Annotated in this window: 41 protein-coding genes and 4 pseudogenes; 24 read left to right on the forward strand and 21 right to left on the reverse strand. The window is 73.1% G+C overall.

The annotated features are described in order from the left end of the window. Window positions 1-553 precede the first annotated feature (553 nt). The 3 genes from ABT015_RS33305 (at window position 554) to ABT015_RS33315 (ending at window position 4728) form a co-directional block, all read left to right on the forward strand. Entirely contained in the window at window positions 554-3055 is a 2502-nt protein-coding gene (locus ABT015_RS33305; protein WP_350885874.1) for a DEAD/DEAH box helicase, read from the forward strand. A 259-nt stretch (window positions 3056-3314) separates the two neighbouring features. Next, the gene (locus ABT015_RS33310) at window positions 3315-4376 is read left to right on the forward strand and encodes a DUF2776 family protein (protein WP_350885876.1); all 1062 of its coding nucleotides are present in this window, start codon (window positions 3315-3317) and stop codon (window positions 4374-4376) included. 148 nt (window positions 4377-4524) lie between these two features. Beyond that, window positions 4525-4728 (forward strand): ATP dependent DNA ligase, encoded by a 204-nt coding sequence (locus tag ABT015_RS33315; protein ID WP_350885878.1) that lies wholly within the window; start codon window positions 4525-4527, stop codon window positions 4726-4728. 609 nt (window positions 4729-5337) lie between these two features. Here the strand turns inward: ABT015_RS33315 and ABT015_RS33320 are convergent. Both ABT015_RS33320 and ABT015_RS33325 read right to left on the reverse strand, forming a co-directional pair. After that, window positions 5338-6183 carry a hypothetical protein gene (locus ABT015_RS33320; protein ID WP_350885880.1) on the reverse strand — a complete coding sequence of 282 codons (846 nt, stop codon included), beginning with the start codon at window positions 6181-6183 and terminating at the stop codon, window positions 5338-5340. A 181-nt stretch (window positions 6184-6364) separates the two neighbouring features. Continuing rightward, a complete protein-coding gene (locus ABT015_RS33325) occupies window positions 6365-6796 on the reverse strand; it encodes a hypothetical protein (RefSeq protein ID WP_350885882.1) in 432 nt (143 codons plus the stop codon). 300 nt (window positions 6797-7096) lie between these two features. Here ABT015_RS33325 and ABT015_RS33330 point away from each other — a divergent pair, with 300 nt between their 5' ends. Beyond that, window positions 7097-7276, forward strand: a complete 180-nt coding sequence (locus tag ABT015_RS33330; protein ID WP_350885884.1) for a hypothetical protein — start codon at window positions 7097-7099, stop codon at window positions 7274-7276. A gap of 589 nt (window positions 7277-7865) precedes the next feature. Next, window positions 7866-9242, forward strand: coding sequence for a hypothetical protein (locus tag ABT015_RS33335; RefSeq protein ID WP_350885886.1), 1377 nt, complete (start codon window positions 7866-7868; stop codon window positions 9240-9242). A gap of 223 nt (window positions 9243-9465) precedes the next feature. Here ABT015_RS33335 and ABT015_RS33340 read toward each other — a convergent pair whose 3' ends face one another. Then, window positions 9466-9660 carry a hypothetical protein gene (locus tag ABT015_RS33340; protein ID WP_350885888.1) on the reverse strand — a complete coding sequence of 65 codons (195 nt, stop codon included), beginning with the start codon at window positions 9658-9660 and terminating at the stop codon, window positions 9466-9468. Window positions 9661-10209: 549 nt separating this feature from the next. Here ABT015_RS33340 and ABT015_RS33345 point away from each other — a divergent pair. From ABT015_RS33345 to ABT015_RS33355, 3 genes and pseudogenes are all read left to right on the forward strand, one after another. Next, the gene (locus ABT015_RS33345) at window positions 10210-11331 is read left to right on the forward strand and encodes a hypothetical protein (RefSeq protein ID WP_350885890.1); all 1122 of its coding nucleotides are present in this window, start codon (window positions 10210-10212) and stop codon (window positions 11329-11331) included. Beyond that, window positions 11274-12112, forward strand: a protein-coding gene (locus ABT015_RS33350; RefSeq protein WP_502897461.1) for an IS5 family transposase whose coding sequence is annotated in 2 segments (ribosomal slippage) — window positions 11274-11652 and window positions 11652-12112 — 840 coding nt in all. Because the reading frame shifts where the segments join, the coding sequence is not laid out codon by codon here. The genes ABT015_RS33345 and ABT015_RS33350 overlap by 58 nt, the downstream gene beginning before the upstream one ends. 209 nt (window positions 12113-12321) lie before the next feature. Next, window positions 12322-12525: pseudogene (locus ABT015_RS33355) on the forward strand (transposase family protein); the annotation flags it as partial. Window positions 12526-12831: 306 nt separating this feature from the next. On the opposite strand, the gene ABT015_RS33360 reads toward ABT015_RS33355, so the two are convergent. Both ABT015_RS33360 and ABT015_RS33365 read right to left on the reverse strand, forming a co-directional pair. After that, window positions 12832-13503: a pyridoxamine 5'-phosphate oxidase family protein gene (locus ABT015_RS33360; protein ID WP_350885892.1), complete on the reverse strand. Its 672-nt coding sequence runs from the start codon at window positions 13501-13503 to the stop codon at window positions 12832-12834. A gap of 27 nt (window positions 13504-13530) precedes the next feature. Beyond that, window positions 13531-14574, reverse strand: coding sequence for a zinc-dependent alcohol dehydrogenase family protein (locus ABT015_RS33365; RefSeq protein WP_350885894.1), 1044 nt, complete (start codon window positions 14572-14574; stop codon window positions 13531-13533). Window positions 14575-14768: 194 nt separating this feature from the next. On the opposite strand from ABT015_RS33365, the gene ABT015_RS33370 reads away from it, so the two are divergent. Then, window positions 14769-16484, forward strand: coding sequence for a GAF domain-containing sensor histidine kinase (locus tag ABT015_RS33370; protein WP_350885896.1), 1716 nt, complete (start codon window positions 14769-14771; stop codon window positions 16482-16484). Here ABT015_RS33370 and ABT015_RS33375 read toward each other — a convergent pair. From ABT015_RS33375 to ABT015_RS33390, 4 genes and pseudogenes are all read right to left on the reverse strand, one after another. Continuing rightward, complete coding sequence (locus ABT015_RS33375; RefSeq protein ID WP_350885898.1) at window positions 16481-17497, reverse strand: Acg family FMN-binding oxidoreductase; 1017 nt, start codon at window positions 17495-17497, stop codon at window positions 16481-16483. The genes ABT015_RS33370 and ABT015_RS33375 overlap by 4 nt on opposite strands. A 91-nt stretch (window positions 17498-17588) precedes the next feature. Next, window positions 17589-18263: a response regulator gene (locus tag ABT015_RS33380; RefSeq protein ID WP_350885900.1), complete on the reverse strand. Its 675-nt coding sequence runs from the start codon at window positions 18261-18263 to the stop codon at window positions 17589-17591. Window positions 18264-18412: 149 nt separating this feature from the next. Beyond that, on the reverse strand, window positions 18413-19015 hold the full coding sequence (locus tag ABT015_RS33385; protein ID WP_350885902.1) for a CBS domain-containing protein: 603 nt from the start codon (window positions 19013-19015) through the stop codon (window positions 18413-18415). A 9-nt stretch (window positions 19016-19024) separates the two neighbouring features. Further along, window positions 19025-19721, reverse strand: a pseudogene (locus ABT015_RS33390) (CBS domain-containing protein). A 159-nt stretch (window positions 19722-19880) separates the two neighbouring features. Here ABT015_RS33390 and ABT015_RS33395 point away from each other — a divergent pair. Beyond that, window positions 19881-21323 carry an MBL fold metallo-hydrolase RNA specificity domain-containing protein gene (locus ABT015_RS33395; RefSeq protein ID WP_350885904.1) on the forward strand — a complete coding sequence of 481 codons (1443 nt, stop codon included), beginning with the start codon at window positions 19881-19883 and terminating at the stop codon, window positions 21321-21323. 52 nt (window positions 21324-21375) lie between these two features. Beyond that, window positions 21376-22188 (forward strand): universal stress protein, encoded by an 813-nt coding sequence (locus ABT015_RS33400; RefSeq protein WP_350885906.1) that lies wholly within the window; start codon window positions 21376-21378, stop codon window positions 22186-22188. A 26-nt stretch (window positions 22189-22214) separates the two neighbouring features. Here the strand turns inward: ABT015_RS33400 and ABT015_RS33405 are convergent, their stop codons facing one another. Together ABT015_RS33405 and ABT015_RS33410 are read right to left on the reverse strand one after the other, a co-directional pair. Beyond that, on the reverse strand, window positions 22215-22907 hold the full coding sequence (locus tag ABT015_RS33405) for a CBS domain-containing protein (protein ID WP_350885908.1): 693 nt from the start codon (window positions 22905-22907) through the stop codon (window positions 22215-22217). Further along, window positions 22904-25627 (reverse strand): bifunctional acetate--CoA ligase family protein/GNAT family N-acetyltransferase, encoded by a 2724-nt coding sequence (locus ABT015_RS33410; RefSeq protein ID WP_350885910.1) that lies wholly within the window; start codon window positions 25625-25627, stop codon window positions 22904-22906. The genes ABT015_RS33405 and ABT015_RS33410 overlap by 4 nt, the downstream gene beginning before the upstream one ends. A 218-nt stretch (window positions 25628-25845) precedes the next feature. Between ABT015_RS33410 and ABT015_RS33415 the strand changes: the two are divergent. Continuing rightward, window positions 25846-28206: pseudogene (locus tag ABT015_RS33415) on the forward strand (glycoside hydrolase family 65 protein). Between the two features lie 28 nt (window positions 28207-28234). On the opposite strand, the gene ABT015_RS33425 reads toward ABT015_RS33415, so the two are convergent. Both ABT015_RS33425 and ABT015_RS33430 read right to left on the reverse strand, forming a co-directional pair. Beyond that, a complete protein-coding gene (locus ABT015_RS33425; protein WP_350885912.1) occupies window positions 28235-28852 on the reverse strand; it encodes an Rv1733c family protein in 618 nt (205 codons plus the stop codon). Window positions 28853-28894: 42 nt separating this feature from the next. Beyond that, window positions 28895-29443, reverse strand: a complete 549-nt coding sequence (locus ABT015_RS33430) for a universal stress protein (RefSeq protein ID WP_350885914.1) — start codon at window positions 29441-29443, stop codon at window positions 28895-28897. Window positions 29444-29638: 195 nt separating this feature from the next. On the opposite strand from ABT015_RS33430, the gene ABT015_RS33435 reads away from it, so the two are divergent. Both ABT015_RS33435 and ppsA read left to right on the forward strand, forming a co-directional pair. Next, a complete protein-coding gene (locus ABT015_RS33435) occupies window positions 29639-29881 on the forward strand; it encodes a DUF1918 domain-containing protein (protein WP_350885916.1) in 243 nt (80 codons plus the stop codon). A 265-nt stretch (window positions 29882-30146) separates the two neighbouring features. After that, entirely contained in the window at window positions 30147-32510 is a 2364-nt protein-coding gene (gene ppsA, locus ABT015_RS33440) for a phosphoenolpyruvate synthase (protein ID WP_350885918.1), read from the forward strand. A 70-nt stretch (window positions 32511-32580) separates the two neighbouring features. Here ppsA and ABT015_RS33445 read toward each other — a convergent pair whose 3' ends face one another. The 5 genes from ABT015_RS33445 to ABT015_RS33465 are packed head-to-tail and all read right to left on the reverse strand — an operon-like array spanning window position 32581 to window position 37112. Next, entirely contained in the window at window positions 32581-33075 is a 495-nt protein-coding gene (locus ABT015_RS33445) for a hydrogenase maturation protease (protein ID WP_350885956.1), read from the reverse strand. A gap of 5 nt (window positions 33076-33080) precedes the next feature. Then, window positions 33081-34376 carry a Ni/Fe hydrogenase subunit alpha gene (locus ABT015_RS33450; protein ID WP_350885920.1) on the reverse strand — a complete coding sequence of 432 codons (1296 nt, stop codon included), beginning with the start codon at window positions 34374-34376 and terminating at the stop codon, window positions 33081-33083. After that, window positions 34373-35155, reverse strand: coding sequence for an NADH-quinone oxidoreductase subunit B family protein (locus ABT015_RS33455; RefSeq protein WP_350885922.1), 783 nt, complete (start codon window positions 35153-35155; stop codon window positions 34373-34375). The genes ABT015_RS33450 and ABT015_RS33455 overlap by 4 nt, the downstream gene beginning before the upstream one ends. A 5-nt stretch (window positions 35156-35160) precedes the next feature. Beyond that, entirely contained in the window at window positions 35161-35970 is an 810-nt protein-coding gene (locus ABT015_RS33460; RefSeq protein ID WP_350885924.1) for an FAD/NAD(P)-binding protein, read from the reverse strand. After that, window positions 35967-37112 carry a 4Fe-4S dicluster domain-containing protein gene (locus ABT015_RS33465; RefSeq protein WP_350885926.1) on the reverse strand — a complete coding sequence of 382 codons (1146 nt, stop codon included), beginning with the start codon at window positions 37110-37112 and terminating at the stop codon, window positions 35967-35969. The genes ABT015_RS33460 and ABT015_RS33465 overlap by 4 nt, the downstream gene beginning before the upstream one ends. A 426-nt stretch (window positions 37113-37538) precedes the next feature. On the opposite strand from ABT015_RS33465, the gene ABT015_RS33470 reads away from it, so the two are divergent. Next, the gene (locus tag ABT015_RS33470; protein ID WP_350885928.1) at window positions 37539-38393 is read left to right on the forward strand and encodes a universal stress protein; all 855 of its coding nucleotides are present in this window, start codon (window positions 37539-37541) and stop codon (window positions 38391-38393) included. 14 nt (window positions 38394-38407) lie between these two features. Continuing rightward, window positions 38408-39109 carry a helix-turn-helix domain-containing protein gene (locus ABT015_RS33475; protein WP_350885930.1) on the forward strand — a complete coding sequence of 234 codons (702 nt, stop codon included), beginning with the start codon at window positions 38408-38410 and terminating at the stop codon, window positions 39107-39109. Window positions 39110-39132: 23 nt separating this feature from the next. Here ABT015_RS33475 and ABT015_RS33480 read toward each other — a convergent pair whose 3' ends face one another. Continuing rightward, entirely contained in the window at window positions 39133-40119 is a 987-nt protein-coding gene (locus ABT015_RS33480) for an Acg family FMN-binding oxidoreductase (RefSeq protein WP_350885932.1), read from the reverse strand. Between the two features lie 363 nt (window positions 40120-40482). On the opposite strand from ABT015_RS33480, the gene ABT015_RS33485 reads away from it, so the two are divergent. Both ABT015_RS33485 and ABT015_RS33490 read left to right on the forward strand, forming a co-directional pair. Then, window positions 40483-40668 carry an Hsp20 family protein gene (locus ABT015_RS33485; protein WP_350885934.1) on the forward strand — a complete coding sequence of 62 codons (186 nt, stop codon included), beginning with the start codon at window positions 40483-40485 and terminating at the stop codon, window positions 40666-40668. A gap of 51 nt (window positions 40669-40719) precedes the next feature. Continuing rightward, a complete protein-coding gene (locus ABT015_RS33490) occupies window positions 40720-40998 on the forward strand; it encodes a dsRBD fold-containing protein (RefSeq protein WP_350885936.1) in 279 nt (92 codons plus the stop codon). Window positions 40999-41905: 907 nt separating this feature from the next. Here ABT015_RS33490 and ABT015_RS33495 read toward each other — a convergent pair. Both ABT015_RS33495 and ABT015_RS33500 read right to left on the reverse strand, forming a co-directional pair. Further along, window positions 41906-42658, reverse strand: a pseudogene (locus ABT015_RS33495) (IS5 family transposase); the annotation flags it as partial. A 695-nt stretch (window positions 42659-43353) separates the two neighbouring features. Next, the gene (locus ABT015_RS33500) at window positions 43354-44619 is read right to left on the reverse strand and encodes an alpha/beta hydrolase family protein (RefSeq protein ID WP_350885938.1); all 1266 of its coding nucleotides are present in this window, start codon (window positions 44617-44619) and stop codon (window positions 43354-43356) included. Between the two features lie 262 nt (window positions 44620-44881). Here ABT015_RS33500 and ABT015_RS33505 point away from each other — a divergent pair, with 262 nt between their 5' ends. The 6 genes from ABT015_RS33505 to ABT015_RS33530 form a co-directional block, all read left to right on the forward strand. After that, window positions 44882-46060 carry a sensor histidine kinase gene (locus ABT015_RS33505; protein WP_350885940.1) on the forward strand — a complete coding sequence of 393 codons (1179 nt, stop codon included), beginning with the start codon at window positions 44882-44884 and terminating at the stop codon, window positions 46058-46060. Further along, window positions 46057-46743 (forward strand): response regulator transcription factor, encoded by a 687-nt coding sequence (locus ABT015_RS33510; protein WP_350885942.1) that lies wholly within the window; start codon window positions 46057-46059, stop codon window positions 46741-46743. The genes ABT015_RS33505 and ABT015_RS33510 overlap by 4 nt, the downstream gene beginning before the upstream one ends. A 695-nt stretch (window positions 46744-47438) precedes the next feature. Continuing rightward, window positions 47439-48857, forward strand: a complete 1419-nt coding sequence (locus ABT015_RS33515; protein ID WP_350885944.1) for a hypothetical protein — start codon at window positions 47439-47441, stop codon at window positions 48855-48857. Window positions 48858-49142: 285 nt separating this feature from the next. Continuing rightward, window positions 49143-49736, forward strand: coding sequence for a phosphotransferase (locus ABT015_RS33520; RefSeq protein WP_350885946.1), 594 nt, complete (start codon window positions 49143-49145; stop codon window positions 49734-49736). 394 nt (window positions 49737-50130) lie between these two features. Next, entirely contained in the window at window positions 50131-51114 is a 984-nt protein-coding gene (locus tag ABT015_RS33525) for an alpha/beta hydrolase (RefSeq protein ID WP_350885948.1), read from the forward strand. 11 nt (window positions 51115-51125) lie between these two features. Then, the coding region (locus ABT015_RS33530; protein ID WP_350885950.1) for a peptidoglycan DD-metalloendopeptidase family protein at window positions 51126-52173 on the forward strand (1048 nt) is incomplete at its 3' end.

The following is a 52173-nucleotide window of genomic DNA, read 5'->3' on the forward strand; positions in this document are numbered from 1 at the left end:
CCGGCGGCAAGCCGCCGGGCAGGATGCGCCTCCGCTTCGCTTCGGCGGAAATTCCCGCGCAAGCGCGGGAATGGAATTCCGCAAGCGGAATTCAGGAGCGTATGATAAACCCGCTTCGCGGGTTTATCGGGATTCCCGCAGGCGGGAATCCGATGGCTGACTGGGAGGGGCGGGTGCATCACGTGCGGCACTGTGCAGACTCAGGAGTCCCATCCGATCTCCGGAAGTTGATGCCCGGTCGACCCACTGACCGTCAGAGCCGATACTTCCTGTCGAGCCCAGTGGACTCCGCTTCGCTCCGCCCACCCTGAACGCCCGTCGCCAGCCACCTCGAAGCCGTCGCCACGAGAGAAGCATGCCACCTGCAGTGCGAGCTCATGCCCGAATAATGCCGTGCATCACTCCGGAGTGGAGACCTTCGGCAAGCCCAGTGCATCATAGTGATGCACTGTGTAGAGTCAGTGTTGCATACACACCCCCGATGTTCGACTCTCTTGCGGGCGTTGTGCGATCAAGGAAATCCCCTCCGGCATTCCATGGAAGGATCGGGGACATGCCCATCGAGTTGCGTGACCACCAGATCGAGGCGGTTGACGCGATCATTCGCGCGCTGGACATCCCGCCGGGCGGGGTGATTCCGGCGGACGGGCTGCGGGCGCAGATTCACGCGGCCTGCGGGACCGGGAAGACGTACATCTGCGCGGCGGTCGCCCGGCGGATGGCGCCGCGCGGCCGGGTGCTCGTCCTGGTGCCGACGCTGGCCCTGCTGGGGCAGACGATCAAGGCGTGGCGGGAGGTCGGGCACACGGGGCCGGCGGTCGCGGTGTGCTCGATGGAGGACGACGTCGAGCTCTGGTCGATGGACGTCCGGTGCACGACGAATCCGATCCGGCTGGCCATGTGGCACGGCTCCGGGCCGGTCACCATCTTCGCCACCTACTCCAGCCTGGGGGTGCTGGCGGAGGCCTTCGAGGGCGCCTACGGCAAGAACCTGGACCCGCTGGACCTCGCCGTGGTCGACGAAGCGCACCGGACCTCGGGGAGCCTGGGGAAGGCCTGGGCCGACATTCACCACCAGCACGTCATCCCGGCGGCTCGGCGCCTGTATGCGACGGCAACCCCGCGCATCTGGCAGGAGCGGCCGGCACCGACCTGGGACCTGCGCGAGGGCGAGCGGCACGACCCGTTGCCGGAGGAGATGGCCGCGTCCATGGACGACGAGGCGATCTTCGGCCCCGTCGCGTGGAAGCTCCCGCTGTCCGAGGCGGTGAAGCGGGGGCTTCTCGCCAGGTATCAGATCATCGTGGTGGAGCTGACCGACCCGGTCGTCACACCGGAGAAGCTCATGAGCCCCGAGAAGCGCAGCGAGGAGATCCGCGGGCAGCGGCTCGGTGCGCTCCAGGCCGCCATGCTCCACACCATGGCGCAGCACGGCCTCCAGACGATGATCACCTTCCACCACCGGACCATGGAGTCCCAGGCGTTCGCGGAAGGGCTGCCGGCGGTGGCGCAGCGGCTGCACGTGGGTGATCCGGAGTTCTATCCGGAGCGGATCTGGGCGGACTGGCTCAAGGGTGAGCACGCCGGGGAGCGGCGGGCGCGGGTGCTGGCGGAGTTCGGGCGCAGCGCGCGGCGGGCCGTGCTGGCGCAGTGTCGGGTGTTGGGTGAGGGCGTGGATATCCGGGCGGTGGACTCGGTGGCGCTGTTGGATCCGAAGGGGGCGCCGCACGACATTGTGCAGGCGATCGGGCGCGCTTTGCGGCAGCAGCCTGGTGAGGGGAAGCTGGCGTCGTTGGTCGTGCCCGTCTTTTTGAAGGAGGGTGAGCAGGCGCGGGACATGTTCACCTCCGGGAGTTACCGGCCTTTGGTGAGTGTGCTTCAGGCTTTGCGGGCTCATGATGAGGAGGCTGTGGAGTTGCTGGCTGTTCCTCAGGTCGAGCAGAAGGCGGTGGTTGAGCCGTCGTTTGATATCGGTCCGGAGCCGGGGGAGGGTGAGCAGGAGAGCCGGATGCTGCTGCGTTTTTCGGCTCCCAGGGATCCGGTGATGGTTGCGCAGTGGGTTTCGTTCAATGTGATCGACACGGAGCGGCAGGACTGGGCCCGGGGTTGGTCGGCCGCGGAGAAGTTCGCCAAGCGGGAGGGGCATCTGCGGGTGCCGTTCGATCATCGTGAGGCGACGAGGGCCGGGCTGGACCCGCACCAGATGTATCCGCTGGGGCACTGGGTGAGCGAGCAGCGGAAGGCCTACGCGGCCGGTCAGATGGGGGGCAAGCGGGCCTGGCGGCTGGAAGCGTTGGGGATGGTGTGGGATCCGCTGGACGCGGCGTGGGAGGAGAACCTGGCGGCGTGCCGGGTCTACTTCGAGCACCACGGGACGTTGGCCGCTGTCCGTACGGCGACGGCGTTGGACAGGCCGGTGGGGCAGTGGCTGTCCAATCAGCGTCGGCCCGGTGTGCTGGGCGGGCGTCCTGACCGGGTGGAAGCCCTCGTTGGGATCGATCCGGACTGGAACCCGGGCTGGTCGCTGGGCTGGCAGCGTCACTACGCCGCCGTGCGTGAGTGTCTTCAGGGCGGGGCGCAGCTTGGTGATCTGCTGCCCGGTGTGACGGTGCACGGGTTGGATGTGGGGCGGTGGTTGGAGCGGCAGCGCCGGTATGTCGTGTGGCAGGGGCTGATGGACGGGCAGCAGGGGCGCCTGGCCGTGCTCGGCATTGAACCGCTCGCGGCCCCGGCCGGGCAGGAAGGCGTAGCGGGCGGGGTGAGGGGCGCAGCGGGTGGGCGGCGGGCCGGCGGCGGGGCTCCGAGCGCCTTCGACCGGGGTCTGGCCGCGCTCGCCCGGTACCGGGAACGGACCGGATCGGTCACCGTGCCCCGCGGCCACGTCGAAGAGATCCCCGACAGCAGCAGCGGCGACGGCGGTGGCCAGGCCGAGGACGGCCATACGACGGTGTCTGTGCGGCTCGGGGTGTTCCTGTCGAATACCAAGACCCGCCGGGCGAAGCTGACCGCAGAGCAGTTGGAGCGGCTCGCCGCGCTCGGCCTCGACTGGCGCTGAACGCCGGAGAGGTCCTGTGGCCGTCGAGACGCGCCCCCGGGCCATCCCTGCCCGCCCACACCCGCCCGCGGCCGCCGCGGCCGCCGCGGCCGCCGACAGCATCGCAGGCCACCGCCGGGGTCCCGCACAGCGGGTGTCGCCATGAGCCGATCGGACGAAATCCGTGGACACCCGCCGCCGGGGTCCCGGCCGGAGACCCGGCGGGCTGAACACTGACTGCCGCCCGGAACCGACGGGCGCGAGGGAACGAGGAGACCTGGTGAACCACGGAATGAGCGTGCTGCTCCGGGCGATTCCGCTGCTCATGGGCTCGGTGTCGGCCGCGCTCGGCGGCTACGTCCTCGCGCACTCCACCGGGCCGGGCGCCCGGGTCGCGGGCCTGACGCTGGTCTTCCTGGCCGCCGTCTGTCTCTGCCTGTTCGCCGTCGCGGCGACCGTCGTGCGGCAACTGATCGGCCGTTTCGGCGCGTTGGACCGGATCGGCTACCCGGCGTTCGGCTTCGCGGTGGCCGGGGCCGCCGTCGGCTACGGGCTGGGCCTGCTGGCGGAGAGCCACCGGCCGGTGGCCGATTTCGTGGCCGGCAGCGTGGTCCTCGGCATCGGCCTGGTCTGCGTGTGCGTCTCGTCGGTGGCCGCGGTCGCCACCCGCTTCACGCTGATCGGGCAGAACGCCGTCCTGCCGGAGGGTTCCCCGCCGCGCTCGCCCGCGCCGTTCGGCCGGTCCGCGGCCCGGGCGCTGGTGGCGGTCCCAGTCCTTGCGGCCGCCGCCGCCTGGGCGTGGGCGATCGTCATGCTGGCCAACGGGGGCGGCGGGGACTCGGACGGGCGCTTCACAGCCGGGCACGTGGTGGTCGACCAGGCGATCGTCTGCACCGCCCTGATCGGGCTGGTGATCACCTTGCTGCGGCAGATCCGGAACACGTACACCCGGCGGGAGTGGGTCTGGTGGCTCGTCCCGGCCGCCGTGCTCGGCGCCATGGACATCACCGGGGGCCTGGTCGTCGTTGCCCTGGACCCCCGACCCGGTCAACTGGCCACCGGGTACGTGCAGATCGGGCTGGGTCTGCTGTGCTGGACAGTGCTGAGCGCGGTGCTGCTGCTCGCTCTCGGCTGGCGCCGTGCCGCGCCGCCGGCCGGCCGCGCCCCGCTGGTCCCGGTCGGCACCACACTGCTGTGCCTGTTCATGTCGGCGTTCCTGTTCGAGTCGGCCGACCCGGACGTGATGGTCGCGGCCCGGGTCCTGGTCGGTCTCGGCGCCGCCTGCTTCTCGCTCTTCGCCGTGGTCTCCGTCCTGGAGGCCGGCGTCGCCGACCGGCACTGACCGGCCGCCCGAAAAAGCCAGCCGGGAGGGGCCAGGCGATCGTCCTACTGAATCGAGATCAACAACACTGAGGCGAACCCATCCTCCGTTTTATGGTTTTCCCAACTGAACTGAACAGTGGTCCCAGATTCTGCAAGTCCACTGGTCAATGCATGATCAATTGACAAGATCTTTCAAAGCACCCGCGACGGAGCACCCGATGTCCCCGTTCACCACCGGCGCCAGCCTGGGACTGGCGCGCGGCACCGAGGTCCGGTTCGTCCGGCCCGAGCTCCACGCCGAGGTCGAGTTCCTGGAACTCACCGACAGCGGCCGCCTCCGGCAGCCGGTGTGGCGCGGGCTCCGCGACTGAAGTGGGGCGCAGTCGGCCGGGCCCGGGGGCGGGGGGTGTTCCGTGGGGCCCGGCCGGTGGGAGGTCAGCGGCGCCCGGGATGGCGTGGCACGACAGCCGGATGGCCGGATGGCCGGGGCAAGGTCACCGCGGAGCAGCGCGGGTGGCCGTCGGGCACGGCGTGGAGTGGATGTGGCGCTCCGGCCCGGCCGGCCGGACTGGGTGGGCTGGGTGGGCTGGGTGGGCTGATCACGGCGCCGGCCGGTCCCGAGACGCGCTTTCGGGCCATCACCGGCGTGCGCCTGACGTCGGCGGCTACGCCCTGCTCTCGCTGCCCTGACGGCGTCACGCCGGCGGTCGGCCCGCGCTTCGGACCGGCGGTGCGTTGTCGGAGAGGCGTGCCAGGATTGCAGGCGTGAGCATCGTCGGACACCACGTGCGCCTGAAGCAGGCCGAGTTGGCCCGGGCCTTCGCGGGAGGGGTCGTCGCCGGGGCGGTCAGGGGGGTGGTCGGATGTCTTGACGGAGGTGTCCGGCATCTCGGCGGCCTCGTGCAGGGCGGAGGCCAGTCCGGCCCGGCCCCAGAGGCCGACTGAGTCCTTGAGTCGGCGGCAGCCGCCGACTCAGGCGCTCACAGATACTTGTCCTCGGGCGGGCTCTGGGACAGGTGCATCTCGTCATGGCGCGCCTGTATGCGAGCGATCACGCGCTCCTGTCCCAGCTTCTTTGCTTGGCGGAGCTTGGCTTCGGCAGCAATCACGGGAGCCCAGAACAACCAGCCCCACAGGCTGAAGTCCAGCACTCCACTCCACACCAGTGCCTTGTTCGTGCCGAACGATGCCACGAGCGTCAGCACATACGCTTCGACCCGGTGCGCGAGAAGCAGGCGTAGTGGTGCGTTCCAGGCCCCCTGTAGCAGCTCAACCGCCGCGGCGAGTTCAGCGGCCCGGAGGTCTTCACCTGTGTCCTCGCTGGACTCGCCACGAGCGGCTCGCTGTAGCGCGCCAGTCACCAGCACGCTCTGCTCCGCTTTGACTGCCTGGTGAGCTTGCCCTTGAGCGGCGGCTACGTTCAGGTCATCCCAATAGCCCCGTCCGGCCCAGCCCGTCGCATCATCGACCCGCTCGCGTTCGGCTGACCCGGGCGGGGCCAGCTCTTCGATCCTCTCCCGCAGAGCCACCGCACGGCGCGCCCGCCCCGGGTATTCGAAAGAGTCCGAGCGAAGGCACAGCTCCAGGTACGACACCAGGAGTCCGAGATCGTCCGCTGCCAGTGCGAGGCCATCGCGGTATGCGGCCTCAGCCTCGCGGTCATGGTCGTCCTCGTCTTCTGCGGCATGTGCCTGTCCGAGCCAGCGGAAGAGGACCGGATCGGGTCCGCACTCCTTGAGCCCCGCCTCTGCCGCGGCTATCACAGCCTCATAGCCACCCACGGCGAAGAGCTCCGAGCATCTCTGTACGTACTGCTGCCGTTCCACGTTCCCACCCCAGCCATCCGAAACAAGCACCCTCCGATGTACTCGGCACCGCTCTCAATCACCACTTGATCACGAACGCCACGTCAATTGTGCACCCGGCAGCCGAAGCCACTTCTCGGCACCTACCCCACCCTGCTCACCTGCTGTGACTCAGCATGCTGCTCGTCGCCGACAGAGCTGCTCAACGTGCGGTTCTCCGACCCGCCTCCTCCAGCGCCCGCCGGTACGGGCCGGCGTCGTCCAGGACCAGAACCCGCAAGGTCGTCCCGATGCGGGACCACACCACCGCCCGGGGCCGGCCGAGGGTCGCCGTGTGCGCGCTCGGGTCATCGGACCACAGCAGGAGGCCGATCGGGTCCGGCAGGTCGTCCGCGTCGAACGCGCAGACCGGCAGACCCTCGCCCACGGTGCGGGCCAGCCAGGTCATGTCGTCGTTGACGAAGTACAACTCCGCACTGCGGACAGCCGACTGCACCAGGCGAGGGTCAGTGAACCCGTGCATCAGAACAGGTCCAGTGCCGCGATCGGCGCGCGGCACGTTCTCGTCCGCCCAGCGGACCAGGTCCTGGCGCAGCTCGGGAACGTCGCAGGCGCGTAGATGGGTCGTGGCCATGGTTCAACCTAACGGCTCGTCAGCGGGTCCGGCGACGCTCTCGGGCCATCGACCACATCTGGCCGTGATCGACTGAATCCGATCAGGCGACGAGGCCCGCTGGTGCAGCGGCGAGGAGCAGGCACAAGCACCTTGGAAGCCCCAGAGATCACAGGCGGTGACGACTCAGCGCCCGCGTTCGCAAGCTACCGCGCTCCGAACTCGCAAACCAGCTTGCTCCGCCAGACCCCTGACCAGCGCCACCCTCCCAGCCGCTCGCAAACTAGCGCGCTCCATCACACCGTGTGAGGTAGCGGCGAGGTGGTCGCCGACGCTGGTGGCGGCCCCGACCGAACCCAGGCCACGCACGCCACCGTCCACGCCTACCTGGCCACCGGCCACAGCCGACGAGCCATCGCCCGCCAGCTCGGCATGACCTGTCGGACCGTCAAACGGTACGCCGACGCCACGACCCCGGACGAGCTGTTCCAGGGCCAGTAGCAAGGCAGGCCCAGCAAGCTCGACGAGTTCAAGCCCTACCTCGACCAGCGATGGTCCGACGGCTGCCTCCCGTTCCAGCCGTTCGTTGCGTTCCTGGCGGCAGGACCAGCGGGGGCCGATGCTGAGGTTCTACTCGATGCGGCGGGGCTGCGGGGGCTGGCCGGGTTGTGCGGGGCTGGTGGGGCGACAGCCCGGTCGGGACGACTCGTCAGGCGGTGACCTGGTCGGATGCCGGTTTGTCGCCGGTGTGCGTGGGGCGCTGCGACACACGGGGTTTCTCGCTGCCTCGGTGCCTCGAAGTGATCGAATCGGGGTATCTACTGTGGTTTGTCATGATTTCCCGTCAAGTGTCCCTGCTGTGTGCCTTGTCGCGGGGCTGGACGCTTCGTTGTGAGGAGAGGTGAACCTGCGGATGAGCACTCGTACTCGTGGACAGGGCGATCTGCCGTGGTACCGGGTCAGGCGTCAGCGGCCGGTTGCTGTGTTCAACCTGGTCGGCGGGATCGCGTCCGGCCCGGTTGGCTCGGGTGGGCGAGGTGGGGAGCGTGGCGCGGCAGTGGTATCGGTGGGGGGTGCGCTGCTGTCGGGTATGGCGCTGCTGGTGGCCACGGCTGCGCCGGCGGGTGCCGCGCCGGTGGAGGCCGCGCCGGTGCGGGCGCAGCGGGCTGATCCGTCGCAGACCTTCACCTTCACCGGCGCTCAGCAGACCTTGACGGTTCCGGCGGCGGCGGTGGTGACGATCACTGCGGACGGCGCCGGCGGTGGCGACAACACCGGCACTGCCTGTTCCGTCACGGGGACGGGCGGGAGGGGCGCGCGGGTGGTGACCACTTTGCCGCAGACCACCGCCCCGACGACCTTCACCGTCAACGTCGGCGGTGCCGGTGGCAAGGGCTGCAACGGCACCGGGACGGGGGGCGCCGGCGGCTTCAACGGCGGTGCCCCAGGTGGGAGTTACCCTGCCATCGGCTTTCGGGACGAAGGCCCGGGTGGGGGCGGGGCGTCCAGCATCAGCGTGGGCGGCTCCCTGCTGGTGGTCGCCGGGGGCGGCGGTGCCGCCGGCGGCACCGGAGCGGGCTCTGCCGGGGGCAACGGGGGCAACGGGGGCAACGGCGGAACATCGGATGCCACCGGCGGCACCGCGGGAGGCGCCTTCGCCCCCGCCTCGCCCGGGCAGGGCGGGGGCGGGGGCAGCACCACCGCCAGTACCGCGGGCGCCGGCGGGGCCGCCGGCACCGTCCCGTTCTGCACCGTCACGAAAGGCGGGCCCGGCAACGCGTTCTCCGGTGCCGCGGTCGGCACCGGAGGAGCCGGGGGCAGCATCGGCGGCGGTTGCGCCCTGGCCATCACCGGTGCCGGCGGGGGCGGGGGCGGCGGCTACTTCGCCGGCGGAGGCGGCGGCAGCGCCGCCGTCAACAACGAAGGCACCTCGGGGGGCGGAGGCGGGGGCGGTGGGGGCAGCAGTTTCGCGACCCCGACCGGTACCGGCACCAGCTACAGCGCCTCCACCATCGGGACGGCGAACAACAACGGCCAGGTGACCATCTCCTACACCGTCCCGTCCTTGACCATCACCAAGACCCACACCGGTCACTTCACCCAGGGACGGGACGGTACCTACACCATCACGGTCGGCAACGCCGCCGGGGCCGCCCCGACCGACGGCACGACGGTTACCGTGTACGACACCCTTCCCGACGGACTCAGCGCCGACAGCATCAGCGGCACGGGCTGGAACTGCACCCTGATCAACCTCACCTGCACCCGCAACGACGCCCTTGCCGCCGGGAGCAGCTACCCGCCCATCACCCTGAAGGCCGACGTCGACTGCTGGGCCCGCCCCGAGGTGACGAACACCGCCACCGCGATCGGCGGCGGTGACCCCGCCGGCCACATCGCCTCCGACCTCACCACGATCAAGCGCCACGAGCACGACGAGAAGTGCGAGCGCCAGGACCACTGGTAACCCGACCGACCTGCACGTAACGGCGGGGCCGTCCACGAGGACGGCTCCGCCGTTGCCGTTTGCGAGCCCTCCAGGCGGCGGCTGACCCCCGCCCGAGCGGGGGTGGCCCCCATCCGCGCCCGAGCCGAACAGCAGCAAGCCCTCAACTGACCGTTCTCGGGCCTTCCTCAGCTAGTCAGGCCGAACGACGACCGCCATCAGAGGGCCAGGGAAGGCCCTTGCATCAAACCCGACAGCAGGACTCACTCAGATGACTGTCGATCGCAGCCAGCAGGTCCTGAGCCGCTGCCCTCACCACGGGGTCACTGTCGTGGGTGAGCCGGTCCGCTGTCGGCCGGCCGCTCAGCACGGCCTGGTGGGCGTCCAACTGCACGTTCGGCTGCGGCGGGTTGCCGTGCTCGAGGATCGCCTGCAGCAACTCGACCACCCCGGCCCGGGACTTCACGCTCTCGGCGACCGCAAGGTCCCACAGAAAGGGAACAGCAGCAACAGTCGCATCGAAGACTGCCAGCTCACCGATCCCCAGAGCAAGATCACTCAGGGTCGCCTCACTCGCCCGGGAATCCCCCCCCCCGCGCGATCCGCGACAGCACGCCGGGAACATCTGCCGCCGACCCGTAGGCATGCTTCAACTCGTGCCAACGAACACGGCCCACGCCCTTGAGAATCGTCCCCATCCAAGCACTCCAGTCCGATCGTCAGACCCATCGCCCGATCGGACCCATTCCACCCCACAGGCCACAACGACCGCGAGTCCGGGCCGACACGTTGCATAGGTGCTCTCGAAACCCAGCGACATTTCGACGGCAGCAGATCAACACCTGCTGCCCAAACTCAGGCTCTGGCTCAACTTCCGTGGACTGCACACGCTGAGTGACGGGTGACTGTGCCTCACGCTGTCCTGGAAACCGATTGGCTGGCCACTGCCGAGCTGCGATGATGCCTCCGTTTCCCAGACGGAGGACATTTGTTCGTTTTCGTGCGTGCGGGGTGTGGCGCTGAGCTGACCACTTCGCTGTCCCAGGTCGCCCTGCCGGCCCACGCCCATCAGATATACGGAAACGGGATCCAGCTCCCGGTGCTCATGGAATCAGGCACCTTCGCCGTGGACTCGGAGCCATGGGGGCCGCCATGGCGAACGTGGGAAGAGATCCATCCGGACGAGGCTGCCGCCCGCGCCGTCTACGCGCCGGTCCACGCCCTGTCCGACGGCGCGCCCGGCGCGATCGTCATCGCACCAGGCGACGCCCGCGGAACCGTACTGATCCCGGGGAATCGCACAGGCGGCTACTGTTGCGGCCTTGACGGGGCCGACGGCCCCAACGTGGCCTGCGCGGAATGTGCCCTGCCCGTGGCGAGCCGGATCGACGACTGCTCGCTCTGGCAGGCGATGTGGCTCGCCCCGAACGCCGTACGCCGCCTTCCCGTCGACGGCGCCGACGCGGCACCGCTTTCCTGGGCGGAGCTGATGGCGGAAGGGAAGGGCACGCCCCCGTTCGAGCCGATCGCCACCTGGGGATCGCGAATGAGACCGGGCCACTGGTCGAACCACCGGTGGTCGTGGAGCCCACAGTGGGAGGCGGCGGCCGGCCAGGCACTCGCCCACCTGCTCGTGGCATCGGAAGGCCGGCCAGTGACCGTCCCGGACGGCCTGGCCGGGAAGGTGTTCCAACGAACGCTCAACGCCCTGCTGCCCGAGGGCCCGCCGGCGCGCCGCGCCGTCCTGGCCGGACCAGGACGACCAGCTCCCGGCGGGAACGCCGACATCCTCCTCGTACCCTCCCATCCACAGACAGGGGAGGCCTGGGCCCCAGCCAACACGGCGGCGTACCCGGTACCGCTGCCGTTCGGAGTGTGGCTACAGATGGCCTCCCCCGAGCCGGACCTGCCCGTTCCCATATCGGGCAACCTGCCCAAGAGCGCCCTCCGCGACGACTTCGACTCACCCCCGCTGCTCCCCGGTCGCCTGTTCCGGGTGGATCCGGGAGTGTTCCAGCACACCCTGGTTCGGCTGCCGGCCGTCCGCAGCCCGTGGCTGCGCGAGATCCTCGACGGCCTCACGCAGCACAATCGCGCGGGCTTCTTCTAGTCCCGGACGAGCTGTGGGAGCTGTTCCAGTTGGTGGTGCCGGAGGCGCCGACTCGGCCGCAGGGTGGTGGCCGGCGTCGCTACGGCGACCGGGAGGTGTTGGCGGCGATCGTGTTCGTGGCGACGTCGGGGTGCACGTGGGCCCAGCTGCCGCCCTGTTTCGGCCCGTCCGGGCCGACCGCCCACCGGAGGTTCAGCGAGTGGAGGAGAGCCCGAGTGTGGGCCAAGCTCCATCGGGTCGTTCTGGACGAACTCGGCGCGCGCGGCAAGCTCGACTGGTCGAGGTGCGCGGTCGACTCGGTGAACATGCGGGCCCTGAAAAAGGGGAACTGACAGGTCCGAATCCTGTCGATCGGAGCGAGTACGGGTCGAAGATCCACCTGCTCACAGAACGTACCGGTTTACCCCTGTCGCTCGCGATCTCCGGGGCCAACGTCCACGACAGCCAGGCCCTGATCCCGCTCGTCGACGCCATCCCGCCCATCCGCTCGCGACGCGGCCCCAGACGGCGCAGACCCGGCAAGCTACATGCCGACAAAGCCTACGACCACCGCTTCATCCGCTCGTACCTGCGCCGTCGGCAGATACCGGCCCGCATCGCCCGCCGCGGGGTCGAGACCTCCAACCGCCTCGGCCGGCACCGCCGGGTGATCGAGCGCACCGTCGCCTGGCTCGGCGGCTTCCGCCGACTCCACCGCCGCTACGAACGCAAGGCCGACCACTTCGCCGCCTTCGCCAGCATCGCCGCAGCCATCGTCTGCTACCGCAGAATCACCAAATGAGATGACTTCTAAAGGTGATTTCGCCTGCAGCTCCCCCGTGGGCAGGGGCGTTTCAAAGTCCCGGTGATCACATGAGTCCGCAGGCCGGCGCGCTCTGGAGGGTCCGGACCGGCCCGTCACGTACGCGTCGAAGCTCCAGTTGAACGAGGTGACCTTGCCAAGTCGCCTTGAACCGCTGGAGCTTCGACGTTCCGCCGGTCTGCCACCGTATGTCTCGTCAAGTCGCCCGCTCTGGGGATGCAGCGGGGCTCTCGCTGGCGGAGAGGCTGCGGGCGCTGCCCGATCCGCGTCGGCGGCGCGGGGTGCGTCACCCGTTCGTGGCGGTGCTGCTGATTGCCGCCTCGGCGGTGGTCGCCGGCGCGCGCTCGCATGCGGCGATCGGCCAGTGGTCCGCGAATGCTCCGCAGCAGGCCCTGGCCCGGCTGGGAGCTCGTGTGGCGGCTCGTTGGGGCGTGCGTCGCGCCGAGTGCCGCCACCATCCGTCGGGTCGTCAACCTGGTTTGTCCCGGCGGCCTGGCCGATCTGACCGGCGCCGATCCTGCCGGGTCGGACTCGGTGGCGATCGATGGCAAGGCTGCCCGCGTCTCCCGGCGGGGCGGGATGCCCGCCGCCCACTCTCCGGCCGCGATGACCGGCGACGGCCGGACCGTCACCCAGCTGCGGGTCCCCGGCAAGACCAACGGGATCACCTGCTTCGCGGCTCTGTCCGGCGTCAATGCTCACCAGCTGCCGATCCGGCGGCCGGTGATCTTGTCCGGGCGGACGCGTACCCACAGTGGCCGGGAGCCGCCGGCCCACGGGGTGGCGCCGGGCAGGGCCGAGAGCCGTCGCTCCTCGTCCGGTTCGTGGACGTGCCGGGCCTCGCCGAGGACGAGGACGCTCCAGCCCCGGCTCCGGCGGTCGTCGATGTGGTCCACCTGGAAGGAGACCGGTGAACCGTCGGGTGGGGCGGCGGCGCCACCGGGAGCCGTGCGGTAGACGATCGTTGCGGCGTCCACCGCGAAGTTGACCGGGAGGACGGCCGGTGCGACCGGGCCGGGCAGTCCGATCCTGCCGATACCGTGGGTGCCGACCAGTTCCCAGCATTGCGGTTCGGTGAGGTGCAGCGGCAGCGGACGCGCGGCGGGCCTCGACCACCCCGGTGGGGCGTCCGCGCGATGGCCCTCCAGCAGCTCCGACCAGGTCAGCCCGAGCACGGCGGCGATCCGAACGAACCCGGGCGGGTCGAACTCCGGGCCGGCCTTCAGCAGGTGCCGCAGGTAGGTCGGTGCCATGGCCGCCTCGTGGGCCAGCATCTGCTCGCTCAAACCGAGTTGGTCGCGGCGCTCGACGATCCGGCGGGTCATGTCGGTCATGTCGGTGGTGTCGGTGGTGTCAGGACCGTCGGTCATGGTGGCGGCGCCTCCATTCAGCAGGGGTCACGTCCGGAAGAGCGCGACCTTCAGGGCCCCGGTGTCGGCCGCGTCGGCGAAGACGTCGTAGGCGTCCTGCATCTCGTCGAGGCCGAAGCGGTGGGTGACCAGCCCGGCGACATCCAGGCGTCCGACGGCCAGCATGCCGAGCAGCATCGGGGTGCCGTACGTGTCGACCAGGCCGGTGGTGATGGTGACGTCGCGGATCCAGAGGTCCTCCAGGTGGAGCACCGCCGGCCGGCCGTGCACGCCCACGTTGGCGACCCGGCCTCCGGGGCGCACCAGACGGGTGCACAGTTCGAAGGTTTCGGGGACGCCGACCGCCTCGATCGCGACGTCGACGCCGAGGCCGTCCCGGCTCAGCTCGCGGACGGCGTCCGGGGTGGCCTCCGCGGTGGTGAGGACGGTGTCCGCGCCGAAGCGCTCGGCCGCGTCGAGACGGCTCCGGACGAGGTCGACGGCGATGATGCGGGCCGGGCTGTAGAGCCGGGCGGTGAGGATCGCGGCGAGTCCGATGGGCCCGGCTCCGACGATCGCGACGGTGTCGCCCGGGCCGATGCGGCCGTTGCGGACACCGACCTCGTAGGAGGTGGGCAGGATGTCGGCGAGCAGCAGGGCGTCCTCGTCGGTGACGCCGTCGGGCAGCGGGTGCAGGGAGGTGTCCGCGAAGGGGGTGCGGACGTACTCGGCCTGGCAGCCGTCGATCAGGTGGCCGAGGATCCAGCCGCCACCGCCCGTGCACTGGCCGTAGGTGGCGGTCCGGCAGTAGGCGCAGCGGCCGCAGGCGGAGATGCAGGAGATCAGGACGCGGTCCCCGGCCGTGACGGTGCGTACGCCGGGTCCGGTCTCGGTGACGGTGCCGACGGCCTCGTGGCCCAGGACGCGGCCCTCGGTGACCTCGGGGACGTCGCCCTTGAGGATGTGCAGGTCCGTACCGCAGATGGTGACCGCGTCCACCCGGACGACGGCGTCCTCGGGATCACGGACGACGGGGTCGGGGATGTCGCCCCAGGTACGGCGGCCGGTTCCGTGGTAGGTGAGTGCCTTCATACCCCGATCACTCCTCTCGGGCGGCGGAGCCGGGCCGGGTCCGCCCGCACCTTCCAGGTTTCCCTGCGGCCGCGGTCGCCGCCAGGGGCCAGGTCGCTCCTGTGCCTGGGCCGATCGGCCCCTGCGTGTCCGGCACGACCGGCCGGGCGCGCCTAGGCTGGTCAGTGGCGTCGGGCGAGCCGTGGAGGATTTCGTTGGGCAGCGCACTGGAGAGTTCCGCCCCCGTGCCGAAGCTGCGCCTGGACGAGTTGCTGGACGAACTCCAGGCCCGGCTGGACGCGGCCCGCGGCACCCGCGACCGGGTGCACAACCTGCTGGAGGCCGTGCTGGCGGTCGGCCGCGACCTGGAGCTGGCCCACGCCCTGGGGCAAATCGTGGAGGCGGCGGTCACCTTGGTGGACGCCGAGTACGGCGCGCTCGGCGTGATCGGCGAGGACCAGCGGCTGTCGCAGTTCATCCCGGTCGGGGTGACCGGCGAACAGGTCAGGCGGATCGGCGCCCTGCCGTCGGGGCACGGGGTCCTGGGCGAGCTGATCCGCCACCCCGAGCCGCTGCGCCTGACCCTGATCTCCGACCATCCGGCGTCCTCCGGCTTCCCGGTCGGCCATCCGCCGATGGGGACCTTCCTGGGTGTGCCGATCCGGATCCGGGGCAAGGTGTTCGGCAACCTCTACCTGACCGAGAAGCGAGGCGGCGGCGACTTCGACGCCGAGGACGAGTCCGTGCTCTCCACCCTCGCCGTCGCCGCCGGGGTGGCGATCGACAATGCGCGGCTGTACGCCCGGGCCCGGCAGCAGGAGCGCTGGCTGGGGGCGGCCGCCGAGATCACCAGCAGCCTCCTGTCGGGCAGCGCGGAGCAGGAGGTGCTGGACCTCCTGCTCGCCCGGGCCAGCGAGATCGTCAGCGCGGACCTCGCCGTCGTCGCGCTGCCGCTGCCGGACACCGGCGACCTGGAGGTGCGGACCGCCGTCGGTCTCGGCGAGCAGCAGCACCGCGGCCTGGTGCTGCCCGTGGAGGGCTCGTTCGTCGGCGCGGCCGTCCGCACCGGCGGCCTCGTGGTGAGCCCGGACGTCCGCAAGGACCCGAGGGTCACCGCCGGCCCATCGCGCTGGGAGGGGCTCGGCCCGGCCGTCGCGGTGCCGATCGGCACCACCGAGCGGGGCGTGCGCGGGGTCCTGATGCTGGCCCGTGCAGCCGGCGCCCCGCTGTTCGAGGAGAACGAGTCCGGTTCGCTGCTGGGCTTCGCGGCCCAGGCGGCGGTGGCGATGGAACTCGCCGAACGGCGCCGCGACTCCGAGCAGATCGCGCTGCTGCGGGATCGTGAACGGATCGCCCGCGACCTGCACGACCTGGCGATCCAGCGGCTCTTCGCCACCGGGATGACGCTCCAGGGCGCCACCCGTTTCATCGAGCACCCCGAGGCGACCGAACGCGTCCTGCGGGCGATCGACGACCTGGACGAGACGGCGAGGACGATCCGTGCCACCATCTTCGGCCTGCGGCTGCCCGAGTCCGGCCCGGCTTCGGTCGGGCTGCGCTCCCGAGTGGCGGAGGTGGTCGAGCACGCCACCCGGGCACTCGGGTTCTGCCCGGCCCTGCGGACGACCGGCCTGCTCGACACCGCAGTGCCGACCGAGGTATCGGACGCGATCGTCGCCGTCCTGGAGGAGGCTCTGTCCAATGCCGCCCGCCACGCGAGGGCGGGCGCGGTCGACGTGTCGATCACCGCCGGGTCCGAGCTGACGCTCGTCGTCCGGGACGACGGGGTGGGTCTGCCCGACGGCGGCCGGCGCAGCGGGCTGGTCAACCTGGCCGACCGGGCCACCGCCCTGGGCGGCACGTTCACCGCCTGCAGCCGGCCCGAGGGCGGCACCGAACTGGTCTGGCAGGTCCCGCTGCCGACGGCCTAGTCCCCGGCCTGGTCCAGCACGTGGCCGGCCGCCAGGCGAGGGGTGGGGGCGCCCTCGGGGCCATAGCCGAGCCGGATCAGCATCTGGACGAATCCGGGGCGCTGGTGCGGGTCGCGGGTCTCCCAGCGCAGGTAGGGCCATTCCATCGCCTGGTGCAGCAGGGAGGCGCGGACGCCGTGGACGGTGGCGGTGAGCAGCACGTGTTCCAGCGCGGCCCCGGCACGCAGCCAGTCCGCCGGGGTGTCGTGCTCGGTGGTGAGCACGGCGATCCGCGGCTCGTGCTCGAAGACGGCGGGGGCCTGGTGCTCGGCGGCCCGGAGGGCGGCGAAGTCCCGCATCGGCAGGCGGCCGGCCAGGTCCTGCGGGCCGAGCGCGGCCACCGGGATGCCGTAGGGCGGGGTGTCGCCGGTGCGGATCCAGTCGCGGCTCTCGGCGCGTTGGGCCCGGTCGGTGGTGTTGCGGCGCTCGGCCTCGGCGGTCAGTTGCAGCAGCCGGGAGGTCTCCTCGTGGTCTGGCAGATGGAGCGTCGCCTCCTCGGCCCGGGCGGCCGTGGCCAGTTCGTCGAGGACGGCCGGCGGGACCGGTTCGCCGGTGAACGGCGTGCGGATGGAGTGCCGGTGCCAGATCGCCTCGTACAACTGCTCCGTGCCCGGGACCGGCGCCGTGGCCGGGGTGTCGAGCCGGACGGCGGCGAACAGGTCCGGCTCGGCCGGGTCCGGCAGCAGCCGGACGTCGGGCGCCCAGCCGAGGTGGCGGGCGGCGACGCGCAGGTTGAGCACGGCTGCGCCGACAGAGATGTGCAGCGCCCGGCCCTGCGGATCGGCGGCCGGGACGGCGCGCTCACGGGCCGCCCGGACTTCCAGCGTCGACGTCGCCGGTTCGAGCCGGAAGCGCCAGGGCTGACTGTTGTGGATCGAGGGTGCCGCGACCGCCGCGGAGACGAGCTTCTCCAGTGCCGTGGCATCGAGGGCGAGGGTGGGCACGGCCGCCTCCAGGTGTGCGTCGTCGGGCACGGATGCCGGGTCACCTCCACCGTGCGGCCGGGTCCCGGGGCGGCGCTTGGGCCGTTCGGCTCAATCCGCAGGCCCACCCGGGCACCGGGGTTCAGTTCGGGCGCCGGTGGTGTTGCTCGGGCTCGGCGTGGGCGGCGAGGACGGCGGCCTGGAGACGGCGTTCGACGCCCAGTTTGGCGAGCAGGCGCGAGACGTGGTTCTTCACGGTCTTCTCGGCCAGATAGAGCTCCTGGCCGATCTGGCGGTTGGTCTTGCCCTCGCCGACGAGGGTGAGGATCTCCCGTTCGCGGCACGTGAGCCCGGCGAGGGCGGCGTCGGTCCCGCTCTCCTCGTGGTGGCGCAGGCTCTCCATCAGCTTGTGGGTGGTGGCGGGGTCGAGCATGGACTGGCCCGAGGCGACCGTGCGCACCGCGCCGACCAGGTCGGCACCCTTGACCTGCTTCAGGACGTAGCCGGCCGCTCCGGCCATGATCGCGTCAAGCAGGGCGTCGTCGTCGTCGAAGGAGGTCAGCATCAGGCAGGCCAGGTCGGGCATCCGGTCGTGGAGCTCGCGGCAGACGGTCACGCCGTCGCCGTCCGGCAGGCGGACGTCGAGGACGGCGACGTCCGGGCGAAGCGCCGGCACCCGGGCGACGGCCTGCGCGCAGGTGCCCGCCTCGCCGACGACCTCGATGTCGGGCTCGGCTTCCAGGAGGTCGCGGACACCGCGCCGGACGACCTCGTGGTCGTCCAGCAGGAACACCCGTACGGGCTGTGGCGTGTCCATGGCCGGCTCCCAGGGTGCGCGGAGGGTGACACCACCGATTCTGCGCCGCCGGTCCACCTCGCGCACCGGGACCGATCACGACCCCGCGCGGCGGCGGCCGGGCGGCCCGGGACGGACGGGGGGAGCCGAGGCCACCGCCGCACCCCCGCTCAGGCGGGCGCGGCGAGCCGGAATTCGACGCCGACCACGCCGGGTACGGAGCGCACCAGCCGTTCCAGGACCGGCGCGGAGACGGTGTCCGGCAGGCCGCCGGTCAGGGTGATCCGGCCGTTCTCGGAGCGGACGTCGGTGCCCACCCCGGCTCCGGGGCCGAGGGTGGCCACCAGTTCGAAGCGCACCCGGTCGGCGAGTTCGCGGTCGTCCTCCAGGTAGACCTTCAGCAGGTCGCCGCGGCTGACGATGCCGACCAGGTAGTCCTCCTCGTCGACCACCGGCAGCCGCTTGAGGTGACCACGGGCCATCGCCCGGGCGGCCTCGTTGAGCGGGCTGGCGGGGTGCACGGTGACCGCCGGTACGGACATCATCCGCCCGGCCGTCAGGGCGTCGGCGCGCACGCCGCCGCGGTCCCGGGCGGTGAGCAGGTCGGCCTCCGAGACCACCCCGATCACCCGGCCGTCCCCGGCCAGCACGGGAACCGCGCTGACCTGCCAGCGCCGCAGCGTCTCGGCGACCTCGCGGAAGTCCGCGTCGCGGCCGACGGCGACCACCCCATGGGTCATCACGTCGGCGACGGTGCTCGGTGTGCGGGTCATGGCGGCCTCCTACGGTGCTGCGCGGTAGGCGTGGGGGTGTTCGAGCTGCTGACCGGTGTCGTCCTCGGCCCAGTCGAGGGTGTGGTGGACGGCGACCACGCCGTCCACGGCGCGGCAGAGCTGTTCGGTGATCGGGATCAGGCTGCGGCCGGGGAAGCCTCCCCTTCAGGGTGACCACGCCGTCGTGCACCGCCACCTGGACGTCGCCGGGGGCGAGCCAGAGGGTCTGGCCGAGCACGTCGTGGTTGATCTCGTCCCGGATGGCCGCGTCGTGGCGCAGGAACACCTCCAGCAGGTCCCGGCGGCTGACGATGCCGACCAGGCGGCCGACCTCGTCGACGACCGGCAGGCGCTTCACCTTGTGCTTGTCCATGGCGCGCGCGGCCTCGGGCACCGACCAGCCGGGGCAGGCGGTGACAGCAGGGCTGGTCATCAGCCCGCCGGCGGTCTCGGCCTCGGCCCGTGCGCGGTCGTCGGCGGTGAGCCAGCGGCCCGGGAAGCGGCCCTCCGGGTCCGGCAGGACGGCCTCCTTGCGGATCAGATCAGCCTCCGAGACCATGCCGAGCGGCCGCCCCTGGTCGTCGATCACCGGGATCGCGGTGATGTCGTTGCGGTGGAACAGCGCCGCAACCTCCTTGAACGGCGTGTCGGGCCGGGCGGTGACGACCTCATGGGTCATCACGTCGTTGACGCTGCGGTGCTGCATCGCCCTCACTCCTCCTCCGGTGGTCCCGCCTCCACTGTCCGCCCGGCGGGAACCGCGGGACAGGGCCGTACGGTCCCCGCCGACAGGGCCGGGTCGGCCCAGGACAGCGAGGCCGCGCGGCAGGACGATGAGAGGGACTCCTCGCCCCGGGAGGCGGCCATGACGACGGACACCACGACCGGCACGAGCACCGGCGAACCCCGGCCGCGGCCCCGGCCGGGGCTGCTGACCTTCCTCGGCGGCGTGGGCACCGTCACCGGCAGCAAGTTCCTGGTCGAGACCGACCACGCCCGCCTCATGATCGACTGCGGCCTCTTCCAGGGCCTGGCCGAACTGCGCCGCCGCAACCGGCGCCCGCTCCCGCTCGACCCCGCCGACGTCCAGGCCGTCGTGCTCACCCACGCCCACCTCGACCACTGCGGCTACCTGCCCCGCCTCGTCCACGACGGCTTCCGCGGCCCGGTGCTCACCACCCCCGACACCGCCCGGATCACCGAACTGATCCTGCGCGACAGCGCCCACCTGCTCCAGGAGGAGGCCGACCACGCCAACGAGCACGGCTGGTCCAAACACCGGCCCGCCCAGCCGCTCTACGACGACGAGGACGTCGAGAACGCCCTGCGGATGTTCGACCCCGTCCCACTGGACACCGACATCGAGATCACCGCCGGCATCGTGCTGCGGCTGCAGCGGGCCGGGCACATCCTCGGCTCCTCCTGGGCCCACCTGGTGCTCGAAGACGGCCACACCATCGCCGCCAGCGGCGACCTCGGCCGCCCCGTCCACCCGCTGCTGCGCCCGCCCGAGCCGTTCACCGGCGCCGACGTCCTGCTGATGGAGTCCACGTACGGCCACCGGCAGCACGACGAGACGGCCGCCCGCGAGTGGTTCGCCCGGGCCCTGGAGCGCACCCTGGCCCGGGGCGGCACCGTCGTCATCCCGTCCTTCGCGGTCGACCGCACCGAGGTCGTGCTGCACCAGCTCGCCGAACTGCGCCGCGCCGGCCGGCTGCCGGCCACGGTTCCGGTCTACGTGGACAGCCCGATGGCCCTGGCCACCCTGCAGATCTACCGGGACGCCTTCGCGTCCGGCTCCGACCAACTGCGCCCCGACGTCCTCGCCCAGGGCCCGGCCGCCCTGGACCCCGAGCCCTTCACCCTGGTCCGCTCGCTCCAGGAATCACTCGCCCTGGACCACGCCCACAGCCCGGCCGTCATCGTCTCCGCCTCCGGCATGGCCACCGGCGGCCGCGTCGTCCACCACCTGAGCCGGCTACTGCCCGACGCCCGCAACACCGTCGTCGTGGTCGGCTACGCCGCCGAGGGCACCCGAGCCCGGGACCTGGTGGACGGCACCCGCGCCCTGAAGATGTACGGCACCTACGTCCCGGTCCGAGCCGAGGTCGTCAACGTCCCGGCCTTCTCCGCGCACGCCGACGCCGCCGAGATCATCGAATGGCTGCGCACCGCACCGCCGCCCAGCACGGTCTACCTCGTCCACGGCGAGCCCGAGGGCTCGGAGGCCCTGCGCGACCGGATCGACCGCGAACTCGGCTGGACGGCCGTAGTGCCGCGCTCGGGCGAACGGGTGCTGATCCGGTGAGCGGCATAGCCTGAGGGGCGGGGCCGATCGACACGGTGCGGAGGTGCCGTCGATGAACGGATTCGTCGTGGTGGGCGTGGACCCGTCGACCCGGAGCCGGGCCGCGGTCGACTGGGCGGTCGACGAGGCCTTCCGCCGACGGGCGGACCTGCGGCTGGTCCACGCCAGGTACGGCGGCACCGAGCCGACCGAGGCCCAGCGCCTCGACGCGGAGTGGGCCCGGGTCGCCGCCCGCCACCCGGGGCTCACCGTCGCGGCCGAGCTCGTCGACGGTCCGCCGCGCGAGGCCCTGATCGGGGCGGCGGCGGGCGCGGAGCTGCTCGTGGTCGGTGACCGGGGCTCGGGAGGCTTCCCCGAACTGCTCGTGGGCTCGACCAGCCTGTACGCGGCCGCCCACGCGCCGTGCCCGGTCGTGGTGGTGCACCACGAGCCGGTGACCGAGGGCGGCGTGGCGGTCGGGGTCGAGGGCAGGGAAGCGGAGGGCCCGGTGCTCGCCTACGCCTTCGAGGCCGCCCTCCGGCAGTTCCTCCCCCTGACCGTGCTCCACACCTGGAGCTGTCCCCCGCTGCTCGGCCCGGGGCACGAGGTCCCACCGGTCTACGAGGAGGGGCACGTCGCGGCGGAGCACGAGCGGCTGCTCGCCGAGGTGCTGGCAGGCTGGCGCGAGCGGTTCCCGGACGTCGCCGTCACCACGTCGGTCGTGCGGTCGGGGGCCGCGAAGGAGCTGGTGGCGGCGTCGGCCGACCAGCGGCTGGTCGTGGTGGGCCGCCACGGCCAGCCGAACGGTCCGCTCGGCCGGCTCGGCTCCACCAGCCAGGCGGTCATCCAGCACGCCCAGTGCCCGGTGGCGGTCGTTCCGTTGTGAGCCCTCCGCTGTGATCCGGGGCGCGGTCAACCGACCGGCGGAACGCCGTCGTCGAGGTCCCAGGCGAGGTGGTCGGCGAGGCCGGCGAGTCCCTCGATGCGGGCGATCTGGAGGCAGAGCGCCGCGGCGTCACTGCGGGTGCGGGTGCGTCCGGTCACCGCGACCCGGCCGCGTTCGCAGCGGACGTGCAGCGAGCTCGGGGCGACACCGCTGCCGGGGGTCAGAGCGAGTTCGAGAGCCTCGGCCCTGATCTCCTCGTCGACGCGACGCAAGGCGTCCAGCAGGTCGTGCGAGGACAGCAGCCCGACCAGCCGGCCGTCGCCGTCCACGACGGGCAGGTGGTGCAGCGAGCGCCCGGCCAGCAGGGCCACCGCCTCGACGATGCCGGTGTCGTCCGTGACGGTGACCCCGGGGGAGGCCATCAGGTCGCGGGCGAGCAGTTCGCCCTCGCGGTCCTCCTCGGCGTAGGCGGCGAGCAGGTCGGACACGGCGACCACGCCGGTGACCGTGCCGTCCGCCGTCACCACCGGCACGATGCCGCGCCGCGAGGCGCTCAGCACGGCGGCGACGGTGGCGAAGTCGGTGCCCGGGGTGACGGCGACGCCGGGGCGGCTCATGCAGTCGCCGACCCGGGTCCTGCCGGGCGGTCGCGCGGAACCGGGGGCCGGGAAGGTGTCGGCCGACGTGCCGTCGAGGATGCTGTGCTTCACGGTGCTCACTTCCCCTCGGTGGCCGCCGGCCGGCGCAGCCTCCGCAGGTAGGGGTCGAAGGACGGCCTCGGTTCGAGGCGGACCCGGGCGTCCACGCAGAGCGCGCCGTCGGGCCGGGCGATGACGGGGTTGAGGTCGGCCTCGACGAGTTCCGGGAGGTCGTCGGCCAGCCGGGACAGCCGGGCGAGCACGGACCGCACGGCGGCGAGGTCCACTGGGGGCGCGCCGCCGCTGCCCGACAGCAGCGGTGCGCTGTGGAGTTCGGTGACCATGGTGGTGAGGTCGCGTTCGCTGAGCGGGGCGAGCCGGGCCGCCCGGTCGGCCAGGACGTCGGCGGCGGTGCCGCCGGCCCCGAGGACGACGAGCGGGCCGAAGACCCGGTCCTGGACCACGCCGGCGAGCAGTTCCACCCCGGGCGCCGCCATCGGCTGGACCACCGCCCCGGCCAGCTGAGGACCGAACTTCTGAGTGAACTCGCGGTAGGCACAGCGCACTTCGGCATCGGTGGCCAGGTCGGTGCGGACGGCGCCCAGCGCACTCTTGTGCACCTGGCCGGGCCAGTACGCCTTCATGGCCGCCTTCCCCTCGTGCCCGAGCCGACGCAGGCCGGTGGCGGCGACGGAGGCCGCGTGTTCGTCGCGGGCCCAGACCGTGGTGGTCAGCGGCAGCCCGTAGGCCTCCAGCAGATCGGCGGTGGTCAGCGGGTCGAGCCAGCCGCCCTCGGGGTGGGTCGTGAGGTAGCCGTCGACCAGGCTGCGGGCGGTGCGCCGGTCGCAGTCCGGGGCTTCGGCGGGCGCGGAGGGGGCTTCGGCGAGCCACCGGGCGCGGTCCCGGGCGTGCGCGAGGGCGCGGGCGGCGGCGAGGGTGTCGGAGTAGGCCGGCAGCATGCCGCCGTCGGCGCAGCCGCGGTAGCGCACGGGCACCTGCTGGTCGAGCAGCACGGCGGCGATCGGGACGCGTCGCCGGGCCGGGGCCTCCAGCAGGGCGCGCACCGGTTCCTGCGCGGGGGTGGCGCACAGCGCCGTCGGGGCCAGGCACACCAGGATCGCGTCGACGGCCTCCTCGCGCTCCAACGCGCGGAGGAAGATGGCGAGTTCGGTGGGATGCACCGCCGCCGTGGTGTCCACCGGGTTACGGACGGAGGCGCCGGGCGGAAGCAGATCCCCCAGTTCCACCGGGAGTTCGGGCAGTTCCAGGCCCGCCTCGACGCAGGCGTCGGCGGCCAGGATGCCGATGCCCCCGGCGTTGGACACCACCGCGAACGCGCCGCGCGGAGCGGGCAGCGGCTGGGCGTGCAACAGGGCGGCGGCCTCGACGAGTTCCTCGATGCTCCGGGTGGCCGTGATGCCCGCCTGCCGGAACAGCGCCTCCCGGGTCACGGTGGGGGTGGCGGCGGCCGCGGTGTGCGAGGCGGCGCCCCGGCGGCCGGCCGTCGAGCGTCCGGCGTCGACGGTGAGCACCGGGATGGTCCGGGTCACGCGGCGGGCGGTGCGGGCGAAGGCGCGCGGGCTGCCGAAGGACTCCAGGTGGAGCAGCGCCAGATCGGTCCGGCCGTCCGCCTCCCACCACTGGAGCAGGTCGTTGCCGCTGACGTCGTACTTGTCGCCGAGCGAGACGAAGCTCGACACCCCGATGCCCAGCCAGGCCAGCCGCGAGAGCAGCGCGATCCCCACCCCGCCGCTCTGGACGGCCACCCCGGCGCTGCCCGGCCGGGGGAAGGCGCCGCCGAACTCGGCGTCCAGCCGGATCGCGGGTTCGGTCTGGGCCATGCCCAGGCTGTTCGGCCCGACCAGGCGGATGCTGTGGCGGCGGCAGGCACGCATCAGCCGCCGGGCCTCCTGCGGCCCGAGCCCGGAGGTGAGCACCACCAGCGCCCGGACCCCGACGGCGCCGCACTCCTCGGCCACCGCTGGGACCGCGACGGCGGGCACGGCCAGCACCGCGAGGTCCGGCACGGCGGGCAGCGCGCCGACGGACGGGTACGCGCGCTCGCCGCCGACCTCGTCCGCGTGCGGGTTGACCGCCCAGACCGGCCCGGTGAAGCCACCCTGCCGGATCTTCCCGAGGACGGTCCGCCCGACCGACCCCTCCCGGCGGGACGCCCCGACCACCGCGACCGAGGCCGGGCGCAGCAGTGCCGCCAGGCTCGCCAGGTCGGCCCGGCGCCCGCGTTCGTCGACCGCGGCGCGGTAGCGCTCGTCCGCCTCCTCCAGCGGGACCCGGAGCCTGAGCTCGCCCTGCGCGAAGCGACGCTGGACGGGCAGGCCGAGGTCGGCGAAGACCTTGTGCACCGCGCGGTTGCCGAACAGGGTGTCGGCTTCGAAGGCGCGGATGCCGGCCGCCCGGGCGGCGTGCACGAGGTGCTCCAGGAGCAGGGTGGCGACGCCTCGGCCGTGCCAGTGGTCAGCCACCGCGAGCGCCAGCTCCGCCGTCTCCGGCGGGTCGTCCAGCAGTTCGCAGTCGGCCTCGCCGAGCAGTTCCTCCCCCATCCAGGCCCCCAGCGCCAGCAGGCCGGGGCGCGGCGGCCCGCACAGCCGGTCGGCGGCCTGCCCCGGCGCGTTGCGGCTCACCCCGAAGAACCGCATCCGACGGCTCTCCTCGGACATCCCGTCGGTGTGCAGGTCGAGCACCGCCTGGTGGTCCCGCGGGCCGAGCGGGCGGATCCCGACGGTGGTGCCGTCGGCCAACAGCGCCTCGGCGGTGCTGCGCGGCGGATGAACGGTGGACATGGCACGCCTCCTCGGCCCTCGCCGATCGGTCTCCTCCAGCCTCCACGCCCGGCCACGGCCACGGGAGGGCCGACCGGCCCCGCCCGCCCGGCCGACCGGCGGCCCGGCCGCGCACCGTCCGAGGGGCGGGCCGGTCGGGCGTTGCGCAGACTGGGGTCAGGCCGGTCGGCAGCGGAGGTCTCGTCGTGGCAACGCACACACCGGCGGGGTACCCCGTCATGCCCGCCCCCTGGACGCTCCGCTACCGGGGCTTCGATCCGGCCGAGGAGGGTCTGCGGGAGGTGCTGTGCGCGGTCGGCAACGGCTACGTGGTCAGCCGGGGTGCCGCGCCGGAGGCGTTCGCGGACGGGGTGCACTACCCGGGGACGTACCTGGCGGGCTGCTACGACCGGGCGGAGTCGACGGTCGCGGGGCGGGCGGTGACCAACTAGGACCTGGTCAACTGCCCGAACTGGCTGCCGCTGACCTTCCGCCCGGTCGGCGGCGCCTGGTTCGCCGGTCCGCCCGCCGAACAGACCGTCGAGCTGGACCTGCGCCGGGGCCTGCTGACCCGCACCGCCCTCGTGGTCGACGGCCAGGGCCGACGGACCCGGTTGGTCCAGCGCCGCCTCGCCAGCCAGGCCCGGCCGCACCTGCTCGCCCTGGAGAGCACGTTCACACCGGAGAACTGGACGGGTGCGCTGGAGGTCCGCTCAGCGCTGGACGGCGCCGTCGCCAACACCGGCGTCGCCCGCTACCGGGGGCTGTCCGAGCAACACCTCGTCACGGCCGGCCAGGGCGTGGACGGCGACGGGCTGCTCTGGCTGGAGGCCGCCGCGGCCGGCTCGCCCCTTCGGATCGCCCTCTGCGCCCGGACCAGGGCGCGACGGGCCACGGTGACGGCCGAGTGCCGTGACGGCTGGGCGGCCCACCTTCTCACCGTGCGGGCCCAGCTCGGTCGGCCGGTGACAGTGGAGAAGACCGTGGCCCTGCACACCTCCCGCGACCGGGCGATCGAGACCCCGCTGCACGCCTCCCGGCTGCTCGCCGCCGAGGCCGGGGGCTTCGACGATCTGCTGGCCGAACACGCCTTGCGCTGGGCGGAGTTGTGGCGTCGATGCCGGATCGAGGCGGACTTCGACGGCACCGGTCCGCTGCACCTGAACCTGTTCCACCTGCTCCAGACCTACTCCGAGCACTCGATCGACCTGGACGCCGGCGTCCCGGCCCGCGGGCTGCACGGCGAGGCGTACCGGGGACACGTCTTCTGGGACGAGCTGTTCGTCCTGCGGCTGCTCAACCTGCGCTTCCCCGAACTCGCCCGCGCCGTGCTCCGCTACCGCCACCGCCGCCTCGACGCCGCCCGCCAGGAGGCCCGCCGGATCGGCCTGCGCGGGGCGATGTACCCGTGGCAGAGCGCGAGCGACGGTCGCGAGGAATCCCAGCAGCTGCACCTGAACCCGCTGTCCGGCCGCTGGCTGCCCGACCACAGCCACCTCCAGCGGCACGTCGGCTCCGCCGTCGCCTACAACGTGTGGCAGTACTACCAGTCCACCGGGGACCGGGACTTCCTCGCCTCGGCGGGTGCCGAGACGCTGCTGGAGATCGCCCGGTTCTGGTCCTCCGCCGCCGTCTACGACCGGGGGCGCGGGCGCTGGTCGATCCGCGGTGTGCTCGGCCCCGACGAGTACCACGACGCCTACCCGGGGGCCGACCGGCCCGGTCTGGACGACAACGCCTACACCAACGTGCTGGCCTCCTGGGTGCTGGCCCGGGCCCAGGACGCCCTGGACGTCCTGCCCGGCTACCGGCGCGACGAACTACGTGAGCGCCTCGCCCTCGACGACCTGCAACTGGACCGCTGGCAGGAGGTCGGCCGCCACCTCCACGTCCCGTTCCACGACGGTGTCCTGAGCCAGTTCGACGGCTACCAGCGGCTCGCCGAACTCGACTGGCAGGCCTACCGGCGCCGCTACCCCGACCTGCGCCGCCTCGACCGGATCCTGGAGGCCGAGGGCGACACCGTCAACCGCTACAAGGCGTCCAAACAGGCCGACACCCTGATGCTCTGGTACCTGTTCTCCGCCCGCGAGGTCCGCGACCTGCTGCGGCACCTGGGCTACCCCGCCGGCCACGAACTGCTCCGCCGCACCACCGACTACTACCTGCGGCGCACCGTCCACGGCTCCACCCTCAGCTCCGTCGTCCACGCCTGGGTGCTCACCCGCTCCGACCGCCGCGCCTCCTGGCGGTACTTCCGCGACACCCTGGCGGCCGACCTCCGCGACAGCCAGCACGGAACGACGGCGGAGGGCGTCCACCTGGGCGCGATGGCGGGCGCGGTCGACCTGCTGCAGCGCTGCTACACCGGCCTGGAGGTCCGCGAGGACGCGCTCTGGCTCGACCCGCACCTGCCCTCCGCCCTCGGCCGCCTGGAGCTGGACCTGCGCTACCGGGGCCACTGGGGACTCACCATCGCCGTCGACCGGCACACGGTCGCGGTGAGCCTGCGCGAGGACCGCCAGGAACCCGTCCTGATCCGCCTGCGCGGCACGCAGACGACGGTCCGGCCGGGCGAGACCCGCCGCTTCCACCTCTGACACCGGTCCGCCACCCGGCACCGCTCCCTCACTTCCGCCCGGACCAGAGCGGTTCGACCTGCTCCCAGGCAGGCTCCCAGTCCTCCTCCGCCCGCCGGTCCAGCGTGTGGCGGCGCAGCGCGAAGCCGCCCTCCGCCGCCAGCCCGAGCACGAAGACCGTGCCCAGGCCCACCAGGGCGGCATCCGACACGATCTCCGTGGCCGCCTTGGGCGCGCCGACCGGATTCCCGGCGTCGTTCAGCCCGGTCGCAACGGCCGTCCCGGTGACCGTGCCCTCCGGCACCGGGACGACCCCGCCACCCGGTCCGACCGGGTACGTCCAGCGGGCCGGAGCGTGCGCCTGCGGGTCTCCCGCCCGCAGATCGTCCGACTGGGCCGCGCCGGTGGTGACGGCGGTGACGACGTGCCGGTGCCGGGCCACCTGCTGCGCGGTGTGCGTCTCCGTGCCGAACACCAGGAGCGCCGCCACCGAAGCCATCACGAACACGGCGAGCATCGTCAATGCCAGCCCCGCGACCAGACGGCTGTACGCCCGGTCCACCGGGCGGCAGAGCGGATTGCCGTCCCGGCCGGTGGCCCGGCGGACGTGCCGGCGCAGGGACGTGCGCGAGGCCGGCTGCCTGTGCGTGGTGGCTGCGACGGACATGACGCGCCTCCTCCCTGCCGGGGTGGCAGGTGCTGTCGTAGGTCAGTCTGCCGAGCCCGCCGCTGTCTCCCGAGGGCCTGACGGCCCTGGTGACCGGCCCGAGGGGCCCCTCGCCGCAGGTCGCCCGTCCCCGACCGGGCCGGCCGCGAAGTCGCCACGGACGAGGACCACGGGGCAGTGGGCGTGCCGGACGCAGTACCGGGCGACCGAGCCGAGCAGGGCGCCGACGAAGCCGCCGAGACCCCGGCCGCCGACCACCAGGAGTGCGGCCCCCTCGGAGAGCTTCACCAGGACCTCGCCGGCGCTGCCGTGCTCCACCCGCTGCCGCACGGCGGCCCCCGGAGCCCGGCCCGTCTCCCGCGTCACCAGCTCGGCGAGCTCCGCCCCGGCGACGGCGTCGGACTCCTCCAGGGACACCGTGATGCCCCGTCCGTAGACGCCCGGCTCATCCCAGCTGGTCACCGCCTCCACGACGGCACCGGTCAGCCGGGCCTCCCCCAGAGCCCAGCGCAGCGCTGCCCGGGACGGGCGCGAGCCGTCCACGCCGACGACGATCCGCCGCTCGCCCGTCGTCCGGTCGGTGCCGTTCATCTCGTTCTCCTCCGTGGGGTGCGGGCCGTCCGCAGCGCCTGCGCTCCCCCAGCACACCGCATGTCGGGCATCGACCGCTTGGGCCGGCGGGCCCCCGGCCCGGGACCGTCCGGCCCCTGCACCACCCCACCCGCAGTGGTGCCATGGAGGTACGGACGGTCGGCCCCGTCCACGTACCGACCCTGGGAGGACGGCATGAAAGCCGCCGTGGGAGACCGCATCATCGTCCAGGGCACCCGGCCCGGCGCCGCCAGGAGGGACGGCGAGATCGTCGGCCTGCACCACCCGGACGGCAGCCCGCCGTACGACGTACGCTGGTCCGACAGCGACCGGGTGACGGAGTACTTCCCCGGCCCGGACGCCCGGATCCACCACTTCCGCCACGAACACGAGGCCGCCGCGCCCGTACCGCCCAACCCGCACCTCTTCGCCGACTGACGGGCCGAGGGGCCGGCCGGGGTGTCGCGGGTGGGGCCCGTGGGCTCCGGCCGCGGGGCCGCACGGCGACCGCGGCCTACGAGGCGAGGCGACGGGACGGTCGGCCCCTGGGTCCAACGGCCCCGGTCCAGCCGCCGATCGGACCCGATCCCGAGCCCCTGCGGCACTGTCCCGCGCTTCCGGGCCGGGCGGACAGTGACGGGGACGGAGCCCCCGGCGCGTCCGGCGCCATGGGGCCGCCCTGCCAGCGCGCCTGGAGGAAGCCATGCGCCGTGTCATCCCCTTCCGCGACCTCGGCCGGGAGGACGTCGGCCTCGTCGGCGGCAAGAACGCCTCGCTCGGCGAGCTAATCAACGGGCTGGGGCCCACCGGCGTCCGGGTGCCGGACGGCTTCGCGACCACCGCCGACGCCTACCGGGAGCTGCTGGACACCGGCGGCCTGCGCGAGCGGATCGCCGGGCAGCTCGACCGCCTGCACGAGGGCGCCCCGCTGCCCGAGGTCGGCGGCGCGATCCGCTCCGCCGTGCTGGCCACGCCCCTGCCGCCGGCGCTGGAACGGGACGTGGCGCAGGCGTACGAACGGCTCGCCCGTGAAGCCGGACGTCAGGACCCCGACGTCGCCGTGCGCAGCAGCGCCACCGCCGAGGACCTGCCGGAGGCGAGCTTCGCGGGCCAGCAGGAGACCTTCCTCAACGTCCGCGGAACGGAGGCCCTGCTCTCCGCCTGCCTGCGCTGCTACGCCTCGCTGTTCACCGACCGGGCGATCGACTACCGCGAGCGGACGGGCTTCGACCAGCTCTCCCTGGCCCTGTCGGTCGGCGTCCAGCTGATGGTGCGCTCCGACCTCGCGGGCGCGGGCGTGGCGTTCACCCTGGACACCGAGACCGGCTTCCCCGGCGTGGTGATCGTCAGTGCCGCCTGGGGGCTGGGCGAGACGGTGGTCAGCGGCCAGGTGGACCCGGACGAGTACACCGTGTTCAAACCGACGCTCAAGGACCACCGACTCGACCCGGTGATCCAGGTGCAGCTCGGGGCCAAGCGCCGCAAAGCCGTGTACGCCGCGAACGGCTCGACCCGGACCGTCGACACCGAGCCCGGGGAGCGGGCGGCCCAGGTGCTCGGCATCGGTGACATCCGCACGCTGGCCGAGTGGGCGGTGGCCGTGGAGGAGCACTACGGCTGCCCGATGGACCTGGAGTGGGCCAAGGACGGCATCACCGGACGGCTGTTCCTGGTCCAGGCCCGGCCGGAGACCGTGCAGTCCCGCCGCCGGGGCGAGGTGCTGCGCCGCTTCCGGCTCACCGGCACGGGCGAGCGGCTGGTGGACGGCATCGCCGTCGGCGAGGCCATCGGGGCGGGGCCGGTGTGCGCGCTGGCCGATCCGGTCGGCCTGGAGCGGTTCCCGCAGGGCGCGGTCCTGGTCACGCGGATCACCGACCCGGACTGGGAGCCGTTGATGAAGCGGGCCTCCGCGATCGTCACCGACCACGGCGGCCGCACCTCGCACGCGGCGATCGTCAGCCGCGAGCTGGGGGTGCCGGCGGTGGTCGGCACCGGGACCGCGACGGCCGTGCTGGCGGACGGCCACGAGGTGACGGTCTGCTGCGCCGAGGGCGCGGACGGCCACGTGTACGCCGGACTGGTCGCGTACGAGGCGACCGACACCGATCTCGGCTCGCTGCCGGCCACCCGGACGAAGGTCATGCTCAACCTCGCCGACGCGGGGGCCGCGTTCCGCTGGTGGCGGCTGCCGGCGGACGGCGTGGGCCTGGCCCGTACCGAGTTCGTGGTCGCCCACCAGGTGCGCGTCCACCCGATGGCGCTGGTCCACCCCGAGCGGCTCTCCGCCGAGGACCGGCGGCTGGTCGACGAGCTGACGTACGGCTACCCGGACCGCACCGACTACTTCGTCGACCGGCTCGCCCACGGCGTCGCCCGGATCGCGGCCTCCCGCTGGCCGGACCCGGTGGTGGTGCGCACCAGCGACTTCAAGACCAACGAGTACGCCCGCCTGGTCGGCGGCGCGCCGTTCGAGCCGGTCGAGGCCAACCCGATGATCGGCTGGCGCGGCGCGAGCCGCTACTACGCCCCCGGGTACCGCGAGGGCTTCGCCCTGGAGTGCCGGGCGCTACGCCGGGCCCGGGACGAACTCGGGCTCACCAACGTCGTGGTGATGATCCCGTTCTGCCGCACCCCGCAGGAGGCCGACGAGGTCCTGGCGGTGATGGCCGACAACGGGCTCGCCCGGGGCACGAACGGCCTGCGGGTGTACGTGATGGCGGAGATCCCGGCCAACATCCTGCTCGCCGAGCAGTTCGCCGAGCGCTTCGACGGCTTCTCGATCGGCAGCAACGACCTCACCCAGCTCACCCTCGGCGTCGACCGCGACTCCGGCCTGCTCGCCCACCTCTTCGACGAACGGAACCCGGCCGTCACCCGCAGCATCGAGTCCCTGATCGCCGCCGCCCACACGGCCGGCCGCCACGTCGGCCTGTGCGGCCAACGCCCGAGCAACGACCCGGACTTCACCAGCTTCCTGGTCCGCGCCGGGATCGACTCGATCTCCGTCACCCCGGACAGCTTCGCCGCCGTCAAGCGGGCCGTGGCGGACGCCGAGGCGGCGGACTGAGTGGCCCGGACGCCGTGCACCGTCGCACCGGTTCACGGCGCCGCAGGCCTCGACCGTCGGCGGTTCGGTGTCATGAAGCCTCCGCTCGGCGACCTTCCACCGCCCGGCGGACCTCCGCGACGACGCGCGGCACCGCGGCGGCGACAACCGGGCTCAGGCCCTCGCCGATCGAGAAGTCCGCGCCCTCCACCGCGACGATCAGCAGCTCGCGCGGCAGCCTGCCGAGTGCGGCGGCCAGCGCGACACCGTGGCCGAGGCCCAGGCCGTGGGTCCCGGCGGCCGCCTCGTCGTCCGCCAGGGGGTCGGCGAGCAGGTGGTCGGCGTCTACGGTGACCTGGTGGATCCGGCCCGGCTCGCCCGGGTGGCCGTGCACCGCGTCGATCACGACCGCCAGGTCGGCGCCCTCCCACAGCTCCATGAGTCGGGTCGACTCACCGTCGCAGAGGGTGAGTCGGTCGGCGGCGAGGCCTCCCGCCGCGAGTTCGGCCACGACGGCCACGGCGGCGCCGTCGTCGTGGCGGTACTCGTTGCCGACGCCGATGACGACGATCCGCTGGCCGCCCACTCCCTTCAACCCCGGTCCACGGTGAGAGCGAGGAAGTGCGCCGCGCAGGAGATGCAGGGGTCGTAGTTGCGGATCGCCTGCTCGCACCGGCGGGTCAGCTCGGCGTCGTCGAGGTGCAGCCGGAGCTGGATGAAGGCTCGCAGGTCTGCCTCGATCGCGCTCTGGTTCTGCGCGGTCGGAGGGACGATGACGGCCCGCCGGACGATGCCGGCGCCGTCCAGGTCGTACCGGTGGTAGAGCAGCCCGCGCGGGGCCTCGGTGGCACCGTAACCGGTGCCCGCCCGCGGCGCGACGGGCACGGCCGGGGCGAGCGGGCGCTCGTACCGCTCGATGACGCGCTGGGCCTCGGTGACGGCCCACAGCACCTCGACCGCCCTGATCACGATGCTGCGGAAGGGGTTGTCGCACTGCGGGCCGAGCCCGGCCTCGGCGGCCAGGGCGCGGATGCCGTCGGGCAGCCGCTCGCTGCCGAGGTTCCAGCGGGCGAGCGGCCCGGTGAGGTGGGGCCGGCCGTCGAGGGTGGCGTGCAGGGCGGTGGAGTGCGACACCTGGTGCTCCCGGACGCGCTGCTCGAAGTCCCGCAGCGCGAAGGTGCCGGAGAGGGCGGCGGTGGCGGTGCCGGAGTCGATGGCGTAGCCGTCGGGGGCGGTCAGGGCGAGCAGTTCGTGCCGGACGGTCAGTGGCGGGAACTCGAACCCGGCCACCCAGCCGAGGGTGTCCTCGGCGTCCGTCCGCGCCTGGCGCAACACTGTTGCCAGGTGGTCGAGTTCGACCTGCGTCGGGAGCCGGTGGAAGCCGCCCACCCGGACGTTGACCGGGTGGATCGCGCGCCCGCCGAGGGTCTCGACGATCTCGTTGCCGGCCTTCTTCAGCCGCAGCCCGCGCTGGAGCAGGGCCGCGTCGGTGCGGGCCAGCGCCAGGGCGTCGGGCAGGTGCAGGAAGTCGGGGGCGTGCAGCAGGTAGATGTGCAGGGTGTGGCTCTCGATCCACTCGCCGCAGTACAACAGCCTTCGCAGCTGGGCCAGCTGGCCGTCCACCACGACCCCGCAGGCATCCTCGACCGCGCGGCAGGCACTCATCTGGTACGCCACCGGGCAGATCCCGCAGATGCGGGCGGTGAGGTCGGGCGGCTCGGTGTAACTTCGCCCGCGCAGCAGGGCCTCGAAGTAGCGCGGAGGCTCGTAGATCTCCAGCCGGACGGCCTCCACCTCGCCCCCGCGAACCGCGACGTGCAACGCGCCCTCGCCCTCGACGCGGGCCAACGCCCCGACAGTGAGCAGCCGTTGGGAACGGTGGGTCATCCGCTGTCCTCCTCCGTCGCCGCCCGGGCGGCCTCCGCGAAACCGGGAGCCTCGGCGTTGAAGGTGCGGTAGAGCCGGGCGGCGTCCGCCTCCGTCACCCCGTCGCGGCGCAGCAGCGGCAGCATGGCGCGGGTGTTGGGCGTCTCCATCGGGCCGAAGCAGCCGTAGCAGCCGCGCCCGTAGGCCGGGCAGAGCGCGCCGCAGCCGGCCTGGGTGACCGGGCCGAGGCACGGGGTGCCGTGGGCGACGGTGACGCAGGTGGTGCCACGCAGTTTGCACTCGAAGCAGACGCTGTGGGCGGGGATGTCGGGTTTGCGGTCGGCGAGGTAGCCGGTGATGACCTCCAGTAGCTGCCGCTTGTCGATCGGGCAGCCTCGCAGCTCCAGGTCGACCGGGACGTGGGCGGAGATCGGGGTGGAGTGGTCGAGGCTGTCGATGTACTCGGGGTGGGCGTAGACGACGGCCTGGTAGTCGGGCAGGCTCACCAGGTTGCGCAGTGCCTGGACGCCACCGGCGGTGGCACAGGCGCCGATGGTCACCAGGTAACGGGACTGCTCGCGCACCCGGCGGATGCGCTCCAGGTCGGCGGGGGCGGCGATGGAGCCCTCGACGAGGGAGAGGTCGTAGGGCGGCGGCAGTTCACGGCGGGACGCCTCCAGGAAGTAGCCGATCTCGATCTTCCCGGCGAGCGCGAGGAGTTCGTCCTCGCAGTCGAGGAGGGTGAGCTGGCAGCCGTCACAGGAGGAGAACTTCCAGACCGCCAGGCGCGGGGTGCCCATGGCGCTCACCGCTCGGGCGTGGACAGCAGGCCGTCGGCGTGGTCCCAACCGAGGACCGGGCCGTCCCGGCAGACGAGGACCGGGCCGAGCTGGCAGTGGCCGCACCAGCCGGTGGCGCAGCGCATGTTGCGCTCCAGCGAGACCCGGATCCGCTCGGCGGGGACGCCTCTGCGGATGAGCTCCCGGGCGGTCGCGCGCATCATCACCTCCGGGCCGCACAGGTAGGCGGCGCAGTGGTCGGGGCGGAAGTCGGCCTCGTCCAGCAAGGCGGTGACCAGGCCGGTGGCACCGCGCCAGCCGGGCTCGGGGTGGTCCACGGTGGCCAGGACGTCCGCGCGGGAGCGCCAGGACGGCACCTCTTCGAGGAACAGCTGTTCGCCCGGGTTGCGGTACCCGGCGAGCACCGAGACCGTGCCGAATCCGTCCACCCGGCCGAGGACCTCCTCGATGAGTGGGCGCAGCGGGGCGAGCCCGATGCCGCCGGAGACGATCAGCACGTCGCTCCCGGCGGGAGGGGTCTGCCAGGCCGTGCCGTAGGGGCCGCGGGCCCCGATCCAGTCACCCACCTTCGCCCGGCACAGCGCTTCACTGACCTTTCCGACCGCGCGGACGGTGTGACCGAGCGTGTCGCCGGTGCTGCCACTGACGGAGAGCGGGATCTCCCCGGTGCCGAACGCGTACAGCATCGCGTACTGCCCGGGCCGAAACGGCCGCAGCGGTGCGGTGGCCGGCGCCAGGTCGAGGGTGACGGTGTCGGCGGTCTCGCGGCGGCGGGCCAGTACCCGGTACGGCACGGGGGTGGTCGGGTGCGTCATGGCGCTCCCCCGGTGGTCGCCGCCTCCGCCCGAAGGGCGGTGACCTCCTCGGTGATGTCGATGCCGACCGGGCACCAGGCGATGCAGCGCCCGCAGCCGACGCAGCCGGAGGAGCCGAACTGGTCGTGCCAGGTGCCGAGCTTGTGGGTGAGCCACTGCCGGTAGCGGCTGCGGGCGGAGGACCTGACCGGACCGGTGCCGTGCAGGTAGGAGAAGTCGAGGTCGAAGCAGGAGTCCCACCGGCGCCACCGCTCGGCGTGGTCGCCGGTGAGGTCGGTGACCTCCTCGGTGGTCGTGCAGAAGCAGGTGGGGCAGACCATGGTGCAGTTGCCGCAGGTCAGACAGCGGTCGGCGACCTGGTCCCAGCGTTCGGCGGTCATCGTGCCGGCCATCAGCGAGCGCAGGTCGGTGGGGTCCATCTCCCGGCCCATCCGCCCGGCGGCGTCGGCGACGGCCCTCCGGGCGCGCTCTCCATCGGTGGGCCGGGTGGGGAGTTCGGCGAGCAGGTCCTCGCCGTCCGGGCTACCCGCCCGGATCAGGTACCGGAGGCCGTCGGACTCCACGGTCTCGGTGAGTGCCAGGTCGTACGCCGAACCGTCCGGCAGGCCCGGGCCGGTACCCATCGAGGCGCAGAAGCAGACCGCGCTGGGCTCGGTGCACTCGGCCACCACGATGAACGCGCCGGCCCGCCGCCTGCCGTAGACCGGGTCCGCGTACGCGCCGCCCGTCAGCACCCGGTCCTGCACCGCGATCGCGCGCAGGTCGCAGGGGCGCACGCCGAGGAAGGCGTACCGGGGCGGCGGGTCGTCGTCCTCCTGGACCGAGACGGTGCCGTCCGGCCCCCGGTCTGCCTGCCAGAGCCTGGCGCGCGGCGGGTGCAGGAAGGTCTTCCAGGACTGCGGCCCGGCGGAGTGCGCGAACGCCGCCCGGTCCTCGCGCCGGTGCAGCCGGTAGGTGCCGGCCTCGGCCTCGACCCCCCAGCCGTACGGCAGGTCGTCCGCCGAGGCCAGCTCGGCGAGGACGATCGCTCCATCGCGCGCAGTGGGCCCGATGACGGTGAGCCCCCGTTGCCTCAGCGTCTCGACCAGCACGGCGAGGCCGTGTCGATCCAGTTCCGCGAGCGGTGGCCTCGTCGTCTCCACCGGTCCTCCTCCGGTTCACCGCCGGGCCCTCCTCGGCGGACGGGTCCGTAATCCCACTGTCCGCCGACACCGGTCGTCCCGCACGGGGCCGTCCGGCCCCGACGGCCCTTCCAACAGGTCCCCCTTGGCACGGGTTGGGCTGATCGGCCCCTGCGCGAGCAGCGCTCGGCCCCGGCCGTACCGGCGTTCGGGCGTTCGGGCGTTCGGGCGTTCGGGCGTTCGGGGACGACCGTGGGGGCGCTCGGGGCGTGCCGCACCGACCTGGTCGCGGAGAGCCGCCCCTTCGAAGCCGGCGGGGCCCACCGGCCCGCGTCTCCGGGCCCGACCGGCCCTCCCCCACGCGTACGACAGCGCACGACAATGAGAGTGGTCAAGGCTCCTCGCGGAGCCGGTGACGGCGCCGGCCAGAGCCGAAAGGAGACCGCGATGAACGGCTTCGAAACCCGCCGCCCCGTGATCGTGGGCGTCGACCGCTCCGAGGCGAGCCACTGGGCCGTACGCTGGGCGGCGGACGAGGCCGCCTGGCGCGGCCTGCCACTCCAGCCCCTGCACGCCCAGGACTGGCCCACCAGCCGGCAGGTGGGGGACCACTGGACGATCGGCCTCCGCGCCGCCGGCGACACGCTGCTGGACACCGCCCGGCTGCTGGCCTCCGAACGCCACCCCGGACTGGAGATCACCCCCCGGCTCGTCGAGGGCCGCCCGGTCCGGGTGCTGCGCGAAGCAGCCGACGAGGCCGCACAGCTCGTCCTCGGCATCCGTCGGCTCACGGAGGCCCACTCCGCACTGCCCATCGGGTCCAAGGGTGCCTCTCTGGTCGGACACCTGGGGTGTCCGATCGCCCTCGTCCCGGAGCCGACCGACGGCGTCTCCGGTCCCGGCCCCGTCGTCGTCGGAGTGGACGGCTCGGAGGCCTCCCGGGCCGCGATCGGCTTCGCCTTCGAGGAGGCCTCGCTGGCCGGGGCCGACGTACAGGCCGTGGAGATCCGCCGCCCCGCCGACGCCGCGCAGCCGGACCTGGTCGAGGAGGCCCTGGTGGACCTGTCCGAGGCGCTGGCCGGCTGGCAGGAGAAGTACCCGGACATCCGGGTGCGGCGCGAGGTGCTCACCGGCTCTCCCGCCCCGATGCTGGCGGCCGTCGCCACCCGCGCCCGCTGCCTGGTCATCGGCAGCCGGGGCCTCGGCGGCTTCCGCGGCCTGCTGTTCGGCTCCACCGGCCGCGCGCTGGTGCACCGCTGCACCGTCCCGCTGGTGATCGTCCCGAACAGCGAAGCCGTCTGAACAGGGAGATCGCCATGACGACCGCGAACGACAGCGGGGCACGCCCCCGCCCGGCCGACCCCGGCGACCTCGGGCGCCGGGTCGCCCACCGCCGCGCCCAGCTGGGGCTCACCCGCGAGCTGGTGGCCGAGCGCGGCGGCCTGGACCCGGGGTTCCTGGAGTACCTGGAAACCCACCCCGTCCCGGTCGGCGTCGGCACCCTCACCCGGCTCGCCGACGCGCTCGACACCACGGTCGGCTGCCTGCTCGGCGGCGGCCGCGACGTACCGTCCGGCCACGCCCGGGCCAACGCCCGCGTACTGCTGGAGGAGTTGGACCCGGCCGCCTGCTGGGCCAAGCTCTCCCCCGGCGGCGTCGGCCGAGTGGTGCTGACGGCACCGCGCGGCCTCGTGGCGCTGCCCGTCAACTACCGCGTGCTCGACGCCACCATCCTCTACCGCACCGTCGACGACGGCACCCTCGCCAGGACGGCAGGCGACGAGGTCGCCTTCGAGGCCGACCAGCTCGACGAGGTGTTCGCCACCGGCTGGAGCGTCCTGGTGAACGGCACCGCCTCGATCGTCTCCGACGAGGAGACCGTGAGCTGGTTCCAGCGGCACGCCGACACCCGCCCCTGGGCGGGCGGCACCCGGGACACCTGGGTGCGCATCCGGCCCACGGGAATCAGCGGCCGGATCATCCGCCCCGACGGCCCTCCGATCGTCGCACCCGAGTAGGAGACGGGCGGAGGAACATCCGGCTACCCCTCCGGCAGGTCGAGGACGTCCTCGACCCGGCGACGCGGGCTGGCCGCGCCGGACGGGCCGTAGCCGAGGCGCAGCACGAGCTGGACGTACCCGGGCCCCTCGTGCGGGTCGCGCAGACGCCAGCGGGTCTCGGGGATCTCGACAGCCTGGTGCAGGACGGAGGCGCGCAGGCCGCGGAGGGTGGCCAGCAGCCACACCCGTTCCATGGCCTGTCCGGTGCGCAGCCAGTCTGCCCGGCTGTCGAGGTGGGTGGTGAGGGTGGCCAGTTGCGGCAGCGCCTCGAAGCGTTCGGCCGGGGTGCCGTGGCGCGGCGGGTGACCGGCGAAGCCGCGCATCGGGACGCGGGCGTCGCGGTCGTGCGAGCCGAGGGCGGCGAGCGGGATGCCGTCGCAGGAGGGCTCCAGCCGTAGCCAGCGGCGGGTCTCAGCCTCGCGGGTGACGTCGGCGGCGATCCGGGCCTCGGCCTCGGAGGTGAGGGCGAGCACGCGGCGCACCCCGTCCTCCTCCAGCACGGTGAGCGTGACGCCTTCGTCCCGGCCTGCCGAGATGAGCTCGGCGACCAGTGCCTCGGGGACGTCCCGATTGGTGAACGGCTGCCGGCTGGAGTGGCGCCCGGCGATGACCGGGTAGAGGTCGGCGCCGAGGGGCCGCGGTGTGCGGGCCGGTGCGGAGAGGTCGAGCACGGCGCACGGCTGCGCGCCTTCGCCGGCCGGCAGCAGCCGGACGGCGGCCTCCCGCCCGAGATGGGCGGCGGCCACGCGCAGGTTGAACAGGGCAGCGCCGATCGAGATGTGCAGCGCCCTGCCGGCCGGGTCGGCGGCCGGAACGGCCCGGCTCAGGTCGGCGCGGACCTCCAGGCCGAGCAGGTCGGGCGTGGGACGGAAGCGCCAGGGCTGGCTGTTGTGCAGCGAGGGCGCCAGGCCTCCGGCTTCGGCCAGCAGGTGCAGATCCGCAGTGGTGAGGGCGGTTTCGGTGGTCATGGTTGATCACTCCCTGTTCTCGGCGGGGAGCGCCGGTGATTCGAGCATCCGCCGAGCCGGTGGTGCTGAGCGAGGGTCCTAAGGCCCTGGCCCCACGGCCGAGCGGCACCGGTGCCCACCGATGCGTCCGGCCTCGCCGGGCTAGCCCGCGCCGCCCCGCAGATAGGGCCCACCAGAGGGCCGAACAGCCCTGCCGCCTCGCACTCGGCGGCGGTCTGCTGGATGGGAGGAGGCCCGGTTCATCGTGCCCGGCCCTGAGTGCCGGGGCACGGCCGTGCTGACCGACGATTCCGTTGGACGGAGCCGAACGGGCCCTCGCATCATGAAAGCCGCAGAACTGATGACCTCAACGCCGACCTCACCGTGACCGCCTTCGAAGCCGCCCGGCTGGTGGAGCTACTGTCGTTCACCCGCAGTGTCCGGCTCTCCGCCGGTGTCCCCGAGGAGGACGTCACCGCCGCCTGGGACCAGGGTGTCCTGACCGTCCGCGCACCGATCGGCACGGCCGAAAAGGCCTCTCGCACGATCGAGATCACGCGGGGCGCTTGACCCGACCGGCCGGGCTGGCCCCGAGCCCGCCCGGCCCCGAGAGGACCGGACATGAGCACGAATGCCACGACACCGATTCGCACCAAGCAGTGGACCCTGCGCCTCGACCTCTTCGAGGAGGGCGACACCACCAAGGTCCACGCCGTCCTCGACACCGGCGACAACGCCCTGGAGTCCCGCACCGCCGCCCGCCGCAACCCGCACGACCCACTCGTCCCCGAGATCGGCGACGAGTACGCCGCGGCCCGCGCCCTGATCGACCTCGGACACCAACTGCTCCGCGCCGGGATCGCGGACGCGGCAGCGAACGACCGCTCGGAAGCCGGCTGAGCGAACCCGGCGACCACGAGGCCGCAGGCCGTGCCGCGCGCAACAGCGTCACGGCGAAGGTGATTTCGTGGAGGTCGAAGGCCGCCGCCTGTTACAGGCCGACTCCGCATCGCTCATGTCGGACGGACACCTCGGTCGCCTGTACGGTCGGTCGCCAGCATTCCCGAACCGATGAGCGAGGCAATCACACTCAGGTGAAGCCGAGTTGGCGCCAGCCGGTGCGAGGGCATGGAACGACGCCGACGCCGCCAGGACGAACAAGCCCCACGGCTATGCGACCAGGCCCGGGAGCTGTTGGAGGGGATCGGCCCCGGCCTGGCCGCCGCCGGGCGGGACGCGCTGGAGGCGATGGACGGCGAGCAACTCGCCCTCGCCGTCCGGCACGCACGCGCCGTCCGTGACCTCGCTGCCCCGCATCAGAGACGTGCTCGGCGAGCCGACCGCGTAGCAGTCCGCTGGTGGTGTCGGCTTCGGCGAGCCAGTCGCCGGCGACCAGCAGGTCGGCGTGCTCGGCGATCTCCTCCACCGGCAGGGTGCAGAACGCGGCCGGCGCCTCCAGCGGAATCCCGCCGTCCTCGGCGTGGCCGAGGCTGCCGTCAGGGCGGGTGTGGGCGGTGGTGCAGAGGGCGAGGAGGCGGGTGGCGGCGCCGGTCTTCTTCCTCCGGAGCTTGCGGTCGCCGACCACCCGCACCAGCCGGTCGGCCACCGGCCCGCACCTACCTGCCCGGCCTGGGCCCGGTGACGAACACCGGCCCGGTTGCCGAGCCGGTCCGGGTTCGGGTCTGCGCGGTCCTGGTCCACGACGGCCGCATCTGTCTGATCCGCCGTCAGTGTCCCGCTGTCTCAGTGGGCGTTTGACGTAGGCGGATTGACCTTTATGCCCTAGTAGGTCCCTCGCCAGGTTGGCGGAGCTGGTCGGCAGGGTCTCGCAGTCGCGGGCCAGCCGACGACGCAGCATGAGCCATCCCAGACTTCGTTCGACTACCCAGCGCCTTTTCACTATGCGAAAGCCGCGGACGTCGGATTTTCTGGTAACGACTTCGACGTCGACTCCGAGGCCGGCTCCGTGCTCGATCACGGCGTTCTTGAAGCCGGTGTCGACCCAGCTCTTGGAGATGCTCGGGTAGGTCTTCTTGGCCTGGTTGAGGAGGTGGATTCCCACGGCGTTCTCGGACAGGCTCGCGGCGGTGACAGCCACGGCGAGGATCAAGCCGATGGTGTCAGTGAGGATGCCGCGCTTCCGGCCGACGATCTTCTTCGCGGCGTCCGTCCCCTGGCTGCTCAGGGGCACGTTGGTCGAGGTTTTCACGCTCAGGGTGTCGATCACGGACGCGGTCGGCTCGGGCTTGCGCCCCTCCTTCACACGGGCCAGGCCGGTCAGGTCGAGTTGAGTTCCGCGAAGATTCCCTCATCACGCCAGGCTGCGTAGTAGGCGTAGACGGTGGAGTGGTTCGGGAAGTCGTGCGGGAGGTACTTCCAGGGGATTCCCGTGCGGTTGACGTAGAGGATCGCGTTGAAGACGTCGCACAGTTCGACCTGGGCCGATTTCCCGGCGGGCCGGCGGTCGAGCCGGGCCTTTCTCCAGGCCGTCAGTTTTCGGCTCGATCAAGGCCCATCGGGCGTCGGACAGGTCGCTGGGGTACGGCTTCCGCTGGCTCACGGCACAGCGTCGGCACGGATGCGGCGGAGGATCCCGTTCCGCTGTCTATTGGGCGGTTCTATGACTTCTTCAAACCAGACGGATTTCAGAGCCCAGAAGCGGATGAGACGGACAGCCCGACCAGCGATCGACGGCGGAGCGATCTTCTCCTATCGACTGTAGTGTCACGAAAGTGGACGGGCGTGAAAGCCGCATACAGGAAGATGGCTACCAAAACGCCCGCTCAGACCTGCTCGCGCGATTCCCCACCCTGCGGCGTTCTGACCTGCGGACGGACGCCACTCGGAAGGGGGCGTCCGATAGCCAGCCAGATCCAGGGGCGGGGCGGACTGTCCAGGGTGGCCGAAGGCCAGCGCGCAGCGCCGCCGCAGGCGCCCTTGACCAGCTGACACGGCCCGCATACCGAACGAGCGGGCGGCCTCGGCCTACGACGTTGGCGCTGCTCACCGAAACTGGTTCTGACCGTGATTCCGTGAATGATCATGATGTGCTGCGCGGCGGAGCTGGACGGTGCCGGTCCGCGACGGGCTCCTGCTCGACGGATGTCTGCGATCAGGACGCGGACCCTGTCCGGGGCGCGGGCGGCGCGGCCCGGCGGGGGTGGTCCGCTCGCGGCGCCGGGGTCGCGGAAGGCACAGGGGGTCCGTCCGTCCTCCGATCGTGCCGGCGCCACCAGGGGTGCCGGGCGGGCCGGTTCAGCGCAGCACCTCCAGCTCCGGCCAGTCGTCGCCGGGCCGGTCGAGGAAGCCGGTGGGCCGCCCCGTCAGGTACCGCGCGAAGAAGGCGGCGACGGCGGTGCGCTGGGCGGCCAGGGAGCGCCGGGGGTCAACAGTGCCGATGAGCCCGGCCGCGTCGGGGACCGGGAGGCGGCGGACGAGCTGGGGCAGGAGGACCTGGAGGTCGGTGTACGAGCCGTGGGCGGCGTTCCGCAGCCGCAGGGCGTGCCGGGGGCCGGTGGACGCCGCCCAGTAGGAGGCCCAGCTCGGTTCGGTGCGCAGGGTCTTCGTACCGGAGGCCATCAGTAGGAAGGGCTTGGCGAGGCCGCTGTCGGCGACGGGTCCGAGGAGGGCGCCGTCGAGGTCGGCCGCCGCGCGGACGCGGGGCTCGTCGTGGGCGAGCTGGGCGGCGACGGAGCCGCCGAGGGACTGCCCGAGCACGCCGGTCCTGGCCGGGTCGGCGGCTTCGGCGAGCCCGTCCGGGAGTGGGCCGGTGCCGGTGTCGGGGCGGTCCCCGCGGGCGAGCCGGTCGAGTGCGCCGAGGACGAAGCGGGCGTCGGCGAGGCGGGCCCGGGAGTGCCCGGCGAGGAGGGCGGCGATGACCTCCGGGGTGAGGTCGTCGGGAAGCGGGAGGGCGCGTTCGACCCGGCCGCCGGGGAACTCGACCTGTTCGGCCTCGTACGTGGAGTCGAGGGCGACGACGAGGTGGCCGCGGCTCGCCAGCTCCTCGACCAGGGTGGTGCCGAGGGCGCGCGAGCCGCCGTCGCCGGAGGAGAACAGCACCACGGGCAGCCGGCCGGCGCGGCGGGCGACGGGCGCGCCGGTGCGGGCGTGGGTCCTGATCCCCCGCCAGTCGGCGGCGCCGGCGGGGACACCGAGGGCCGGTGCGGAGTGCGCGTCCCAGTCGGCCGCCGCGGCCGGGGGCAGCCAGGGGGCCGTCGGGTGCCCGGCGCCGGGTTCCGCCGGGTACCAGAGGCCGGCCATGAGCTCCCGGTAGGGCTTGGCGGGGAGGAGGGGGTCGGGGCGGCTGTCGTCGACCAGGTGCAGCGCGACGGTGCCCACGGGCCAGGGCCCGGTGGGCGCAGGCAGGCGCAGCGGGACGGGGGTGTCGGGGGCGTGCGCGGGGCCGTGTCCCCCGGCCGGGGCGGCGGGGCGGCTTCCCGGGGCGGGGACGGGGGCGGCGGCCACGGTGGCGAGCGCGGCGGCGCCGAGCGTGCCGAGCAGGGCGCGGCGGGTCTGGGGCATGGACGGGCTCCTCGGGCGGTGCGGATACGGGGTCGCCACCAGGATTCCGCCGCCGGGGGTGCGGGGCGCCCTGCCGGGGGACGATCCCGCGGGTGGGCGCGGGTCGCCCCAGGGCGCGTCCGCTCCTCCGCGCGGAGGAGCCCCCGGTGTTCCGGGGTCTCCCCCGGTCTCCGCCGGTGGGCGGACGCCTCAGCGGGCGCGGGGGCCCTACCGTGGGACTCCGGCGAGGACGCCGGACGACGCGGACGCGAGGACGGACACGATGACCGGGACCGGCGCGGTACGGACGGGCCCGCCGGGCGCCCTCGCCTGGCTGCCGGGGCGGGTGCCGCCCCTGGTGGCGGACGCCGCGTTCGCGGCGGCCCTGTTCCTGGTGACGCTCGGGCCGGGGCGGGTGGCGGACGGTACGGGTTTCGCGCTGCAGACCGCTCTGGTGCTGCCGTTGGTGTGGCGGCGGCGGGCGCCCCGGGCCGCGTTCGGGGTGATCGCCGCCGCGGCGCTCGCGCAGTGGCTGCTGGGTGTTCAGCTGCCGGCCGACGCGGCGGTGCTGGTCGCCCTCGGGACGGTGACCGCGCGGGCGCCGTACCGGTCGGCGTGGGCGGCGGGTCTGGCGGCGGTGGCCGGGGCGGTGCTGGCGGCGGCGCGCTGGGCGCCCGAGGGCCGGTTCCTCGCCTCGGCCGCCGCGATGACGGCGGCGGTCGCCGCGAGCGCGCTACTCGGGGCGAACGCCCGGATCCGGCGGGCCGCGCGGGCGGAACGGCTGGAGTGGCTGGAACGGGACCGCGACGAGCGGGAGCGTCGGGCGGTGGAGGAGGAACGCGCCCGGATCGCGCGGGAGTTGCACGACAGCGTGACGCACGGCCTGTCGGTGGTGGTGGCGCTGGCGGACGCGCTCGGGCACGCGCGGCCTGCCGACGCCTCCGCCGTGACGGCCCGGATAGCGGAGACCGGGCGGCAGGCGCTGACCGACATGCGGCGGGCGCTGGGCCTGCTCCAGGACGCCGGTCCCGACGCGGGGCCCGGGGACGACCGGCGGTCGCCACCGGGGATCGGGCAGCTCGGGGCGCTGTGCGAGCGGATGGAGGCGGCAGGCCTCGTGACCCGGCTGCGGGTGGACGGCGAGGCCGCCAGGGTGCCGGCCGCGGCGCAGCTGACGGTGCACCGGCTCGTCCAGGAGTCGCTGACCAACGCGCTGCGCCACGCTCCGGAGGGGGCGCGCGCCGAGGTGCGGGTGTCCTGCGCGCCGGGGGCGGTCACGGTCGAGGTGACCGACGACGGGCGGGCCGCAGGGACCGGGCGGCCGGGATCCGCCGGGTCCGGGCGGGGTCTCGCGGGGATGCGGGAGCGCGCCGCGGCCTTCGGCGGGGTGTTGGAGGCGGGCCCGCGGCCGGGTGGCGGCTGGCGGGTCTTCGTACGGCTGGATCCCGGGGGCGCGCCGTGAGCGTCCGGGTGCTGCTGGTGGACGACGAGGAGCTGCTGCGGCTGGCGTTCGGCATGATCCTGCGCGCCGAGCCGGACATGGAGCCGGTCGGGGAGGCGGCCGACGGGGCGGCGGCGGTGGAGCTGGCGCGGCGGCTGCGGCCGGACGTGGTGCTGATGGACGTGCGGATGCCGGGCACCGACGGCATCGAGGCGACCCGGCGGCTGCTGCGCGAGGTGCCCGGGACGCGGGTGCTGGTGCTCACTACCTTCGACCTGGACGCGTACGCCTTCGACGCACTGCGGGCCGGGGCGTCCGGCTTCCTGCTGAAGAACAGCCGGCCGGAGGAGCTGCTGGGGGCGATCCGCGACGTGGCCCGGGGGGACGCCGTGGTCTCCCCCCGGGTGACCCGGCGGCTGCTGGACCGCTTCGCGCACCGGCTCCCCGCCGCCGGGGGCGACGGTGGCGGGGACGACGGTGGCGGGGGCGACGCGGAGCGGCTGCGCGTGCTGACCGCGCGCGAACGGGAGGTCCTGCTGGGCGCCGCCCGCGGCCTGACCAACACGGAACTCGCCGCCGCCCTCGGTCTCGCGGAGCCCACGGTGAAGAAGCATCTCGGCCGGGTCATGGCCAAGCTGGATCTGCGGGACCGGGTACAGGCGGTGATCTTCGCGTACGAGTGCGGGCTGGTCGAACCGGGGTAGGCGCGGGCGGCCGTCGGGCGGGGGCCGGCGACTCGGGCGACGGTGGCGGCGGTCCAGGGGGTGGCGACCGTGGCGTACTCGGCGCTGGTGGCGCCGTAGAGGTCCTTGGCCGCGGTCAGGGTCGCGGTGCGGGGCGTGCGTAGCCCTGGCCGTTTTCCGACCGGGTCCGCGCGGTCACCCGGATTACGCCACACTCACCCGTCACGCCTTCGACCACCGGCACCGGCAATCCTGAAAACACCACGCTCACAAGCTCGTTGACATCTCACACACCATGCCGACGATGCCAGTCACCCCTGGTCACCACCGATGACGGGACAGGGTCGAAGACCGTACGGACCCGCGCGGCACGCTGCGACACACGTGGTCTCCCTTCCCCTCGCTACCTCGAAGCGATCGGATCAGGACATTTAATGCTGTTTTGTCATGATTTTCTGTCAGGCGTCCTGTCATGCCCTCGCCTTGTAGCGTGAGGGGCGCAGGGCGCTTCGCTGTGAGGAGAGGTGAACCTGCGGATGAGTGCTCGCACTCGTGGACAAGGCGATCTGCCGTGGTATCGGGTCAGCCGTCAGTGGCCCGCGGCCGTGTTCAACAGGACCCTGGCCGGTGGGACGACCCCGGCCCGTACCGCCGTTGCGTCCGATTCGGTCGGCTCGGGTGGACGGTTCGGGGAGCGTGGTGCGGGGGTGGTATCGGTGGGCAGTGCGCTGCTGTCCGGTATCGCACTACTGGCGGCCACGGCTCCGCCAGTGGCCGCCACGCCGGCGGGGGCCGCGCCGCTGCGGGCGCAGCGGGCTGATCCGTCGCAGACCTTCACCTTCACCGGCGCTTCGCAGACCTTGACGGTCCCGGCGGGGGCGGTGGTCACGATCACCGCGGACGGCGCCGGCGGCGCCGACAACACCGGCACCGCCTGCGGCTTCACCGGGGCCGGAGGGACGGGGGCACACGTCGTCACCACACTGCCGACAACCAGCGCCCCGACGACCTACACCATCAACGTCGGCGGCACCGGCACCGCCGGCTGCAACGGAACCGGCGCCGGCGGCTACAACGGCGGCGCCCCGGGCGGCACCTCAAGCAACCCCACGGGCCAGTTCCGGAGAGGTTCCGGAGGAGGGGGGGCGTCCAGCGTCAGCACCGGCACCGCCCTCCTCGTCGTCGCCGGCGGCGGCGGTGCCGACGGCGGCGCCCCCTTCGCCGGCACAGTCGCGGGGGGAAACGGGGGCAACGGCGGCACACCAGACGCCACCGCCGGCACCACCGGAGCATCCGACAGCGGTGGTTCGCCGGGATCCGGCGGGCAAGGCGGCAGCACCAGCACCAGCACCGTCGGCGCCGGCGGCGCGCCGGCCACCCCCACTGGAGGCTGCACGCCGGCCGAAGGTGACCCAGGAAGCGGCTTCACCGGCACCACGGTCGGCACCGGCGGCGCCGGCGGCAACAACACCGGCGGCAACTGCGTAGCCGCCGGGGCCGGAGGAGGCGGAGGCGGAGGATACTTCGCCGGCGGCGGAGGCGGCTCCGCCACCCCCGGCAGCAGCGGTCTCGGCCGCGCGGGTGGTGGCGGTGGTGGCGGAGGCAGCAGCTTCGCCACTGCGACGGGCACCGGGACGGCCTATACGGCCTCGACGATCGGGACGGCGAACAAGAACGGTCAGGTGATCATCTCCTACACGGTGGTCGCCCCGTCCCTGACCATCACCAAGACCCACGCCAGGCACTTCACCCAGGGGCGGGACGGCACCTACACCATCACGGTCGGCAACGCCGCCGGGGCCGCCCCGACCGACGGCACCACGGTCACCGTGTACGACACCCTTCCCGACGGGCTCAGAGCCGACAGCATCAGTGGCCCGGGATGGAACTGCACCCTGAACAACCTCACCTGCACCCGTAACGACGCCCTTGCCGCCGGGAGCAGCTACCCGCCCATCACCCTGAAGGTCGACGTCTCCTGCAGCGCCCGCGACCAGGTGACGAACACCGCCACCGCCATCGGCGGCGGCGACACCGCCAGCCACACCGCCAGCGACCCCACCACGATCAAGCGCCACAAGCACGACGAACACGACGAGTACGACATGCGCTGCGACCGCCACGAGCACTGGTAGACCAACCAACCTGCGTCTGACAGCGGGGCCGTCCTCATGGACGGCCCCGCTGTCAGGCATGCGCCACTGACCGGTGGCACCGGATGCGACAACCCGCCCATCAAGTGGGGCGGTGGCGCAGCGAACTCCCTCCCGTCGAGACCGACGTCGACGCCTTCGTCCTGGCCGCCACCACCGAGGCCGCTCTTAAGCAGCTCTGACCCACCGTGCGACATGCCGAAGGCTGATCAAACGTCAGGGCTACGGTCGCGCGGGCTGGCACCCGCTCTCCCGCTGCCGATCCCGGTGCCGCTGGCGAAGGGGGGTCCTGGTGCGACCTACCCGTTCGCGTGGTCGGTCTACGGGTGGATCGACGGCACGCCCGCAACGTTCGAGTCAGTCGTCGATCCGATCCGCTTCGCCGAGAGCCTGGCCGACTTCGTCGCCGCGTTGCAGAGCATCGACGCCTCGGAAGGGCCGCGGCCCGGCAAGCACAACTGGTTCCGTGGAGCGACGCTGCGGACCTACGAGGCGCAGGCGCTCGGTGCGCTGGACGGGCTACGCGGCCACATCGACGTCGCGCCGGCACACGAGTTGTGGACCCAGGCGCTCGAAGCGCAGTGGGACGGGACCGACGTCTGGTTCCACGGCGACCTCGCCAAGGGAAACCTGCTCCTTGAGGACGGACAGCTCGCCGCCGTCATCGACTTCGGTAGGTGTGGAGTGGGGGGACCCCGCTTGCGACCTCGCGATCGCGTGGACCTTGCTCTCGGCCGACGGCCGCGGCTCGTTCCGGAAGCGGCTGGGCGTCGACGATGCGACCTGGGCGCGCGGACGCGGCTGGGCGCTGTGGAAGACGCTCGTCTCATGCGCCAACAGCCTGGGCGAGGACGGCGCTGACGCCCGTGACGCGCGACGCGTGCTCTCGGTGATCCTCACTGATCCACGCTGAGGGGTCGTAGGGGCGAATCGCGCCAAAAGTTGTTGGCCTCAATAACGGCACATCACCACTGAACATCCCTGAACGCCCACTGAGAAGTGACGGCTTGGGAAGACGCCACCTCGCCCAGTCCGCCACCCCGTCGCCGCCACCGAACACCGTCACCACCCACCGCCGCCGCCGAACACCGTCACCACCCAACGCCGCAAACGCATCAGTCTCCGCCCCCCGCCCCGCCGCTGTCAGTCCGTATGGTTCCGGGTTCCGCGCCCGGCCCCCGGCTGGCTACCGTCCGAACCGTCGGACATCCGGCGGGCCGGACGGGCCGCCGGCACGCGCCCTCTGGAGGTCACGGTGACCGCGAACCACCCCACCCGCAGGAGCATCCTCAAGTCCGCCGGAGGGTTCGGCGCCGCGCTGGCGCTGGGCGGCGCGAGCGTCCTCGCGACGGCCTCGGCCGCCCGCGCCGCCGACGACGGCTTCGGCCTGCACATCACCGACCGCAACGAGGGCGACGCCCGGATGTGGTATTACCGCTTCCACACCGCCGAGATCGGCTGGGACCCGGCCGTCAACGTGCTGCTCCCCGACGACTACCACACCAGCGGCCGCACCTACCCGGTCCTCTACCTGCTGCACGGCGGCCTCCAGGACTTCATCGAGTTCGACCACCGGGGCGTCCGCGACTGGACCATCGGCAAGCCGCTGATCGTCGTGATGCCCGACGGAGGGCAGGCCGGCTGGTACTCGAACCCGGTCAGCACCAACGTCGGCCCCCGCAACTGGGAGTCCTTCCATATCAACCAGCTGATCCCCTGGGTCGACGCCAACTTCCGCACCTTCGCCGAGCCGGAGGGCCGCGCCGTCTCCGGCTTCTCCATGGGCGGCTTCGGCGCCCTGAAGTACGCGGCCAAGTACTGGGGCCACTTCGCCTCGGTCAGCGCCCACTCCGGCCCGGCCAGCCTGCGGCGCGACAACGGCGCGGTCGTGCACTGGGCCAACGTCTCCTCCGCCGTGAAGGACCTGGGCGGCGGCACCATCTACGGCGCGCCGCTGTGGGACCAGGCCAGGGTGACCGCCGACAACCCGGTCGAGCGCCTGGAGAGCTACCGCAACAAGCGGATCTTCCTGGTCGCCGGGACCAGCCCCGACCCGACCAACCCCTTCGACACCTTCAACGAGACCGCGGTGCTGGCCGGCCAACGGGAGTTCCGCGCCCTGCTCGACGGCGCCGGCATCCCCTACGAGGCCCACGAGGAGCCGGGTGGCCACTTCGTCCGCCCCGACATGATGCTGCGTGACATCGACGGCATCATCGGCCGCCTCCGCAAGGGGTGAGGGGCGCTCCGATGGTCTCCCGCACCTCGCGGCTGGCCCTGGCCGCGGTCGCCCTGCTGCTGCCGGTCACCGTGCCGGCCGCCCCGGCCCAGGCCACCCCCGCCACGGCTGCCCCCGCCACGGCTGCCCCCGCCGCGAAACCGGCGGCCCGGGCCGCCGGTTTCGCGGCGGCCTGCCCGGCCCGCGGTCAGATCTCCCAGTACTACACCGCGGAGCACAACGGCATCGACATCGCCAACGACTACGGCACCCCGATCTACGCGGCCGGCGACGGCAGGGTCATCCTCTCCGGCACGGAGCCCGGCTACGGCCAGTGGATCCGCATCCTGCACCCGGACGGGACGATCACCGAGTACGGGCACATGCAGCGCCGGGACGTCTTCGAGGGCGACGGCGTGACGGCCGGCCAGCAGATCGCGCTGATGGGCAGCGAGGGCAACTCCACGGGCCCGCACCTGCACCTGCGGGTCTGGGCCGACTCGAACGCCTCCGTGCGCACCGACCCGGAGCCGTACCTCGCGGAGCGCGGCGTCATCGTGCCCTGTGTGCCCGGAAGCGGCCCCCGCCCCGCGCCGTTGGTGTATCCGGCGGAGTCCGGCCGGGTGGTCTCGGCCCGGTCCTCGGACGGGCGTCTCGAAGTCTTCGCCGCGGGAGCGAGCGGCGTCTCGCACGCCTGGCAGACCGCAGTCAACGGCGCCTGGTCGGAGTGGGAGGACCTCGGCGGCCCCGCCGGCGCCGAGCTCGCCATCGGCCCCAACGCGGACGGCCGGCTGGAGGCGTTCGCCCTCAACGGCTCCACCTTCCAGCACCGCTACCAGCTCCAGCCCTCCGGTGCCTGGTCCGGCTGGGAGGACTTCGGCACCGGCGGCCACGACATCGCGGTCGGCGCCAACCAGGACGGCCGCCTCGAAGTCCTCGCCTCCGGCCCCACCGCCGTCTTCCACCGCTACCAGACGGCACCCAACAGCGGCTGGTCCGGCTGGGAGGCCACCGGCGGAGGCCCCGCCGACAGCGAGATCGAACTCGGCAAGGCCACCGACGGCCGGCTCGAAGTCTTCG

This window comes from Kitasatospora sp. NPDC094016, from assembly GCF_040304045.1.
Lineage (GTDB): Bacteria > Actinomycetota > Actinomycetes > Streptomycetales > Streptomycetaceae > Kitasatospora.

What these genes read in the sequence shown, in the direction of transcription:
- ABT015_RS33315 (WP_350885878.1), top strand. Translation starts at nt 4,525, where the DNA reads ATGCATGATCAATTGACAAGATCTTTCAAAGCACCCGCGACGGAGCAC.
- ABT015_RS33490 (WP_350885936.1), top strand. Translation starts at nt 40,720, where the DNA reads ATGAGCACGAATGCCACGACACCGATTCGCACCAAGCAGTGGACCCTG.
- ABT015_RS33305 (WP_350885874.1), top strand. Translation starts at nt 554, where the DNA reads ATGCCCATCGAGTTGCGTGACCACCAGATCGAGGCGGTTGACGCGATC.
- ABT015_RS33480 (WP_350885932.1), bottom strand. Translation starts at nt 40,119, where the DNA reads ATGACCACCGAAACCGCCCTCACCACTGCGGATCTGCACCTGCTGGCC.
- ABT015_RS33380 (WP_350885900.1), bottom strand. Translation starts at nt 18,263, where the DNA reads ATGGACACGCCACAGCCCGTACGGGTGTTCCTGCTGGACGACCACGAG.
- ABT015_RS33450 (WP_350885920.1), bottom strand. Translation starts at nt 34,376, where the DNA reads ATGACCCACCGTTCCCAACGGCTGCTCACTGTCGGGGCGTTGGCCCGC.
- ABT015_RS33430 (WP_350885914.1), bottom strand. Translation starts at nt 29,443, where the DNA reads ATGAACGGCACCGACCGGACGACGGGCGAGCGGCGGATCGTCGTCGGC.
- ABT015_RS33325 (WP_350885882.1), bottom strand. Translation starts at nt 6,796, where the DNA reads ATGGCCACGACCCATCTACGCGCCTGCGACGTTCCCGAGCTGCGCCAG.
- ppsA (WP_350885918.1), top strand. Translation starts at nt 30,147, where the DNA reads ATGCGCCGTGTCATCCCCTTCCGCGACCTCGGCCGGGAGGACGTCGGC.
- ABT015_RS33335 (WP_350885886.1), top strand. Translation starts at nt 7,866, where the DNA reads ATGGCGCTGCTGGTGGCCACGGCTGCGCCGGCGGGTGCCGCGCCGGTG.
- ABT015_RS33410 (WP_350885910.1), bottom strand. Translation starts at nt 25,627, where the DNA reads ATGTCCACCGTTCATCCGCCGCGCAGCACCGCCGAGGCGCTGTTGGCC.
- ABT015_RS33475 (WP_350885930.1), top strand. Translation starts at nt 38,408, where the DNA reads ATGACGACCGCGAACGACAGCGGGGCACGCCCCCGCCCGGCCGACCCC.
- ABT015_RS33505 (WP_350885940.1), top strand. Translation starts at nt 44,882, where the DNA reads ATGACCGGGACCGGCGCGGTACGGACGGGCCCGCCGGGCGCCCTCGCC.
- ABT015_RS33395 (WP_350885904.1), top strand. Translation starts at nt 19,881, where the DNA reads ATGACGACGGACACCACGACCGGCACGAGCACCGGCGAACCCCGGCCG.
- ABT015_RS33460 (WP_350885924.1), bottom strand. Translation starts at nt 35,970, where the DNA reads ATGACGCACCCGACCACCCCCGTGCCGTACCGGGTACTGGCCCGCCGC.
- ABT015_RS33385 (WP_350885902.1), bottom strand. Translation starts at nt 19,015, where the DNA reads ATGACCCGCACACCGAGCACCGTCGCCGACGTGATGACCCATGGGGTG.
- ABT015_RS33360 (WP_350885892.1), bottom strand. Translation starts at nt 13,503, where the DNA reads ATGACCGACGGTCCTGACACCACCGACACCACCGACATGACCGACATG.
- ABT015_RS33435 (WP_350885916.1), top strand. Translation starts at nt 29,639, where the DNA reads ATGAAAGCCGCCGTGGGAGACCGCATCATCGTCCAGGGCACCCGGCCC.
- ABT015_RS33365 (WP_350885894.1), bottom strand. Translation starts at nt 14,574, where the DNA reads ATGAAGGCACTCACCTACCACGGAACCGGCCGCCGTACCTGGGGCGAC.
- ABT015_RS33455 (WP_350885922.1), bottom strand. Translation starts at nt 35,155, where the DNA reads ATGGGCACCCCGCGCCTGGCGGTCTGGAAGTTCTCCTCCTGTGACGGC.
- ABT015_RS33470 (WP_350885928.1), top strand. Translation starts at nt 37,539, where the DNA reads ATGAACGGCTTCGAAACCCGCCGCCCCGTGATCGTGGGCGTCGACCGC.
- ABT015_RS33425 (WP_350885912.1), bottom strand. Translation starts at nt 28,852, where the DNA reads ATGTCCGTCGCAGCCACCACGCACAGGCAGCCGGCCTCGCGCACGTCC.
- ABT015_RS33400 (WP_350885906.1), top strand. Translation starts at nt 21,376, where the DNA reads ATGAACGGATTCGTCGTGGTGGGCGTGGACCCGTCGACCCGGAGCCGG.
- ABT015_RS33500 (WP_350885938.1), bottom strand. Translation starts at nt 44,619, where the DNA reads ATGCCCCAGACCCGCCGCGCCCTGCTCGGCACGCTCGGCGCCGCCGCG.